Below are 56,303 nucleotides of genomic sequence, written 5' to 3'. Positions count from 1 at the left end.
CGGGGTCGAGACCGCCGGTGGCGAACACCAGGATGTCGAACGCGGCGAGGAACAGCGCCAGCAGCGAGTCCCCCACCATCGGGTGGGCACGCATCCACAGGCTGAGCCGTCGCACGACTCAACAGTAGGTCGCGGTGCCGGAAGCCGCGTCGGTCGCGGGTAGCACCTTCGGTGCGACCGGAGGATGACCGGCATGCGACGATTCCCGCACGGGCGAGCGGACGAGCCGGAAGGGGGCCGGGGCGGTGACGGCAGCGGCGGAACGGGGACGGCTCGCCGGCCCACTGTCCGCGTCGGTGGCGGAGCTGTGCCACCGGCTGCGGTCCCAGGTGTCCCCGCGCACCGCCGCCGGGTTCGCCGAGGTGCTGCGCCGGCTCGGCGCGCCGCTGCAGGTCGCGGTCGCCGGGCGGATCAAATCGGGCAAGTCGACGCTGGTCAACGCGCTGATCGGACGGCGGGTCGCGCCCACCGACGTCGGCGAGTGCACGCGGCTGGTCACGCGATTCCAGTACGGCACCGTCGACCGCGTCGAGGTGGTGTTCCTCGACGGCCGCAAGCAGGTGCTGCCGTTCGCCGCGGACGGGTCGATCCCGGCTGAGCTGGGCGTCGACATCTCCGAGGTCTCGCACCTCGAGGCGTACCTCACCAACGCGGTGCTGCAGGACATGACGGTGATCGACACCCCCGGTCTCGGCTCGCTGGACGCCGCGTCGGTGTCGCGGACCGAGCAGCTGCTGGGCGCGGCCGAGCAGGACGAGGGTTCCGACGACCTCGACGACACCTCGCGCAACGCCGTCGCGGGCGCGGAGGCCGTGCTGTACGTGGTGACCCAGGGCGTGCGCGCGGACGATCAGCAGGCGCTGGCCGCGTTCACCGCCGCGACCGCGAGCCGGGACGCGGGGCCGGTCAACGCGATCGCCGTGCTGAACAAGGCGGACACGATCGTCGCGGAATCTGTCGAAGGCTCCGGCGGAGACGTCTGGACGGCCGCGCAATTGCTCGCCGAGAAGCAGGCCGCGACGCTGAAGCCGCGCGTCGCGGACGTGCTGCCGGTGATCGGCCTGATCGCCGAATCGGCCGAGTCCGGCGGGTTCACCTCCGCCGACGCCGAGGCGCTCGGCCAGCTCGCCGCGCTCGACGACGACGTCCTCGAAACCATGCTCATCGCGGCCGACATCTTCACCAGCTGGGAGTGCGACATCCCGGCCGGGATCCGCTTGCGGCTGCTGGAGAAGCTCGATCTCTTCGGAATCCGCTGCGCGGTCGACGCGATCCGCGCGGAACCGGAGATCACCGCGGGAGCGTTGCGGCGCAAGCTTCTCGACATCTCCGGACTCGAAGCGGTCCGCCGCCGGCTCTCGATCGTCTTCGCCGCGCGCGCGGACGGGATCAAGGCCGCGGCCGCGCTGGCGTCAGTGACCGCTTTGGCGCACGCGTCCGGCGACCCGGGCGAACGGCAGCGGGTGCACGACGCGATCGAGGTGCTGCTGGCCCGCCCGGAAGCGCATCAGCTGCGGCTGCTGGAAGCGTTGACGCTCGTCGCTTCGGGGGCCGTCGAAATGCCGGAAGACCTGGCGGAAGAGGTGCTTCGGGTCGGCAGCAACGCCGACCTTGGCGCACAGCTCGGCCTTCCCGGCGCCTCGCGTCCGGAGCTGGCCGCGCACGCGCTGGAACGCGCTGGCTGGTGGCGTTCTTTCGCCTCCTTCGGGGCGACTCCGGCGCAAAGCCGCGTGGCCCACGTCGTGCACCGCGCCTATTTCCTGATCTGGCAACAGATTCGCGAACAGTAAACAACTCGGCCGCGACGCGTAGGCTGAATGTCGTGCGGCTGGAGGACACCACCTCGTGGCGGGTGAACTGGGGGAGCGACCACGACGTCGACGTGGCGTTGTTCCTCCGGGACGTGCTCGCGCTCTCGGTCGCCGACGGCCAGCTGCTGCCGCCGGTGGAACCCGCTGTGCCGGTGCACGTCCCGCCCGCCCTCGACCGCGCGGCGGTGCAGGCGCAGTGGGAACCGTGGTGGAACGGCCTGCTGACCTTCCTGCGCGAGCGAGGTTCCGCGCGCACCCGCCGGAAAAGCCCTGCTCCCGGCGACGGTTCGGCGATCGACCGCGCGGCCCAGCACTTCGCCCCGGCGGCCGCGGAACACTTCGCCATGGCCCGCCGTCCGGTTTCGTCGGGCTTCCACCGCCGCCAGATCCTCGCCGGGGAACGCCTGGGCCGTCTCGTCCGCGAAACCGAAGTCGAACTGGGTCGGCGCGCCCGGCCGTTCCGGCTGTCGGTGCTGGAGATCCCGGTCGCCGGCCGGGTGTGGCTGCGGACGGCGGAGCACCAGCTGCTGGTGTCGTCCCGGCTGGCCGCCGACGTTCCGGCGCTCGACCAGGCCATGCGCTCGCTGATCCACGAACTGGCCTGAAACAGCCCCAATGTGGCATTGGGTGCATCTGACGCACCGAACGCCACATTGGGTGCATCTGACGCACCCAATGCCACATTGGGGCGCTCGACCAGGCCGGACATTGATAAACCGAGTGCGCGGTCTAATATTGCTCCCATGGAAACAGTGGTCGACGAACCGGCGTGGCTGCGCCGCGGCTCCTGGCTGGCCTGCCCGGTCGCCGGGGCACTGCTGGGCTGGGGCGGCCAAGCGATCGCCGACTGGATCACGTCGCTGCCGTGGTTCCCGGTGCAAGGTCCGTTCCGGCTGTTGCACCAGATCCCGCAGCCGTGGCGGCTGATCGGCGCGGTCGTCGCCGGTCTCCTGCTGGGGCTGGCGTTCGCCTGGTTCTGGGCGTGGGACCGGCTGATCGTCACGGTGTCCGCCACCCGCGTCACGCTCGAGCGCCGCGAACGCCGCCGGCGCATCGACACTCCGCTCACCGCCGCGTTCGTCGACGACGGCAAACTCGTGCTGCTCGCCGAGAACGACCGGGAAATCGCCCGGGAGAAGACCGATCTGCCCCGGCGGCAGCTGGCCGAAGCGTTCGCCGCGCACGGCCGCCCGTGGCTCGACGAACCGCCGCCTGAGCGATGATGTCCCCGTGGCGAGGACTGTCGACCCGGAGAAGCACGCGGCGAAACGACGCGCGATTCTCGACGCGGCAGCCGTCTGTTTCGCGCGCGACGGGTTCGAAAAGACCTCCACCGCGGACATCTGCCGTGCCGCCGGGATCAGCTCCGGCAGCCTGTTCCACTACTTCCCCAGCAAGCGCGCGGTCTTCGTCGGCATTTTCGAGGCCGACACCGCCGACAACGAGGAACTGCTCGCCGCCGCGGTGGAAATGGCGGACCCGTGGGAAGGCGTGCTCGCCGTGGTCGAACGGATGTCGGCGGCGCTCGTGCTGCCCGGGGTCGTGCGGCTGATCCTCGAAGCGGCCGCGCAGGCCGCGCGCGATCCGGAGTTCGCCGAGCTGATCCGCAGCAACGACGACCTCATGCGCGCCGGTCTCGTGGGCTTGATCGAGCGTGGCGTCCGAACCGGCCGCCTCTCCCCCATGCTGGCCCCGAGAGACGCGGGCAACTGGGTCGTCGCGCTGGTCGACGCGCTGCTTTCCCGCGCGAGCCTCGATCCCGAACTGGACGTCGAGCACGAGCAGGCGGTGCTGCGGCAGCTGCTGACGCGGATTCTCGGCCCGTCTGAGTGATCCGGCCCCGCCGCGCGGCGCGGTATCGCAAACTGGTGGAATCACGGGGACGGCCAGGGGAGGGTCTAGATGGCGTGGTTCGGCCACGAGGAAGCCGGCGACGCGGCCGAAGCGCCGACCGGCGAGATCAGCGCGGACGCTCTCGCGCGGATCATCGCCGAGGCGGACGGAACCGCCGCCGCGGCGGATGCGTCGGATCCCGATGTGGACCTCGTAGCTGCCCCGGGTGACCTCGAACGCGCGCTTTCCGACCGGCAGGCGCTCATCCAGCTCTGCCTGTACGCGCTGGACCGCGCCCGCAGCAGCGGCGTCGTGGAACGGCTCGAACACGGGCTCGCCGCCATCGGCGTCACCGCGCTGCGCGCCGAGGGCGAACGCTTCGACCCGGCCCGCCACGAGGCGGGCGGCGCGGTGCCCACCGACGATCCGGAGCTGGAAGGCGTCGTCGCGGAGACCGAGGTCGTCGGGTTCGCCGACCAGGACCGGTTGCTGCGCGCGCCGATCGTCACCGTCTACGCGAAGCGGGCGCAGTGACCGCACCGACGCTTCCCGCTCAGGTCCAGGCCGCGCGCGAACAGCTGCTCGGCGTCGTCCGCGAGGCGGATCCGCAGGCCGCCAAGTGGGTCGAGGACCAGCGCAAGGCTCGTTCGGAAAAGCCGTCCGTGGTGGTCGTCGGCGAAACGAACCGCGGGAAGAGTTCGCTGGTCAACGCCCTGCTCGCGACGCCGGGACTGTCCCCTGTGGACGCTGACGTGGCCACCGCGACCTACCTCGTTTTCGAGCACGCGCAGCAGTGGGGCGCGCAGGCCTGCTACCCCGGTCAGCTGGCGTCGGTGCCGTTCGACCTGACGCAGCTGGTCGACTGGGTGTCCGCCGCGCACGAACTGCCGCCAGGCCAGCTGCCGCCGCGCTACGTCGAGGTCTCCGGTCCGGTCCCGCTGCTGGAACGGCTGACCCTGGTCGACACTCCCGGCGTCGGCGGGCTCGATTCGCTGCACGGCGAGCTGGCCAAGGAGGCCGCCGCGGGCGCGACCGCGCTGGTGTTCGTGGTCGACGCGTCGGCCCCGTTCACCTCGACCGAGCTGCAGTTCCTGCGCGAGGTCGCGGACCGCGTCGAGACGGTCGTGTTCGTCCTGGCCAAAACCGACGCGTTCCGCGGCTGGCGCGAGATCCTGGACGCCGACCGGCAGCTGCTCGCCGAACACGCGCCCCGCTTCGCCGACGCGGTCTTCCATCCGGTGTCGGCGCGCGTGTTCGAGACGGCCGCGAAGGCGCCGAACGACCAGGTCGCCGCCATGCTGCGGGAGAAGTCCGGCATCGCGGCGGTGCAGGTCGCGCTGCAGGAACTGCTGGTCGGCCGGTCGATGATGCTCAAGGAAGCCAACACGCTCCGCTCGCTGTCGAGCGCGCTGGCCGGGATCAAGGCGAAGCTGCAAGCCGAAAGCCGGGCCTTGTCGGCGGGGGAAGCGGAAGCCGAACAACTCCGCGCCCGCCGCGACGATCTTCAGTCCCAGCGCCGCACCTCCACCCGCGGCTGGCAGTTGCGGTTGCGCGGCGAAATCCAGCGCACGCGAGTCGAGGTCGGCCACGAGAGCAGCCGCGAAATGCGCGAGGCGCAGGCGCATTTCCGCCAGCGCATCGACGCGGCCAAACGCGACGAACTCGCCGCGCTGCCGCAGGAAGTCGACATCGCGCTGCAGACCGCGTCGCAACGGGTGTCGATGCAGCTGTCGCAACGGCTGAACCAGGTCACGAACACCGCGCTGTCGGAGCTGTTCTCCGCCGAAGAACTCGACGTGATCCGCGCCCAGTTCGCGCGTGCCGGCGGCCCGCCGGTCGTGCTGCGGCCGCCGGACAAGAAACCGCCGACGGCCGAAGACAAACTGCTGGTGTTCATGGGCATTTCCGGTGGCGTCGGTGCCGGAAAGATCGCCGCTTTGCCACTCGCCGGCGTCGCGATCCTCAACCCGGTCGTGCTCCCGGCGACGATCGTGATCGGCCTCGGCGCGGGCTGGTGGATGGCGCGCACTCGCAAACACGCGTCGGACAAACAACACCTGAAGCAATGGCTGGTCGAAGCGATCGCCGACGCCCGCTCGACGCTCGACCAGCTGATCGCCGAACAGCTCATCGAGGCCGAACAGCAACTGTCGCTCGCTCTGGACGAGGCGCTGGGCCGCCGCATCGAGGCGATCGAGGCGGAGCTGAAGGAGGTGGACCAGACGATCAAGATGAGCGCGCAGGAGCGGGCGAAGAAGATCGCGATCGTCTCGAAACGCCTCAAGGACGCGACCGAGGGCCACACCCGGGCCGAGACTTTGCTTTCCCGCATCCGCACGGTCCGCGATCGGGCATGATCAGCCGGTGATGTACGGACCTGGACCTCAGCCGCCTGGACCGCAGCCGCCGCAGTGGGGAGTGCCGCCGGCTCCGCAATGGGGCGGTCCGCCGCCGCAGCAGTGGCAGCCGCCCGCGCCGCCGAAGAAACGCCGGGTCGGGCTGATCGTCGGCATCTGCCTCGGCGTGGTGGTGCTGCTCGGCGGCGGTGGGTTCGCGATCTTCGCCATCGCGACCGACGACAGCGTCGAGGTGCACCGTCCGGCAGGCGGCCCCGACGTCGTCGCCAGGGCTTACGTCGACGCGGTCGCCAAGCGCGACCCGATCGGCCTGCAGAACGTCAACTGTCACCCCTCCACCGAGTTCCCGGCGACGGAGGCAGTAGACGGTTTCGCCAAGGACGAGGTCCAGATCCAGCTCGGCCAGAAACTCGACACGCCGTACAACTGGGCGTACTACGAGGTCCAGGTCAGCAGGGCGGGGCACGGTCCGGCGACGGTCCGGCTGGGACTGACCCACGACGACGCGGGCAGTTGGTGCGTCTTCGTCACCGGTCGCGGACTTCCGGTCAGCCTCTCGCCGTGAGCGGGCGGTGATCCGCTTGTGGACGGGAACCGAACCGGCCTAACGTGAGTCATACCGAGCGAAACCAGCGGCAGACCCGGCGTAATAAGGGGGACCAACCCATGTGGGTCGACGAGAGCGGCGGCACCGACGCGACCGGCCCGGAGGCCTTGACCGTCCACGTCGACGGCCAGGAGTACCAGGCCGAGGTCAACTACGACACCGACCACGACGGGGTCGCCGACACCGCGGTCGTCGAGCACGACGACGGCACCGCGCAGGTGTTCGCAGACACCGACCACGACGGGGTCGCCGATCACTACGCCGTGGTCGACGCGTCCGGGCACGTCGTGGACCAGGCGGTTTACGACGAGAAGACCGGCAGCTGGGTCGAATCCGGCCACGGCCAGTCCGGCTCCGACGGCACCGATACGCACACCTCGGACACGTCGACCACCGGGCACATCCACGCCGACCTTCCGGACGGCGACGTCGACGCCGGGGTCGCCACCATCGACACCGACCACGACGGACACAACGACACCGCCGTGGTCGAGACGAAGTCCGGCGGCACGATCGCCTTCACCGACACCAACGGCGACGGCCAGGCCGACGTCGCGGTGCAGGTCGGCGCGGACGGTTCCACCCACACCTTCGAGCACACCGGCCACGGCCAGTGGACCGAGACCGACGGCGGCGCGAACCACGCGGCTGCCGACCCCGGCAGCGATTCGGCCTGGGGCGGCGAGGGCGCGCAGCTGCTCAGCGGCGTCGCCAAGATCGACAGCGGAACCGGGCAGTGGATCAGCCCCAACTGAGCTTCCGGTAACTGACGTCACACGAAAACGGGTCCGGCCGCGCGCCGGGCCCGTTTCGTCGTCTCCGGGACGCCAAAACCCGACCCCGTCCGCGCCGGTCCGGCGAACCGGCGCCCGGCAGCGTCCGGCGAAGATCAGGACCGATCAGACCCGCTCCCGGCATCGGGCACGAATGCGACGCGGGCCACGCGGAAAGATTTTCGGCGCTGGCCCGTTCCGGTGAAACTGAATCGATTCCCTTATCGTTCTTGTGAGAGAACCGACAGGTCAGCTCTCGGTTACCTGCCGTCCATCCGGCTACAGTCGGGGAATCCCAAAACCCGCACACCGGTCTTCCGCCGGTGCGCGAAGCCATTCGGTCGCCGGCAACGAAGCCCGCACCAAGAACACTGTCGTTCGCGGTGTGGGCTCTTTTGTCGTCGGAAGTCAGGAGTAGAGATGACCGCAGTCGCCATCCCCGGACTGGACAACGCGCCGACGACGCACAGTGGCGTGCTGTCCTGGGTCCGGGAGGTCGCCGAGCTGACCACCCCGGACCGCGTGGTGTGGGTCGACGGGTCTGACGAGGAAGCCGCCCGGATCAACCAGGAGCTGGTCGACGCCGGCACCTTCGTGAAGCTGGACGCCAAGCCGAACTCCTACTGGGCCACCTCGGACCCCGGCGACGTCGCGCGGGTCGAGGACCGCACCTTCATCTGCTCGAAGGAGGAGAAGGACGCGGGCCCGACGAACAACTGGGTCGACCCGGCCGAGATGAAGGCCACGATGACGGAGCTGTACCGCGGCTGCATGGCCGGCCGCACGATGTACGTCATCCCGTTCTGCATGGGCCCGCTCGGCGACGAAAACCCGAAGCTGGGCATCGAAATCACGGACTTCGCCTACGTCGTCGCCTCGATGCGCGTGATGACCCGCGCCGGCAAGGCCGCGCTGGACAAGTTCATCGCGCCGGACGGTTCGGAGCGCGAGTTCGTGCCCGCGCTGCACTCGGTCGGCAAGCCGCTGGCCCCGGGCGAGAAGGACGTCGCCTGGCCGTGCAACGAGACCAAGTACATCTCGCAATTCCCGGAGGAGCGCCTCATCTGGAGCTACGGCTCCGGCTACGGCGGCAACTCGTTGCTGGGCAAGAAGTGCTACTCGCTGCGCATCGGCTCGGTCATCGCCCGTGACGAGGGCTGGCTGGCCGAGCACATGCTGATCCTCAAGCTGATCTCGCCCGAGAACAAGGTCCACTACGTCGCGGCGGCGTTCCCGAGCGCCTGCGGCAAGACCAACCTCGCCATGCTGCAGCCGACCATCCCGGGCTGGCGCGCGGAGACACTCGGCGACGACATCGCGTGGATGCGCTTCGGCGAGGACGGCCGCCTGTACGCGGTGAACCCGGAGTTCGGCTTCTTCGGCGTCGCGCCGGGCACCGACAACCACACGAACCCGAACGCCATGCGCACGATCGAGAAGGGCAACACGGTCTTCACGAACGTGGCGCTCACCGACGACGGCGACGTGTGGTGGGAGGGCATGGAGAACACGCCCGAGCACGCCACCTCGTGGAAGCACCAGGACTGGACGCCCGACTCCGAGGAGAAGGCCGCCCACCCGAACTCGCGCTACTGCGTGCCGATGTCGCAGTGCCCGATCCTCGCGCCGGAGTGGGACGACCCGAAGGGCGTGCCGATCTCGGCGATCCTGTTCGGCGGACGGCGCAAGACCACGGTGCCGCTGGTGAACCAGGCCCGCGACTGGCAGCACGGCGTGTTCATGGGCGCGACCATGTCGTCGGAGACCACCGCCGCGGCGGTCGGCGCGGTCGGCAACGTGCGCCGCGACCCGATGGCGATGCTGCCGTTCCTCGGCTACCACGCCGGCGACTACTTCAACCACTGGCTGGAGCTGGGCAAGAACGCCGACGCGAACAAGCTGCCGAAGATCTTCTACGTCAACTGGTTCCGCCGCGGCGACGACGGCCGCTTCCTGTGGCCGGGCTTCAGCGAGAACTCGCGCGTGCTCAAGTGGGTGCTCGAGCGCGTCGAGGGCAAGGGCAACGCGGTCGAGACCCCGATCGGCTTCGTGCCGAACGCCGAGGACCTCGACCTCGAGGGCCTTTCCGAGCCGGTCGAGGACATCCAGGCCGCGCTCGAGGTGCGCAACGAGGAGTGGCGCGCGGAGCTGCCGCTCATCGAGGAGTGGTTCGCGAAGATCGGCGAGGTGCCGTCCTCGCTGCGCGACGAGCTGGACGCGCTGGCCCAGCGCCTCGGCTGAGCTTCCTAGCCAAGGTCCGTGAAGGACTCCTTGAGGGAATCAGATTCCCTCAAGGAGTCCTTCACGGCGTTGGGGAGGGCGGTAGCGTGGCCGCATGGTCTCTGACGGGGAGAAGGCTTTCCGGTTCGGCGTGAACCTGGTGCGGCCGGGCTCGCGCGACGAGTGGGTCGCGAAGTGCCGCCGGGTCGAGGAACTCGGTTACGACGTGCTGAGCGTGGCCGACCATCTCGGCATCGCGCCGCCGTTTCCCGCACTCGTGCTGGCCGGCGCGGTCACCGAACGGGTGCGGCTCAACACTTTCGTGCTCAACGCGCCGTTCTACAATCCGGTGCTGCTCGCGCGCGACGTCGCGGGCACGGACCAATTCGTGTCCGGGCGGCTCGAACTCGGTCTGGGCGCCGGATATGTCAAAGAGGAGTTCGAAGCGGCCGGAATGCCGTTTCCCAGCGCGGGTGCGCGGGTCGAGCACCTCGAACTCACGATCAAAGAACTCCAGCGGCTGTACGCGGATCCGGAATACGCGCCGAAACCCGCGCAGTCCGGCGGTCCCCCGTTGATGATCGGCGGTCGCGGCGACCGGCTGCTTACGCTCGCCGCCGACCACGCGGCGACGATTGCCTTCAGCGGCATGGCAAAGGTGCGTGACGGTTCACCGCTGATGCTCGCGACGGCGGACGCGGTGGAAGAGCGCACGAGATTTGTCAACGAACGGCTCGCTGGCCGCGACGCCGAATTCAACCTGCTGGTGCAACTCGTCCAGGTCACTGATGATCGCGAAGGCGCGTTGCGGGAAATCCATGCCCGCCTGGGCGATTCGCTGACGCTCGACGAACTGGCCGAGGTTCCCACGGTGCTCGTCGGCACCGTCGAGGAAATCGCCGAACAGCTGGTCGCGCACCGCTCCCGGTTCGGCTTCAGCTATTTCACCGTGCTCGAGCCGAATCTCGAAGTGCTGGCCCCGGTGGTGGAACTGCTGTGTCGCCGATAGTCGACGCGCGCGGGCTCGGCGTGAAGGCCGGTGACCTGTGGCTGCTGGAGGGTCTCGATTTCTCAGTCGACCCGGGCGAATGCGCGGTGCTCGTCGGACCGAACGGGGTCGGCAAATCCACCCTGCTGCGGTGTCTGTACGGAATGCAGGAACCGCAGCGCGGGCGAGTGCTGATCGACGGCGCGAAGCCGGACGAACGCAGCGTTTCCTTCCGTCGCAAGGTGTCTGTGCTCTTCGACGATTCCGACTTCTTCGCCGAACTCACCCCGCTGCAGCATCTGGAGCTGCTTTTCAGCTCGTTCGGCGAGGATCTCGGCGATTACGAAGAATTGCTCGCGGACGCGGGTCTCGCCGAACGCGCCCGCGTCACCGCCGGGCATTTCTCGGCCGGGCAGCGTCGCCGGTTGCTGCTGTTGGGCGTCACGGCGCGGCCGCATCGCGTGCTGTTGCTGGACGAGCCCGAACGCGCGCTCGACACCGCGGGCAAGGAATGGCTGGTCAAACTGATCGGCCGCTCCACCGCGGCGGGGGCGGCGGTGGTCGTGGCCACGCACCATCAGCCGTTGCTGGACACGGCGGACAGCGTGCTCGAACTGTGGTGACCCGGTTGCGCGTACCCGGCCGCAAGCGGTTCGGCGGCATTTTCAGTGGCGACAGCCCCACGTTCGTGCTGATCTTCGGGGCCGGGTTCCTGTTCACCGCCTTTTTCCGTACCGACGCCTGGCATCGAGTCCTCTTTGGACCGTCCGCAGTGGACTACTCGGCGGTGCTCGGCCTGGTCGCGTTGTGCGCCGCGGTGGGCTGGCGAAGCCTGCTGCGCCGCGGTTTCGTCTGGGCCGAACCGGCCGAGCTGACCTGGATGGACTTCGCCCAGGTGGACCGCCGTCGGGTCGTCGCGACCCGGCTGGCCGGCGTGCTCACCGGATTCGTGGTGGTGCTCGGCTATCTCGCCGCGCTGATGCTGGCGGTCGGCGGCAGTTCGCTCGACTGGTGGCGGGCCGCCGCGGCCCTTGTCGCGGGGGCAATGATCCTCGCGTTCACTACCGCGCGGCGTACGGCGTTCCGGTTCGAAGCCGCTGGACCGCTGCTGCTCGCCGGGGCGGGCGTCGTGGTCGCCGCGGCGCGCCTCGACGCGATAACGGTGCAGTACGTCGGCGCGGCGCTCGCGTTATGCGGTCTGCTGCTGGCTTTTGGCGGCGAAGCAGTCAGCGGTGCGGGCCGTGCGGTCTTGCTCGACGGCTGGAACGCACGCGTCCTGCGCGCGATGGCCGTGACCTTCCTCGACCCGATGATGATGCTGCCGGAGTCCGCGCCCGCGGGCTCGTGGTCGTTGCGCTCCCCGACGGCATTCCGGCTCGCGTGGCTCGGGATCGTCGGCCGTTCCCGGTACGCGAGCGCGCTTTTGTTAGTGGCTTTCGCGGTAGCCGTCGGACATGTTGCCGTTCCCACTCTGCCCGGACCGGTGCTCGTCGGGATCGGCGCGTACCTCGCGCTTACTCCTTTCGGGGCCGGTCTTGGCGTGCTGTGGCGCAATCCGGGACGGCGAAGGTGGCTGGGCTCGTCGTCGCGGGAGCTGGTTCTCGCCCACGGCGTCGCGCTGACCGCGGTCGGCCTGGTCTGGTGTGCTCTGCTCTCAGTGGCGCTTTTGGCTTTGGGCACCGCGTTTTCGCCGCTCTCGTGGGTGACCGTTGCCCTGGCGGTGCTCTCGGTATTGCGCACGGTCACGCGTCAGCCGGTCGATTACAGCAGCGCGGGTTTCGTCGACACCCCCGCTGGCCCGATGCCAGCAAACCTTATGCGGCAACTGTTCCGCGGTCCGGACCTGCTGGCGGTCGGAATTCTGGTGCTCGCACAACTCGGCTGAACGGCCGTACCCGGGTTAGGCTCCGTGCCGACGAGAGGAGCCGAAGGTGGGCGGTGGACACGCTTCCGGCATCGGACGCAGGGCGACGTGCGAGTTTCCGCCCGGATGGAGCGACGAGCAGATCATCGCGGTGGTCAAGGACGTCGCCAACGATCCGGGCGAACCCCGGCGGCAGCAGTACAACGGGCGCTGGCGCTGCGTCGGCGAACGGTACGGCGTGCGCGTGGTCGTCCTGGTCAACGGCGACGGTCTCGTGCACACCAGCTACCCGCTGCCCGGCCCCGGCGTCGTCCGGAACCCGGACGCCGCGCGAGACCCGGCGAACCCGACCGTCGACGACCGCGCGGGCAACCGGATCAGCTACTTCGTCGACAGCGTCCTGCGCCTGCTCGCCCACCGGATGCCGCCGGAGGACCTCGAGCACTACCGCGACCTGCAGTGGTCCGGCGAATGGGAGGAACTGGCCGACACCATGGCCGCGCATTTCCAGGTGACCGGCATCCAGCTCAACCCGGATGAGTACGCGGATTTCGAGAAGCTGCTGAACTCGTTCGACCTGCCGGTCCGCGACTGCCGCTACCTCAACGACCGGGAACGGGTGCTCGCCGACCTGCGCCGCTGAGGCGTCACCAGGGGATTTCCCCGGCGTCGTCGAAGAACCCGCCGCGTGGTCCGTCGTCCGGCAAGGTGGCGAGGCCGGAGCACGTCGTGGTCCCGGTCGTCGACGCCCCGGACGTCACCACGGTGATCGGCTGGCCGCCGAACAGCCGCCCCCCCGGAGGTAGCCGCGCTGGTTCGTGCCGCGGTCTCCCTGCGCACGGAGTCCATTGCCCGAACACTTGTCCACCGGCACCGCATCCGACCGGTGGTTGCCCGAACTGCTTGCCGGTCCTGCCCCGGGCGGCCGGATGCGACCGTTCTGCCTCATTCGCCCCGCGGTACTGCCCGATCGGCTCGGAAAACGTCAGCTGGCCTGCGAAAACGCCGCCGCGTCACCAGCGCACGCGACCCGCAGCTGGTCCAGCGGCATGCCCACCGCGTCGGCGATCGCCGCGACGGTGAAGAACGCGGGCGTCGGGATCCGGCCGGTCTCGATTTTGCGCAGGGTTTCGACCGAAATGCCCGCTTCCGCGGCCACGTCGACCATGCTCCGGCTGGCCCGGGCGGCGCGCAGCACCAGGCCGAGCCGCTCGCCGCGGGAGCGTTCTTCGTCGGTGAGGGGCACGCGGACCATGCCGTTCAGTTTAGCCACAGAGTTGTCCACTGCCTGTGGATAACTCTGTGCACAAGCTGCCGAACCCCGTGGACAACCGCCGGTCAGCACAACTTCTTGGGGCATTCGGGGCCGCGCGATCCCGCCGATAGGGGTAGCGAACGGCTCGCCGGGACGGTCCGCGAGCGGGTTGTCCCCGAGGTTGTCCACACCCCGGAACGTGTTCGTAGTGCTGATCGAATCGATATCGAAGTCGTATGACGGCGGGATGAGCGCGGTCTAGGGTCAGGCGGTCGCGTGTCACGTAAGTGTTAGGTGAGGTTCGATGTCCACTGCCAAACCGGGCGGTCGGGTGCGCGGGTTCCAGTTCAGTGCCTGGAACCTGCTGTTGCTGATCCCGTTGCTGATCCTGGTCACGCCGCTGTTCAACTTCGACGGGCCGCGGCTGTTCGGCCTTCCGTTCTTCTACTGGTTCCAGCTGGCGTTCGTCGTGCTGGGAGTGCTGTGCACCGGCATCGTCTACCTGGCCACCAAGGACAAGCCGCGGGGCGACGGCCGGGACCAGCTGAGCGTCGACGACCTGGACGAGGGGGACGCCCGATGAGCAACATTCAGTGGGTCGAACTGATCGTCTTCGCGTTCCTGTTCGTCGTCGTCACCGTGCTCGGCTTCGTCGCTTCGCGGTGGAAGGCCGGCGGCAGCCTGGACCACCTCGACGAATGGGGCCTCGGCGGCCGCAAGTTCGGTTCGTGGATCACCTGGTTCCTGCTCGGCGGCGACCTCTACACCGCGTACACCTTCGTCGCCGTGCCCGCGCTCGTGTTCAGCGCCGGTGCGCTCGGCCTGTACGCGCTGCCTTACACGATCGTCGTCTACCCGATCGTCCTGCTGCCCGCGCTGCGCATGTGGTCGGTCAGCCGTTCGCGCGGCTACGTGACGCCGGCTGACTTCGTCCGCGGCCGTTTCGGTTCGCCGACGCTGGCGCTGCTGGTCGCGATCACCGGCATCGTCGCGACCATGCCGTACATCGCGTTGCAGCTGGTCGGCCTCGAAGCGGTGCTGCGCACGATGGGCATCAACGGTTCCGGCATCGTCGGGCACCTGCCGCTGCTGGTCGCCTTCGTCATCCTGGCGCTCTACACGTATCAGTCGGGCCTGCGCGCGCCCGCGCTGATCGCGTTCGTCAAGGACATCCTGATCTACATCGTGATCATCGTGGCGGTCATCTACCTGCCCTCGAAGCTCGGCGGCTGGGACCACATCTTCAGCACCGCCAAGCAGACGCTCGCCAAACCGAACCCGAACACCGGCAAACCGGCCGGTTCGATCCTGCTGACCTCGAGCAACCAGCTGCAGTACGCGACGCTGGCGCTGGGTTCGGCACTCGCGCTCTTCCTGTACCCGCACTCGCTCACGAGCGTGCTCGCCTCGCGCGGCCGCAACGTGATCAAGCGGAACATGGTGGCGCTGCCGGCTTACTCGTTCGTGCTGGGCCTGCTCGCGCTGCTCGGTTATGTCGCGATCTCGGCGGGCGTCAAACCGCTGAAGAACGCCGCCACCGGAAAGCCGGACGGCAACACGATCGTCCCGCTGCTGTTCGACTCGCAGTTCACGAACTGGTTCGCGGGCATCGCGTTCGCCGCGATCGGCATCGGCGCACTGGTGCCCGCCGCGATCATGTCGATCGCCGCGGCGAACCTGTGGACGCGCAACATCTACAAGGAGTACATCCGCAAGGACGCGACCCCGAAACAGGAGGCGAAGCAGGCGAAACTGGCGTCGCTGGTGGTCAAACTGGGCGCGGTGCTGGTGATCATCCTGATCGACCCGCAGTTCTCCATCGACCTGCAGCTCATCGGCGGCGTGCTGATCCTGCAGACCCTGCCCGCGGTGGCGATCGCCCTGTACACGCGCTGGTTCCACAAGGCGGGCCTCATCGCCGGCTGGATCGTCGGCATGGGCTGGGGCCTGATCATGCTCTACGGAATCCCCAACCCGGCCAACGGAAAACTCCACTTCGGCGGTTCCGCGCTGGCGATGGGCAACCTGTCGATCTTCGGCTGGCACCCGTTCCGCGGCACCGGCCTCGCGGTCGTCCAGATCTACCCCGGTTTCGTGGCCCTGATCGCGAACATCGTGGTGGCCGCGGTGGTCTCGGTCACCGCACGGGCCGCGAAGTGGAGCCCGGGCACCGACGAAACCGAGCCCGAGGACTACCACGCCGACGAACACGACAAGGACCTGCGCCCGATCGGCGCGCACTGAGTCCTCAGTGGACAGAGGCCCCCGCGTCGTCTTGGCGGATTCACGCGGTCGTCGCAACACCTGATGATCTATGTGGTGGCCGTTAGCAGATTACGCAGGCGCTCGGCTGGTGTTGACCAGCCGAGCGTTTTGCGTGGTCGGCGGTTGAGTTTCTGGGCGACGTGTTCGAGGTCTTCGGTGCTGTGAACGGACAGGTCGGTCCCTTTGGGGAAGTACTGGCGCAGCAGTCCGTTGGTGTTCTCGTTTGAGCCGCGTTGCCAGGGTGCGTGCGGGTCGCAGAAGTAGACCGGAACCCCGGTCGCGATCGAGAACTGCTTGTGCGCGGCCATTTCACAGCCCTGGTCCCAGGTCAGCGAGCCGCGCAGGTGTGCGGGCAGGGTCTGGATCAGCGGGACGAGCACGTCCCGGACTTCCTCGGCGGTGTGCCCGCCGGGCAGGTGCCCGAGCATGACGTAGCGGGTGGAGCGCTCGACCAGCGTCACGATCGCGCTCTCGCTGCGGGTGCCGACGATCAGGTCGCCTTCCCAGTGGCCGGGGACCGCGCGGTCTTCGACCTCGGCCGGGCGCTGGGAGATCATCACCATGCCGTCGACGAACCGGGGTGTGCGCTGGTCAGGTTTGCGGTGCGGCTTCCGGCGGGTGCGGCCGGTCCGCAGCGCGGCCGCGACCTCGCGTCGCAGCCCGCCCCGAGCCTGGACGTAGATCGCCTGGTAGATCGTTTCCGGACTCGCCCGCATGTCCTCATCGTCGGGGAACTCGCGGACGAGCGCCTGACAGATCTGCTCGGGTGACCACTGTTCCCGCAGCTTGTCGGCGACATAGGCGCGCAACGGACCGTCCTGGGCGAGTTTCGACGGCTTCGGCCGCGGCCGGCTTCCCGCCCAGGCCCGCTGAGCGTGGTGCGGCCGATAGACACCGTTGACCGACCGCGTGTCGATCTCCCGTTTGACGGTGGACGCCGGGCGGCCCAGCGCCCGCCCGATCGCCCGGAACGACTCGCCCTGCCGGCGCATGTCGGCGATCAGCTCCCGTTCGGCCACCGTCAAGTACCGCGGGTGCAAAGTGGCCTCGACCGCCGCGACAGACGGCTGCGAGGACAAAGGAACGACAGTGGTCACGCCCGTCTTGTAGTCGATCCGGCGCCCATCCGGGTGGAGGCGCGTGTGACCGATCTGCCGGATACCGCGATCCCAGTCCCGGGCGGTGCGCTCGTTGACGCCGACCCGAGTGGCGGCATCCCGTGATCGCACACCGGCCGCGCGAAGCCGGTCGTACTCCGCCCTGCCCGGATGCCCGGACGTGCCCGACTTCCCCGTGCCCCGCACTCCTGCCTGCCGCGCCCAAGTGTGAGCCGTTCCCCGAGACACCCCGACCACCCGGGCGGCACCCGAAACGTTGCCCTTCTCCCGATCAAGAGCCTCGAAGAACTCCTTCTTCAACCTCTCAAAATCCACGATCCCCGCAACTCCCTGCAATCCAGGGTGTTGCGGGGACCGCTAGAACCCGCCCTTCCGGCGCGGGGGCCTCTTCTGCTTTGCCGATCATCGCCTTCGCGACGAGGTACAGCACCACCGCGTTGAGCAAATGCCACAGGAAATGCGTGCCCGCGGGGAAATCTCCGCAGACCACGCCGTCGATTGTGCGGAAGGACAACGACAACGCGAACACCGCCGCGGCCATCGTGAAGTGCAGCCAGTACGGATCCCGCTTGACCGCCAACGCGATCGCGAACCCGGCCAGCCCCGCGAGCGCCGGCAGATACAACCCGCCGCCGAGTGCCGCCGACGCGCCGGTGACGGCCAGAAACGCCGGTGCCCCCAGCCAGGACCATTTCGCCTTCGCCGAAAAGAAGATTCGGGGGAAGGCCGCGGCGTAGAACAAGGTGAAGAGCAGAATGGCGGCGGAGTCGGCGACCGCACCCCACCGCGTGGCGACCAGGTGGAAGACGCTGCTGGCAACGAAGATCAACCCGATCAGAGCAGCGAGCACCCGCCCGGTCCGTTGCCCGTCAGCCCGCCACCAGACCGCCCCGGCAGCGCCGAGAAAGGCCAGGTTGGCCAGGTCGTTGAGCGGCTCTCCCCAGAGTCCGGGCGCGGTGCGCTCGCAGTAACCGTCCACGTACGCGGTCCAGTTCACCGGGTAAGCAAACTCCTTCCGGGTGAACGGGGTGCATCCGGCCCCTCCCGTACGCGAACCGCGCGGGTTAGCGTGGGCGGTATGACCAACCCCGTGAGCCGGTTTCCCGTGACGGAACTCGAAGACCTTCCCGACGATCTCCGCGAGCGCATCGGCGCCATCGCGGAGAAATCCGGCTTCACGCCGAACATCTTCCGCGCCCTCGGCCACCGCCCCGCCGAGCTGCGGGCCTTTCTCGACTACCACGACGCGCTCATGGAACGCGACGGCGGACTCACCAAGGCCGAACGCGAGCTGGTCGTCGTAGCCACCTCCGGCGCGAACCACTGCACCTACTGCGTCGTCGCGCACGGGGCGATCCTGCGGATCCGCGCGAAGGACCCCGAGCTGTCCGACCGGGTCGCGACCAATCCGTGGCAGGTCGAACTCGACGAGCGCGGCCGGGCGATCGTCGATCTCGCGCTGGCGTTGTCGCACGAGTCCGCGTTGTTCGGCGAGGGCGACCTGGAGGCCGCGCGCGAGGCGGGGCTGACCGAGGACGAGATCTGGGACGTCGGCGCGATCACCGCGTTGTTCGCGATGTCCAACCGGCTCGCGCATCTGACCGCGCTCAAGCCGAATCCGGAGTTCTATTCGATGGGGCGTCAGAAGCGGTAGAACGGGCCCGGCAGGTCGCGGCTCATCTGGAACCTCGTGCGCAGCCAGCCGCGCAGGCGGTGCACGGGTTTCGTCCACACTCGCGGCGCGGGCCCGAAATACCTCGGGTCCGCGTGCGGGGTGAACGCGTCGCCGGTCAGGATCACCGCGTCGTGGCCCAGCGGGCAGTGGCCGGACACCGAGATCACGCCGCGCGTCAGGTTTTCGACCCAGTCCACCTCGTCGACGCCCAGCAGCGTGCGGCGATTGCACACGGCGCAGTACAGGACGAACATCTATAACTCCCGCCGCCAGGTTTCGCCGGTCACGAGGGGGCCGAACGCGTCCGTTTCCTCCGTGCCGACCAGTTCGAATCCCGCGCTGCGATAGATCCCGCGCGCGGCGGCGAGCAGCGAGAGCGTCCACAGCTCCATTTCCCGGTACCCCTGCGCGCGAGCGAATTCGACGCATTCGCGCACCAGTCGTTTGCCGACGCCGTGTCCGCGTGCGACGGGTTCGAGCAGCAGCAGCCGGAGCTTCGCGGTGCCTTCCTCGTTGCCGGGGGTGCAGAAAATACTGCCGACCCGCTCGCCGTCGAGTTCGGCGATCCAGCCGGCCTGGCGCGGGTCGTCGCGGTGTTCGGCGAAGTCGGCGATCACGCGCGCGACGAGGGCTTCGAAACGTTCGTCGAGCCCGTACTCCTCGGCGTACAACGCGCCGTGCCGGTGCACCACCCAGCCGAGGTCGCCCGGACGTGGGGCGCGCAGGGTGACCGTCGGTTCCGGTGCCGGTTCGCGGACGAGCGCGGTGATGGTCCCCATCGCGCCGAGCAGGCGGCGCTGGTCGGCGTCCGCGAACTGGTCGAGGAGGCTGCCGATCTGGCTGGCCGAACGATGGTCGAGGTCGGCGAAGGCGGCGCGCCCTTCGTCGGTGAGCGCGACGAGCTGGCGGCGCGCGTCGTCCGCGCAGCGTTCGCGGGTGATCAGGCCGCGGGTTTCCAGCCTGCTGAGCAGCCTGCTCGCGTAGCCACCGTCCAGCGACAGCCGTTTGCGCAGATCACTGACCTGCAGCTGGTCCTGTTGGGCGAGTTCGAACAGCACCCGCGCTTCGCTCAGCGAGTATTCGGCGTCGGCCGGTCCCTCGTCGAGGACACCGATCACGCCGGTGTAGAGCCGGTTGAAAGCGCGGACTGTGGCGACGCGTTCGGCGAGGACGGTATCCGGCACGGGGACCACCTTGACTCGATCGTTGACTGAGTCAAGCATCTCGCCGTCGCCCGCTCGGGGCAAGCGAATTCCCCCGGTGGTGGACCCGCGGCGAAAATGGTCCAGACATATGGAAACCCCGTGATGCTGCCAGGTCGGGGGTCCGCCAGCATCACGGGGTCGTAGTGGGTATCGACGCGGCTCTCCGCGGCGTTACACCCAGGGTTCGCTGTGGTCTAGATCACTCACGTGAGTGACCCACCAACAGGTTGGTCGTGCAGGTCAGCGCATGAACGGCTGACGCGCCTGGGCGAGGGCGATAAGCTCCTGCCGGACCGTCGAGGTGGCCGCGGTGTCGATCGCCCGGTTCAGCGCCCGGCGAGTGCGAGCCTCGGCGCGGCGGGCACGGAGCTTGGCGGCGATGTTGCTCATGGTGTTCTGCATCCCCTTCAGAGGTCTTCGGTGGCTGTGTCTCTAGTATGCACCTTTTTTCACAAGGAATCCAACGATTATGCGGTGACATGGGGCACTTGCCGAAGAATCATCGGCAGTCTCCTGAGGTTCACCGGACAGATCCCGTGTTGGCGGTCACAAGTCGCTAACGCGCTACCGTCCTCTACAGGTATCTAGCAAAATTGCTATAAACAGCTAGGCAGCCGCATAGACCGGTAGCGAAGGGAAGATCCGCTCAGTCGCGGCCGAGCAGGTAGTGCCCGAAATGCGGCACGGTGAAGGCGATCTGGCCGCGTTCGGCGGAGTAGACGAGGCCTTTCTTCATGAGACTGTCGCGCGCCGGCGACAGCGACGAAGGCTTGCGTCCCAGGTAGACGGCGACATCGGCGGTGCCGGCGGCCTCGTCGCGGCCTTGGGTCAGCTCGGCCATCGCGAGCAGGTACTCGCGTTCGGCGGGCGTCGCGCGTTCGTAGCGCGACCCGAAGAACCCGACCGCCAGCTCGGATTCCGCCTCCGGCGCGGCGACCTGCACGTCCTTGACCGTGATCGGGTCCGCGGGCGCGGCGTCCCAGGCGGCCTTGCCGTAGGCCTGGATGAAATACGGGTAACCGCCGGACGCGTCGAAGAGCGCGTCGAGCGCCTCCGGTTCGATCCCGGCGTCCTCGCGTTCGATCGGGGCCAGCACCGCGTAGTCGGCGTCCTCGCGGCTGAGCCGGTCGATGCGCGAGTACCGGAAGAGCCGCTCGGAGTACGACTTCGACGCCGACAGCACCGCCGGCACATGCGGCAACCCCGCGCCGACCACGACCAGCGGCGCGCCGGACTGCGACAGCTCATGGCAAGCCGCGCACAACGCCGAGACGTCGTCCGGCTGCAAATCCTGGATCTCGTCGATCAGCAGCGCGACGCCGGTGCCGACGTCCGCGGCCAGCTCGGCGACGTCGGTGAACAGTTCGACCAGGTCGATCTCGATGTCGCCAGAATCCGCCCGGCCCTGCGCGGCGGGCACGTCGATGCCGGGTTGCCAGCGGTCGCGCAGTTTCGCGTCCGGTTTGTTCGCCTTGAGCGCGAACGCTTTCAGCACCCCGAGCACTTCCTCGACCCGGTCCGGCGCGCGATGCCGCACGGCCAGGTCGCGGATCGCCCGATGCAACGCCGCCGACAACGGACGCCGCAGCTCCGCGTCCGGCCGTGCTTCGATCTTGCCCGCGCCCCACCGACGCCGGACGGCCATCGAGCGCAACTCCCCTAGCAGCACCGTCTTGCCGACGCCGCGCAGGCCAGTCAGCACGAGACTGCGCTCCGGCCGTCCGCGCGCGACGCGTTCCAGGACGACCTCGAACGCCTTCAGCTCCCTTTCGCGGCCAGCCAGCTCCGGCGGTCGCTGCCCGGCGCCGGGCGCGAAGGGGTTGCGGATGGGGTCCACTCTGTCACCGTATCGAGGTATCTAGAGCTGGATCGATATTTGCCCATAGATGCCTAGCGCGTGTTGCCTAGAAGGATGGCCGGGTCTGCAGCCCCGTCCATCCTTACCCCCAGCGCCCACTCTGACGGAGCGTCAGTCCGTCAGGTTCCGCTCCGCGTAGATCTTCATCGCGTCGCGGATGTACTCGGCCGTGCCGGGGCCGTGCTTCTCGTCGTACGAGCCGTACCGCGGATCGTCGACATACAGCTGTCCGAGACCGGCGAAGTACCCCTTCGAGACGGTCCCGGCGGCCGGGCGCAGCCAGTCGTGCAGCCGCGCGGTGATCGCCTGGGTCTCGTCCGAACCAGCGTCGCGGCCGTCCTTGCGGGCAGCTCCGAACGCCGCCGAGATGTCCAGCTGTTCCTGCTGGAAAGCCTTCTTCTCGTCCTCGGACAGCGACCGCCACCACCGGTCGCCCTTGCGGTAGGCGTCGGCGCCCCAGCGCTGGGTGACCTCTTCCCGGTACTGGGTGTGGTCGAATCCGTCGAACATTTCCTCTGCCATCAGTTGCTCACCTCCCTTCAGTTTCCGGAGCGTGGTCCGCACGGAGTCGATCTGCCGTCCGATCCGCCGCTGCTCTTGCCGCAGCAGCGCCAGGTGCGTTTCGAGCGCCGCGACCCCGTCGCGTTGTCCGTCGAGCACCTCGGCGATCGCGGGCAGCCCCAGTCCCAGGTCGCGCAGCAGCAGGATCCGCTGCAACCGGACGAGTGCGTTCTCGTCGTAGTAGCGGTAGCCGTTGCTGCCGATCCGCGTCGGCGGCAGGAGCCCGACGGCGTCGTAATGCCGCAGGGTCCGGCTCGTCGTGCCCGCGGACCGGGCGATGTCCTGGATCGACCATTCCGTCCTGACCACGGCTTCGACGGTAAAGGTTGACGCAGCGGCAAGGTCAAGCCCGCGAGCCGCTAGATCTGTCTAGGGGAATCTAGGAATAGAGCAATATTCGACTAGGTATCGCTAGCCTCGGTTCGGCGGGGAGCGGGGCGGGCAATCCCGGTTGTAGGTTCTTGTTCAGGGATTCCAGACCAGAGAGGCGAGACCGTGATACTGCGCCGGGTGGCACGTCCACTGCTCGCGTCGATCTTCGTGTTGGGCGGCATCGGTGCCCTGCGTGACACCCAAGGCCACGCGAAGGCGGCCGAACCGTTCCTCACCGAGACCTTCGACAAGGTCGAGGGCCTGGTTCCGGACCAGGTCCCCCGTGATCCGGCCACGCTGGTGCGGATCGACGCGGCGGTCAAGATCGGGGCCGGGCTCGCGTTGGCGAGCGGCAAGGCTCCTCGGCTGGCGGCGGTCGCCCTGCTCGGCTCGCTGGTGCCGACGACGCTGGCCGCGCACCGGTTCTGGCAGCTGAGCGATCCGGGCGAGAAGCAGGCTCAGCAGATCCAGTTCTTCAAAAACGCGTCGCTGGCCGGCGGCCTGCTGCTGGCCGCGAGCGACACGGCGGGCAAGCCGTCGCTGGGCTGGCGGGCCCGGCGCGCGGCGAAGAAGGCGGGCAAGCGCGCCGACAAACTGGCCAAGCGCGCGGAGAAGTCGCTCACCGACTGACGCGGCTCAACGTCCGTGAAGGACTCCTTGAGGGAATCTGATTCCCTCAAGGAGTCCTTCACGGACTTCGGCTACTTCTCGAGAATCGCGGTGACGCCCTGGCCGCCCGCCGCGCAGATGGAGATCAGGCCGCGGCCGGAACCCTTTTCGTTCAGCAGTTTCGCGAGGGTCGCGACGATCCGGCCGCCGGTCGCGGCGAACGGGTGCCCGGCCGCCAGCGACGAACCGTTCACGTTCAGCTTGCTGCGGTCGATCGAGCCGAGCGGCGCGTCGAGGCCGAGCTTCTCCTTGGCGAACGCCGGGTCCTCCCACGCCTTGAGCGTGGCGAGCACCTGCGACGCGAACGCCTCGTGGATCTCGTAGAAGTCGAAGTCCTGCAGCGTCAATCCGGCGCGCTCGAGCATCCGCGGCACCGCGTACGCCGGGGCCATCAGCAGGCCCTCGTCGCCGTGCACGTAGTCGACCGCGGCGGTCTGGGTGAACGTCAGGTACGCCAGCACGGGCAGCTTGTGCGCCTTCGCCCACTGCTCGGTGGCGAGCAGGACGGTGGACGCGCCGTCGGTCAGCGGCGTCGAGTTGCCCGCCGTCATGGTCCCGTCCGGACCGCCGTAGACCGGCTTGAGCTTGGCGAGCTTTTCGACCGACGAGTCCGGGCGGAGGTTCTGGTCGCGGGCGAGCTTGAGGTACGGCGTGACCAGGTCGTCGAAGAAGCCGCGGTCGTAGGCGGCGGCGAGGTTGCGGTGGCTGGCCGCGGCAAGTTCGTCCTGGGCCTCGCGGGTGATGTCCCAGACCTTCGCGGTGAGCGCGGCGTGCTCCCCCATCGACAGCCCGGTGCGCGGTTCGGCGTTGCGCGGGATCTCCGGCACGATGTGGCCCGGGCGGATCTTCGCGACCAGCTTCAGCCGGTCGGCGAGCGTCTTCGCCGCGTTGAGCTGCACGAGGATCTGCCGCAGCTGGGGGTTCACGGCCAGCGGGGCGTCACTCGTCGTGTCGACGCCGCCGGCGATCGCCGAATCGATATCCCCGAGCGCGATCTTGTGGGCGACGTTGATGACTGCCTGCAATCCGGTGCCGCACGCCATCTGGACGTCCGCGGCCGGGGTCGCGGGCGAGAGCTTGCTGCCCAGCACGCTCTCGCGGGCGAGGTTGAAGTCCTTGGAGTGCTTGAGCACCGCGCCGGCGGCGACCTCGCCGATCACCTCGCCCTGCAGCGAGAACCGGCTGACCAGACCGTCCAGCGCGGCGGTGAACATGTCCTGGTTGGAGGCCCGGGAGTACGGGCCGTTCGACCGAGCGAAGGGGATCCGGTTCCCGCCGACGATCGCGACCTTGCGCACCGCCGGGGTTTTCCTGGTCGCCATGCCGTCCACCTCTCTGGAGTCGTGCCTTTCACACTGTAACCTACTAGCGAGTAGGTTAGACTGCGACGTGACGCAGACTGCACGGGAGGCACGTGATGGCGGACAGGTACCAGCAGTTCACGAAAACCCCGCTGGGGAAGTTCGTGGTGCCGAAGCTCGGCCTGCCCAACCCCGCGACGTTGCGCCGGTACCGTCCCGGCCAGCCCGCACTCGAGGGTCCCGCACTTCTCGGCGCCGCGCCGGGCGGACGGCTGGAGAAGACCGTCCGGGCGCAGCTCACCGAGGCGGGCATCGAGGTGCTCAGCGCGCCCGCCGACCGGCACGCGGCGCTGGTCTTCGACGCCACCGGCGTGACGGACCCGGGACAGCTGCGTGAGGTCTACCGGTTCTTCCACCCGGTGATCCGCAAGGTGGGGCCGTCGGGCCGGGTGGTCGTGCTCGGCACGCCGCCGGAGCTGGCCGAGGGCCGCGAGCGGATCGCGCAGCGCGCGCTGGAAGGGTTCGTCCGCTCGGTCGGCAAGGAACTCAAGCGCGGCGCGACGGCGCAGCTGGTGTACGTCGCCGAGGGCGCGGAGGACGCGGCCGAGTCGACGCTGCGGTTCCTGCTGTCGGCGAAATCGGCGTTCGTGGACGGACAGGTCATCCGCGTCGGCACCCACGCGAAGACCGCGCCCACTCCGGAGAACTGGGAAAAGCCGCTGGACGGCAAGGTCGCGCTGGTCACCGGCGCGTCGCGGGGCATCGGCGAGGCGATCGCCGAAACGCTCGCCCGCGACGGCGCGCACGTGATCGCGCTGGACATCCCCGCGCAGGGCGGCGATCTGTCCACTGTGGCCAATCGAATCGGCGGCTCGGCGCTGCAGCTGGACATCACCGCCGCGGACGCGCCCGCCAAGCTCGCCGAGTACCTGACTGAGCGGCACGGCGGCGTCGACATCGTGGTGCACAACGCCGGGATTACCCGCGACAAGACGCTCGGCAACATGACCGAGGGCGGCTGGGATTCGGTGATCGCGGTGAATCTCGCCGCGCAGCTCGCGGTGAACGACAAGCTGCTCGGCGACAAGATCCTCCGCGAGAACGGCCGGATCATCGGGGTTTCCTCGATCGCCGGCATCGCGGGCAACGTCGGCCAGACGAACTACGCCACGTCGAAGGCGGGCGTGATCGGCATGGTGAACGTCGGCGCGCCGCAGCTCGCGGAGTACGGCGGCACGATCAACGCGGTCGCTCCCGGGTTCATCGAGACCAAGATGACCGCCGCGGTACCGCTGTTCATCCGCGAGGCCGGACGGCGGCTGTCGAGCCTCGGCCAGGGCGGGCTGCCGGTGGACGTCGCGGAAACCATTGCCTGGTATGCCAATCCGGCGTCGGCCGCGGTCAACGGGAACCTGGTCCGCGTGTGCGGCCAGGCGCTGCTGGGGGCGTGAGGGATGGCCGTCCGTGAAGTGACGAGCGCGCCGAGCCTGGCGACGCTGTACCCGAAGGCCCTGCTGCGTCGCGGCGGCGGCTCGACCCTCCCTAGTACGGAGTTGGTGCGTCCGGAGGTCGTCGTGGACCCGGCGCACGTCGCGGCCTACAACGAAGTCTGCGGATTCCGGTTTTCCGACGAGCTGCCGGTGACGTATCCGCACATGCTGGTCTTCGGACTGCAGATGGCGTTGATGACCGAACCGGGTTTCCCGTTCCCGCTGCTGGGTTTGGTGCACGTCGAGAACCGGATCACGCAGCACCGTCCGCTGCTGCTGGGCGAGACGTTCCGGGTCAGCGTGCGCGCGGAAAACCTGCGCCCGCACGAAAAAGGCAGCCAGTTCGACATGGTGAGCGAGGTCCATTCCGGCGCGGACACCGTGTGGAGCGAGGTGTCGACTTATCTCCGCCGCACCGGCTCGGGTTCCGGCTCCGGGGGTCCGCGGGCGCAGCTGACGCCGCCGACGCCGTCCGCGCTGTGGCACGTCCCGAGCGACATCGGCCGCCGCTACGCCGAGGTTTCCGGCGACCGCAACCCGATCCACCTGCACCCGCTGACCGCGCGCCTGTTCGGCTTCCCGCAGGCGATCGCGCACGGCATGTGGACGAAGGCGCACGCACTGGCGTCCTTCGAGGGCCGGCTGCCGGACGCGTTCAGCGTGGCGGTGCGGTTCAAGCAGCCGGTGCTGCTGCCCGGGCGCGCGGCTTTCACGACGTGGCAGACCGACGACGGATGGGCCTTCGAACTGTGGCACGCGCGGAAGCCGAAACCGCACCTGGACGGGGTGGTCTCAGCCCTCTGAGGGCTTCCAGACCTGCCCCTCGACGAGGTCGTTGAACCCCAGCCACACCAGGTTCATCAGCCACGACGCGAGCACGCCGTCGGAGATCTCCGGATGGTCCAGTGCCCAGTCGGCCAGCGATTCCGCCGCGCCGACCAGCGCCGCGGCCAGGCCGGGTCCGGAGAACTCCGTCTGCTCGCCGAGGCCCTTCCGGGTGCCCGCGGCCACCACGAGCGCCGCGACCAGTTCGATCGCGCGCGTGCGCATCGCGGTGATCTCCGCCGCGAATCCGCCGCCGACCGTCAACGCCTGGCGGTGCAGCACGGTCCAGGACTCGCGGTACTCGGCGACGAAGCGGTAGAACGAGCGCAGGCCGTGCCACAGCTGCATGTCCGGCGGCAGATCGGGCTGCACGCCGGCCTGGATGGCTTCCAGCAGCCGGGTCGCCTCGCGCTGGATGCTCTTGCCGAAGAGGTCTTCCTTCGAGCCGAGGTAGGTGTAGATCATCGGCTTGGAGACGCCCGCGACCTCGGAGATCTCGTCCATCGACGCCGAGTGGTAGCCGTGTTGGGAAAACACCCGCACCGCGGCGTCCAGGATCTGGCGTTCACGGACCGCCCTCGGGAGCCGTCTCGCTCGCTCTGGTGGGCGCTGATCTTCGTCGGACACGCTGCTCTTTCCTCCCTCTCGCTGGCACGGACGGTACCCGTCCCCAGGTCGGCGGCGTTGCTTGCCGCGCTACCTACTCACCGGTAGCCTTACGTCGGAAAGTTCCGGAAGGGGTGGAAGATGGCCGACAACCCGGAGGCGACCAGCTCTGACCTGGCCGGCCTGCGCGGGGTCGCGCTGCTGGACGCGCTGGACCGCACCGAAGCCGTCGACGCGAGCGCGCTCGACGTCAACGCGGCGGCGGACGCCATCGACCCCCGCGAACTGGGCCGCTCGGACATGAACCGGCTGCTGAAGGCGCTGGTCCGGCTGTCGGAGCAGGTGCCGGCGTTCTCGCTGGACAAGGTCGACCCGACGAAGTTCGCCACGCTGGTCGCGCGCGCGTCGCGGGCGCAGCTGGAGGCCGTGGTCGCCGAACGTCCGCTGCGCGAGCGGGTGCTGGACGAGATCTTCGCGCGCATGGGAGCGCACATCCGTGCGAAGTCACTGCGCGCGGTCGTGCACTGGCGGCTGTCCGGCGGTACCGGCGAGGGCGGCTACGACCGCTACGAGACGGTGCTTTCCGACGGAACCTGCACGGTGTCCCGCGAAATGCGCGAGAAACCCCGCGTGACGATTACGCTTTCGCCCGTGGACTTCTTCCGCATCATCACCCACCAGGCCACGCCCGCGGTCCTGTTCGTCACCGGGAAACTCAAGGTCAAGGGCGACCTCGCCTTCGCAGCCGGGCTGGTCGGCCACTTCGACCTGCCCCGACCGGCCTGAGCCGCTCCGGTGTCCCGCTGGCGCTCGCGCATGCGTGCCGCGCACTCCCCCGGTGAGCACGCGGTGAACGGTTTCGCCCGCACTCTCGAGGTGGGCAAACTGACCCCGGAGCAGTTCGTGCAGGTCCTGGAGACGCTGCACATGCTCGGCACGGCCGGAGCCGGCATCGACATCGGCTCGCTGACCACGCAATCCTTGGTGGACGTCGTCGCGGCGGCCTCGCGGGAGCAGCTGAAAGGCATCGCCGACCACGACGAACTGCGCGCGGTCTTCCTGGACGAGATCTTCCGCCGCATGTCGGAACACTTCCGCCCGGACCGAGCCCGGCACGTGGACGTCGTGGTCTCCTGGCGCTTCCCCGCCGGCGACGATTTCGACCGCTACCAAACGGTCATCGAGGACGGCCTGTGCGTGTCGAGCACCGACCTGGCCCGCACCCCGGACACGACGATCACCGTGGCGGTCGAGGACTTCATCCGCATGGCAACCGGCAACGCGGCGGTAGCGGCGATGTTCGTGACGGGGAAAGTCAAGGTCAAGGGAGAGTACGCGCCGGCGGTGCGGTTGTCGGGGTATTTCGACATTCCCAAGCCGACTGGGGCGGACTAGCCCGCGGCTTCGAGGCTCATTTCCCCCCGCGCCAACGGCATCAGGTAATTCTCCGACAGCCACTGAACCACCGGCACGCACACCGCGTCCCCGAAGCCGAACAAGGCCTGGTTGTTCCGCAGGCCATCCAGCGCATAAGTCCCCGCACCCATCAGCCGCGCGTACTCGCGGGGCGTCATCCAGCGGACCCGCACTGAGCCGCGGCCTGCCTGTACTACGGCCTGTTTCGACGACCCGCCGCGCGCGGTGCGCAGGCAGCCGGAGATGTCGTCGGGGCGGACTTCCCACACTGGCTTTCCGTTTCGGGTGCGGCGGTAGGCCGTCCGGTACACCAGCTTCTTTCCCGCTCGGAGCTGCGTCAGCCGTTCCAGTTGCAGCGGCGAGAGCGACCCGATGAACGCCTCGGCACGCGGCCCCGTCCACCAGCGCTCGTCGTCGGCGGAGAGGCGTTCGACGGCCGCGGACAGGCCGGTGACCAGCAGCGGCGGAGGCGCGGGCAAGGCAGCGCGATGTGTCCGCAGGGAAGGGTCCAGCGCGAGCCAGGAGGGGCGGAGCGGAGAGGGCGCGGGCGAGTCCGATGGCGGGTTTTGCGCGCCGACGATGAACAACCGCGGCCGCGACTGCGGGACGAACCGCCGGGCGTCCAGGGTCAGGACGTCGGCGGAGTAGCCGAGGCGGTTGAGTTCGCGGATCGCCGCGCGGAGGTCGTCGCCGCCGTGGCTTGTGGCCAGGCCGACGACGTTTTCCAGCGCTACTACCGGCGGACGGTCGGGACCCAGTTCGTCGAGGATGCGGGTGAATTCCCAGAACGTCGACGAGTGCGAGCCCGCCAGGCCGCGGCGCCAGCCGGCCAGCGAGAGGTCGGTGCAGGGGAAAGACGCCCAGGCCAGGCTGAGGCCAGCGGGCAGATCGGCCCCGCGCAGGGCGGCGACATCGCCCAGGACGTACTCGTGCGCGCCCTGGTCGTTGAAGTGCGCCTCGTACATGGCCTGCTTCGCCGGTTCGATGTCGTTGGACCACGCGACGTCGAACCCGGCCGGTTCGAGGCCTAGGCGCACGAGACCGATGCCGGCGAAAAACTCCGCGGCGGTGGGCTGACCCGGTAGAGGCATGGCGCCAACATTAATGGGGACGGCGTTCCTCGACGGTCTCGATCACCCGCGTCGCGGCGACGTCGGTCGCCTCGTGTTCCCAGATTCGCACCGACAGCCAGCCCGCTTCGAGCAGCAGCGCGTCGGTATTCGCGTCTCGGCGGCGGTTGGTTTCGATCTTGGTCCGCCAATAATCGGCATTGTTCTTCGGCCAGGTTCCGTGTTCGGGGCAGCCGTGCCAGAAGCAGCCGTCCACGAAAACCGCGACTCGCGCGGGGCCGAACACCAGATCAGCCTCGCGGCGGACGCCTTTCACCGGACGTCGGTGCACTCGGTAGCGGTACCCGGCGGCGTGCAGGATCTTGCGCAGCGCCATTTCGATCCCGGTGTTGCGGGACTTCTGTTTGCTCATGCGGGCGCTCACCGCGGAAGTCGTTACCAGCCGCTCCACGCGAGTCATTGTGGCAAAGGCTCAGCCCTCGACGATCCGGCCTTCGATCACCGGGTGATTCTTCGCCGGCCGCGGCTCCTCCGCGACGACCTCGCTGTCCACGACCATCACCGGACCGCGACGCTGGTTGGCGTACCGGATGGCGCGCTTCTCCGCGCGGCGCAACCACAACCGCCGAGCGATCGAGCGGGTCGGCGGCAACAGGAACAGCAGGCCGAGCACGTCGCTGACGAAGCCGGGGACCATGATCAGCACGCCGCCGAGCGCGACGAGCATGCCGTCGGTCAGCTCCTTCTCCGGATTGCGGCCGGACTGCGCGGTGGCCATGAAGGCACGCATCGCCTTGCCGCCCTCGCGGCGCGCGAGCCACGAGCCCACGAACGCGCCCGCGATCAGCAGACCGATCGTGCCGAGCACACCGACGACCGAGCCGACCGCCCAGATGGCGGCGACTTCAGCGATGACGTAGAGCAGGAACACGACAGCCATACCAGGTGAACGAACGAGTGCCGGGTTTTGCTCCCGGACGGGAAAAAGGCCAGGTCAGAGGCTTCGCTGGAACGCGGTCGGCCGCTTCCGTGGCGGAGGAGCCGACGATCAGAGCGGGACAAAGCTCGCCGCGATCAACCCCAGCACCAGCAGGTCCGGGCCTCGGACCAGTTGCCGCACCAGGCCAGCCGGGATCAGGACGCCCTCGTACAGCACCATCCCCATCGAACTGAAGTCGAGCGGGCCGCGGGTCACCGAGCGCACGGCCGCGAGCGCGGCGAGCAGGACGGCTACCACTGCGCTGAGCGACGCCGGAATGCCCAGCAGCAGGACCACACCCGCCCAGAGCAGGGCTAGCAGGCACAGGAAAGCGCAGGTCACGGCATGCAGCCGCAGGTTCGACGCGTCCAGCCAGCGGCGCAGTCCGGGCACTCGATGCAGTTGCGCGACCGGCGCGGTGAACGGGAGCAGCGCCAGATAACCGCCGACGCCGAGTAGCCACACTGACGTCACGGCGGGGAACGTCGCGTGCGTCGCGAGCACGGCGAGTGCCAGGAAGACCGGGAGGCCGAGCGTGTACCGGCGCGCGAGAGTCCCCGTCACTACATAGCGGGTGACGATGAAGCGGCCGGCGAGCGCGTTGCGCCACGGGACTGGGCGTCCGGCCGGGAGCAGGGCCCAGACGTCCAGGAAGGCGGCGGACGTCCGACGCACCATGCGTTCGGTGTAGTGCCGGATCAACGTGTCTCGGGAAACCGTGTGCGGCAGCGGCGAAGACCAGGCCAGGGCCATCACCGCGAGACCGGCCGCGAGCGCGTAGGTCCACAGTGGAATGACCGGTGCCAGCGCGAGGGTAAGCGGGGCAAGGGATTCGCCGGGAAACGGACGGCGGCGGCCCATCGCCAGCGCCAGTGCCGCGACGGTCACGAAAAGCGCCAGAGGACTGGCTAGCGAGCTGGGGAAACCGATGAGCATCCCGGACACCGCGAAGAAATAAGCCGCCACACCGAACCGGGCGGCCCAGTCCAGGACCAGCCGCCGGGTGAGTGCGGCGGGGCGTTGGCCGTCGAAATCGTCCCAGGTCAGCGTGGCCGGATGAGCCCAGACGTACCCGCGTCGCAGCGTCGCCCGCCAGGCCAGGGCGAGTCCGGTGCACAGCACGAGCACGCTGCCGAGCGCGCCCACCGGTGCGTCCCCGACCAGTTGGCTGCGCACCAGTTCGGTGTGGTAGAACGGCGATCCCAGCAGTCCGGCCGCGATGACCAGCGCCAGGACCAGGTCCGGGCGTTTCACAGGTCCACCACGTAGTCCGCGACCTCGTCCGCGAGCGGCGGGTGATGGCTCGCTACGACTACCGCCGCGCCGCGTCCCGTGCTGGTGCGGACCAGGGTGGACAGCCACGCCCGGCCCTCGGCGTCCAGGGCGCGTTCCGGTTCGTCCAGCAGCAGCACCTCGTGCGGACGCGCGACCGCGGCGTGCAGCAGGAGCCGCCGTCGTTGTCCGGCGGAGAGCTCCGCCGCGGGCACGTCGGGAGCCGGAATCGGACCCTCGGTCAGTTCGCCGCCGAAGGAATTGCGCAGCAGGTCGAGATGCTGGCGCGGCGTGAGTTCGTCGAAGAGCGCCGAATCGTCGAATAGCACCGAAACGCGGCGGCGGAAAGCGGTGGACCGCTCGTCCGGCGGCCCGCCGCACACGGACACGGAACCGGACGTCGGAGCCTGGTTCCCGTAGAGACACCGCAGCAACGTCGATTTGCCCGCCCCGTTGGCACCGCGGACGACCAGGCATTCGCCGGCGTCGACGGCCAGGTCGAGACCGCTGAACAGCGCTGTCTCGCCCGCGGTGATCCCCAGGTCTTGAGTGGTGATGAGCACGAACCCCCCTCGGCTGATCACCCCAAGGTAGTCACTTCAAGTACGCCTCCGCTTGCAGCGTGAACAATTCCGCGTACCCGCCGCCGGCCGCCATCAGCGCTTCGTGCGTGCCGTATTCCGCGACCTTCCCGTGGTCCAGCAGCAGAATCCGCTCGGCTTGGCGGACCGTCGAGAACCGGTGCGAGATGTACAGCGTCGTCCGCCCGCGCGACAACGTGTGCAGCCGGTCGAACAGGTCGTGCTCGGCTTGGGCGTCCAGTGCCGACGTCGGCTCGTCCAGGATCAGGATCGGAGCCTCGCGCTGGAAAGCCCTGGCCAGCGCGATTTTCTGCCATTCCCCGCCGGACAGCGACACGCCCTGGTCGAACCACCGGCCGAGCGGGCTGTCGTACCCGGTCGGCAGCCGGGCGATGCGCTCGTCGGCTCCGGCGCGGCGGGCCGAGTCCTCGATGTGCTCGCGATCGGTGAGCCGGTTCAGGTCGCCGAGGCCGATGTTCTCCGCCGCGGTGCCCTGGTAGGTCACGTAATCCTGGAACATCGCGCTGATCTTGGTGCGCAGGTCGACCGGGTCGTACTCGCGGATGTCCACGCCGTCCAGCAGGATCCGGCCCGCGGTCGGGTCGTAGAGCCGGCACAACAGCTTGAACAGCGTCGACTTGCCCGCGCCATTGCGGCCTACCACGGCGACGGTTTCGCCAGGACGGATCTCGAAACTCACCCCGTGCAGCGCCGGTTCGTCCGCGCCTGGGTAACTGAAGCTCACCGACTCGAACTGGATGTGTCCTTCCACAGTGGACGGAAGCGGCCGGGGTTTCGCGGGAGCGGTGATTTCCGGTTTGGTGTCGAGGAATCGGTACAGCGTGTCCAGGTAGAGATTGTTCTCGTACATCCCGGAAAACGCGGTGAACAAGCCCGTCACCGAGCTTTGCACGGACGTCGCGGCGGCGGTGTACAACGCCAGATCGCCCAGGGTAAGCCGGCCGCCGACTGCTTCCAGCGCGATGTACAACGCGATCGCCGAGCCGACGAGCGTGCTCAGCAGTCCCCACGACGTCGAGCTGACATTCCGTTTCACCGTCAGCTTCCGCTGCCGTTCGTAAGCAACCACGCCGAGTTTCCGGAACCGGTCCACGAAGTACGGGCCGAGGCCGAAGAGCTTGGTCTCCTTGGCATACGTGTCCGTAGTGACCAAAGAGGACAGATAGTCCATCCGCCGTTTGATCGGCGACATCAGGAACGTGAGCCAGAACGCCCGCGAACCGTACTTCGACTGCGAGATGAACGCCGGGATCGGGGCCAGCAAAGCGACCAGCGCGAGCAGCGGGCTGATCGACACCAGCAGGGCGATCATGCTGGCGAAGGTGATCAACGTCCGGATCAGGCCGAGCGCCGAGGTCATCATCGACAACGGACGCGTCGGCGCCTCCTGCGCGGCCTGGCGCAGCATGTCGTACGACGCCGAACCCTCGAAGTACGCCAGGTGCAGATCGCTCGCGTGCTGCATGACCCGGTGCCGGATGGTCAGCGTCATCCGTTCCTGCAGCAGGGATTGCGCGATCGTGGTGAGCGCGCTGCTGATCGCGGTCGCCGCCAGCACGCCGAACTGGAACACCGTGATGCGCACGATGTCCGCGGTCGACCCGCGATGCTGGATCGCCGCGACCACCGAGTCCAGCAGGATTTTCGCGATGTACGCGGTGACCGTCGGCAGCAGGCCGGACGCCAGCGTGATCACCGCGAGCACGATCGTCAGCGCCGGGCTCGCCTGCCAGGTCAGTTTCGCGACTTTCGGCAGGCCGCGCACGGTGCCCGCCACCGAGGTGCGCATCCGGGACAGCCGGGCACGCAGGCCTTTCGGCTGTTCCGGCTGCTCCGGTTCCGGGATGTCGACCGGCCCGGTGAGACCGCTGTCCGGCACGGATTGCGCCATCCGGCGGCGACCGCGGCGGCCGAGGGCCATCTCGATTCCGCCCCCACCGCCCGGGATCACGCCAGCACCGAACCGTGCAGGAAGACGTCGATGACCTCGTCAGTAGTCGGGGCGCCCGGCATCGGGCGGGATTGCGTGAACAGCAGGGCCAGGAACAGTGAAGCGGCTTTGTCGACCGGCAGCCGCAACCGGGCGGCGTCCGGCACGAACAGTTCCCGCACCGCGCGCTGCATCGCTTCGAGCGATTCGCGGCGGCTGTCTCCGGTCACCGACTTGCGGTTGCGCGCCTCCTCCGCGTCCGCGCGCGTCCGCCCCTTCATCGTCGCGGCCATCACCGCGCCCATCCGCTGCAGATGCGCGTTCATCGCCTCGGCGGCCTCCGCCAGCCGCTTCTCCAACGGCAGCTCCGCCGGGATCTCCCCGATCATCTCCAGCGCCTCCGCCGGGTCGAGCGCGGCTTCCACGCACGCGGCGAACAGTTCGTCCTTGTCCTGGAAAACCCGGAAGATGGTGCCCTCGCCGATCCCGGCGGCACGGGCGATCTGCGCGGTCGTGACCCCGCGGCCGTGCTCGACGACCAGCGGGAGCACCGCGCGGACGATCATCCGCCGCCGATCGTCCGGCGCCATCCCGGGCGCTCGTTTTCTCGTCTCCATGCGTGCCACGGTACGGAGTGAGTGCTCACTCCGTCAACGGGATAAAGCGAAGGGGCCGTGCGCGCACGGCCCCTTCGGCTCAGTACGTGATCGCGACCGCCGGATCGGCGAGCAGCGCGCCGACGTCGGCGAGGAACTCCGACCCCTGCTGTCCGTCGACCACCCGGTGGTCGAAGCTCAGCGACAGCTGCATCACCTTGCGCACCTTGATCTCGCCGTCGACCACCCACGGGGTGTCGCGGATCGCCCCGACGGCCAGGATCGCCGATTCGCCCGGGTTGATGATCGGCGTGCCGGTGTCGACGCCGAACACGCCGACGTTGGTGATCGTGAACGTGCCGCCCAGCATCGCCGCCGGCGTCGTCTTGCCCTCGCGCGCGACGTCGGTCAGCTCGGTGAGCGCGACCGCGAGTTCCTTGAGCGACAAGGAATCCGCGTCCCGGATCTTCGGCACGACGAGACCGCGCGGGGTCGCCGCCGCGATGCCGAGGTGCACGTAGTCCTTGTAGACGATCTCCTGCGCGGCCTCGTCCCACACCGCGTTGACGTCCGGCGTGCGCTTCGCCGCGAGGCACACGGCCTTCGCCGCGAACGCCAGCGGAGTGAGCTTGACGCCGCTGAATTCGCGCGACTTCTTGAGCTTCTCGCGCAGTTCCATCATCGGCGTGACGTCGACGGTGAGGAACTCCGTGACGTGCGGAGCGGTGTACGCGCTCTGCACCATCGCGGCCGCGGTCGCCTTGCGGACGCCCTTGATCGGCACGCGCCGCTCGCGGGTGGCCGGGTCGTAGCCGGACTCCACAGTGGACACAGTGGACACTGCGGGAGCCGCGGAACCATTGGCGGCTCGGTGCACGTCCTCGCGGGTGATCACGCCGCCGTCCGCGCTGCCGGTGAGCGAGTGCAGGTCGACGCCGAGATCCTTGGCCAGCTTGCGAACCGGCGGTTTGGCCAGCGGGACGTAACCGCCGCGCGGTGCCGCTGATCCGGCCGGTGCCGCTGGGGCCGGGGGTTGCCCCAATGTGGCATTGGGTGCATGCGACGCACCCAATGTGGCGTTCGGTGCATCTGACGCACCCAATGCCACATTGGGGTGCTTTCGAGCCCGGCGGGTGGTCCCGGCCGCCTTGGAGCCGTAGCCGACCAGCGGCTTCATCTCCTCCTCGGCGGGAGCGGACTCCGCGGCAGCGGGGGCGGCGGCGGGAGCGGGCGAGGCTTTCCCGTCCGGATCCACGTCCACGGTCAGGATCGGCGTCCCGACCTCCACCGTCTGCCCCGGTTCCACGTGCAGCTCGGTAACCACGCCGGCCCACGGGATCGGCAGCTCGACGGCGGCCTTCGCGGTCTCGACCTCGACCACGATCTGGTTGACCGTCACCGTGTCGCCCGGCTTCACGCGCCAGGCGAGGATGTCGGCCTCGGTGAGCCCCTCCGCCGTGTCCGACAAGGGAAACTGTTTGTACTCGGGCATTTCTGGGAGAACCCCCTTACCAGGCGAGAGATCGGTCGACAGCGTGCAGGACCCGGTCGAGGTCGGGGAGGTAATGCTCCTCGAGCTTCGCAGGCGGGTACGGCGTGTCGAATCCGGTCACGCGCAGGACGGGGGACTCCAGGGAGTAGAAGCATTCCTGCTGGACCCGGGCGGCGATCTCCGAGGTCAGCGAGGATTCCGACGGCGCTTCGCTGACCGCGATGAGCCGTCCGGTCTTGCGCACCGACTCGAAAACCGGTCCGAGGTCGAGCGGCGAAAGCGTGCGCAAGTCGATGACTTCCAGCGACTTGCCCTCGGCCTCGGCGGCCGTGGCGGCGTCGAGCGCCACCTTCACCGAAGGACCGTACGCGACCACTGTGGCGTCCGTGCCCGCGCGCACGACCTGCGACGCGAACACGCGCGACGGCGCGGTCGAGGTGTCGACCTCCATCTTCAGCGCGCCCGAGTGGTACAGCTTCTTGGGCTCGAAGAAGAGGATCGGGTCGTCCGAGCGGATCGCTTCCTGGATGCCCCAGTAGGCGTCCACGGCGTTCGAAATCGACACCACCTTGAGTCCGGCGATGTGCGAGAACAGCGATTCCGGCGATTCCGAGTGGTGCTCCACCGCGCCGATCCCGCCGCCGAACGGCACCCGGATCACGACGGGCATCTTGACCTTGCCCTGCGTGCGGTAGTGCAGTTTCGCCAGCTGCGAGGAGATCTGGTCGAAGCCGGGGAAAATGAACCCTTCGAACTGGATCTCGCACACCGGCCGGAATCCGCGCACAGCCAAGCCGACCGCGGTGCCGATGATGCCCGATTCGGCCAGCGGCGTGTCCAGCACGCGCTGCTCGCCGAAGTCCTTCTGCAGTCCGTCGGTGATCCGGAAGACGCCGCCGAGCTTGCCGACGTCCTCCCCCATGATCAGGACCGTGGGGTCCTCCTCCATCGCGCGACGGAGACCGAGGTTGAGCGCCTTGCCGATCGTGAGCTTCTGCAAGTCAGTCATCAGTGCTCACCCGCCGCGGCGAAACCGTCGAGATAGGACAGATACTCCTCGCGCTGCGCTTCCAGCACCGGCGAAGGTTCGGCGTAGACCTGGGAAAACACCCGGTCCGGCGGCGGCTCCGGCATGTTGAACGTGTAGTCGCGCAGCTCGGCGGCGAACTGGTCCGCCTCGGCCTGGACGCTGTCGAAGAACGCCTGGTCCGCGTGCCCATTGCGAGCCAGGAACGCCCGCACGCGCTCGATCGGGTCCTTGAGCTTCCACTCCTCCAGCTCGTCCGAGAGCCGGTAGCGGGTGGGGTCGTCGGTGGTGGTGTGCGCGTCCATCCGGTAGGTGAACGCCTCGATCAGCACCGGGCCGTTGCCGTGCCGGCATTCGTCCAGCGCCCACCGGGTGACGGCGAGGCAGGCGAGGACGTCGTTGCCGTCCACGCGGATGCCGGGGAAGCCGTAACCGCGGGCGCGCTGGTAGAGCGGCAGCCGCGACTGGCGTTCGGTCGGCTCGGATATCGCCCACTGGTTGTTCTGGCAGAAGAAGACCAGCGGCGCGTCGTACACCGCGGCCCAGACGAAACCTTCGTGCACGTCGCCCTGCGAAGTCGCGCCGTCACCGAAGTAGCAGATGGTGGCTTCGCCGCCCTCGTCCCCGACTTTGCCTTCGAACTTCTGGCCCATCGCGTAACCAGCGGCGTTGAGCACCTGGTTGCCGATCACGATGGTGTACGGGTGGAACCGGTGGGCCTGGTAGTCCCAGCCGCTGTGGTCGGTGCACCGGAAAATCCCGATCAGCTCGCGCATGTCGACGCCGCGCGTGTACGCGACGCCGTGCTCGCGGTAGCTCGGGAACGCCATGTCCCGCGGCTGCAGCGCGCGCCCGGACCCGACTTGCGCGGCTTCCTGGCCGAGCAGCGGCACCCAGATGCCCAGCTGCCCCTGGCGCTGCATCGCGTTGGCCTCGCGGTCCGCGCGGCGCACCAGCACCATGTCGCGGTAGAGGTTCTTCAGCGTTTCGTCGTCGACGTCCTCGACGTAGCGGTCGAACCGCTCGGACGGGACGCGCTGGCCCTCGGGGGTGAGCAGCTGAGTCAGCTCAGCGCCACCTTCGCTTGTCGCTCGCAAACCGGCGATCACCTGTTCGGGGGAAGGCTGGGCCGCTACGGCGGCCGGCCCGTCTCCAGGTTCCGGGTGCGTCCACTGTTCGGACGGCATGAGCAGTTCTCCTCGGTGTCGGCGCCTCTGACGGCCGCTTGTGGCGGCCACAGCGACTGCACCGGCGGGGACCGGCGCCTCGGGTCCGAGGCACCCCGGTCACCGTCGGCGTTGACGGTTCGTGGCCACATCCTGGCACGAGAATTGCTCCGATGGAGAGCGGCAGTTGCTGATTTGTTGCTGAGAAAACCGCGCTGAACAGGGAAAACGTTTGGAAGCCCGAGTATGGGAGAGGCGATGGTCGGGCGGCCATCCCGCGTCCTACCAGCCCTCGCGGGCGACTGTCCCGGCCGGAACCGGGAGAGGTGCGCACGACGTTCACTCGGCCCGGTGACGTCGGTCACCGTGGCAAGATGGCGGCGTGGAGCAAAAATCCGTACGCGAATCCGTGGTCTCGACGTGGATCAACGACGTCACGCCGAGCCTGTCCGGTCTGATCGCGATCCCCGCGCTGTCCCCGGCGTTCGACGCGGACTGGGCGTCGACCGGGCATCTCGCCGCCGCCGTCCAGCACGTCAAGAGCTACCTCGAAGGGCGCGACCTGCCGGGCGCGCGGATCGAGGTCGTCGAGCTGGACGGCCGTTCCCCGCTGTTGTTCGTCGACGTTCCGGCCACCCCGGGCGCGACGGACAAGGGCACTGTCCTGATGTATGGCCACCTCGACAAACAGCCTCCGGTCGGCGGCTGGTCCGAGGGCCTCGACCCGTGGACGCCGGTGATCCGCGACGGCCGCCTGTACGGCCGCGGTTCGGTGGACGACGGCTACTCGGGGTACGCGGCCAGTGCCGCGGTGGAAGCGGTGCACGCGGCCGGCGGCGAGCACGCGCGAATCGCGCTGCTGCTGGAAACCGGCGAGGAATCCGGCAGCCCGGACCTGCCCGCGTACCTGGAGCACCTGAGCGCGCGGCTCGGCGAAGTCAGCCTCGTCGTGTGCCTCGACGCGGGCGGCATGGACTACGAGCGGCTGTGGCTCACCACCAGCCTGCGCGGCATGGTGCACCTGACGGTCACCGTCCAGCTGCTCGCCACCGCGCAGCATTCCGGGCTGGCCAGCGGGGTTGTCGCCAGCTCGTTCCGCGTGCTGCGGCAGTTGCTGGAGCGGATCGAGAACGCGGAAACCGGCGAGATCAAGCTGTCCGAGCTGAACGTCGAGGTGCCGGCCAGCCGCCGCGCCGAGATCGAGGCGGTCGCGGAGGTGGCCCCGGAGGCGCTGCGCACCGCGTTCCCGTTGGTGAGCGGCGGAAAGACGGTGTCCGAGGACGCGCTTGAGCTGCTGCTGAACAACTACTGGCGGCCGACGCTGTCGATCATCGGCGGCGAAGGACTTCCGAAGCCCGCCGAAGCAGGCAACGTACTGCGGCAGAGCACCACGCTCACGCTCAGCTTCCGCCTGCCGCCGACCGCGGTCGCGGAAGACGCGCTGGCGGCGATCAAGCGGGCGCTGACCACGGATGTTCCGTACGGCGCGAAGGTCACCATCGCCGAGGACCAGCAGGCGGAGAACGGCTGGAACGCGCCGGAGGAAGCCGCGTGGCTGACCGACGCGCTGCGCCGGGTCGACGACGAGGTGTTCGGCCGTCCGCACCGCGCCGCGGGCATGGGCGGGTCGATCCCGTTCATGGGCCTGCTCGGCGAGAAGTACCCGGAGGCGCAGTTCCTGGTCACCGGCGCGTGCGGCGCGGATTCGAACATCCACGTGCCGGACGAGTGGCTGAACCTGGACTACGCCCAGCAGGTCACCGAAGCGGTGGCGCACCTGCTGGACGCGCACGCCCGCAGCTGACCTTCCCTCGTGAATGCCTGCGCCGGGGAGAACCGGCGCAGGCACTCACGAGGCCTCACGCAAGTTTGCCCAGCGCGTCGGCGACCCGGGTCTGCTCGGGCGCGAACCGCTGGTACGAGAACGGCGTCTCGTTGTTCCACGGGATCAGCTTGCCCGCCTTCACCGCGGGCAGCTGCTGCCAGGTCGGGACGCCGCCGAGCCCGTCCGGGCCGAGCGACAGCGAACCGCCGCGCGAGTCGTACATGATCACGTCGGCCGAGTATTTGCCGACGTTCTCCCAGCTGACCTGCTCGTAGTAGCCGCCCTGGCTCTCGTCGGGCTTCTCGGGCAGGACGAACTGCATCCCCTTCTCCTGGTAGTGCTTCGAGGTCGCGAACTTCGAAGGGTTGGCCACGTACACGGTGTCCTTCTGCGCGGACAGCAGCACGACCTTGAGCCCGGCCGTCTTCTTGACCGCCTCGGCGAACTTGGCGTCCGCGGCTTCGTACTTTTCCTTCGCCTGCTGGATTTCCGGCGTCGCGACGTTCGCGCCGAGCGCCTTCGCCAGCGCCTCGAACTTCGCGATCCCTTGCGGCATCGCGATGTCCTGCAGTCCGATGCCGACACTCGGCGCGGCCTTGTCGACCTTGTCCGCCAAGGTGTCCGGCACGTACCACATCTGCTGCTTCAGATACATCACGCTGACCAGCAGCTGCGGGTTCAGCGACACGAACTTGTCGAAGTTGAACTCGTTCCAGACGTTGCCCAGCGAGGTCACCGACTTCAGGTCGACGCCGCCCGCCTGCGGATCGGTTTTGCCGTCCGGCAGTCGCGACGGTCCGAAGATGCCCACCGATTTCACGCCGAAGTCCCACAGCGCGGCCGCGGCGGTCACCTGCGCGACGATCCGTTGTGGACGCGCGCCTTCGAGCTTGCGGCCGCGGTCGTCGGTGAACGACCAGGTCGCGCCGCCGTCGGCGGCGGGCTGGTCGTCTTTGTACCCGCAGGCGCTCAGTAGGCCGAGCGTGCCCGCGGCGGCGGTGCCGGCGAGAAAACCGCGGCGGGACAGCCGCGCCGGGGAGAGGGTCATCGGAACTCCGGAGGATCGGGTGCGGTACTGCCTGAGGTTAGCCTTGCCTTAGGGTGAACGCCATGGTCCTGCTTGGGGAGCGCGTCACATCCCGGCGCTGGGGCGTCCGCGCGACAGTCCTGGTCGCGGCGCTCGTCGCCCTCGTCGCCGTGGTGGTGCTGTCCATCGCCTTCGGCTCCAACCGATTGCCGCTCGGCAGCGTCTGGCACGCACTGTTCTCCTACCGCGGGACCTTCGAAGACGTGGTGATCCGCGACGACCGGCTGCCGCGGACGTTGCTCGGCCTGGCCGTCGGCGTCGGACTCGGCCTGGCTGGCGCGCTGCTGCAGGCGATCACGCGCAACCCGGTCGCCGACCCCGGCCTGCTCGGCATCAACCACGGCGCGGCGGTCGCGATCGTCCTGGGCGGCGCGGTGTTCTCGGTGTCTTCGCCGCAACAGCTGGTGTGGTTCGCGTTCTTCGGCGCGCTCGCCGGAACGGTCCTGGTCACGGTGATCGGCGGTTCGGTGAGCCCGCTGCGGCTGGTGCTCGCGGGCGTCGCGGTACAGGCCGTGTTCGTCGGGATCAACCAGGGCATGCAGATGATCAACACGCACAGCCTCGACCAGATGCGGTACTGGCTCGTCGGCTCGCTGGTCAACCGGAACCTCGACAGCCTCGCCGGACTGCTGCCGTTCTTCCTGATCGCGGTGGTGCTCGCGGGCGTGCTCGCCCGGCCGCTCAACGCGGTCGCGCTCGGCGACGACAGCGCGCGCGGCCTCGGCGCGAACCCGGCGCTGACCCGCGCGGTCGGCATGATCGCCGTCGGCTTGCTCTCGGCGACCGCGACCGCGGCGTGTGGGCCGATCGCGTTTGTCGGGCTGATGATCCCGCACGTCGTGCGCGCGCTGGTCGGCCAGGACGAACGATGGGTGCTGCCGTTGTCCGCACTGCTCGGACCGGTGTTGCTGCTCGGCTGCGACGTGCTCGGCCGGTTGCTCGGCGGCAACGGCGAAATCCAGGTGGGCCTGATGACGGACGTGATCGGCGGCGTCGCCTTCGTGATCGTGGCGCGGCGGTTGAAGGCGGTGCGGCGATGAGGACGTGGGTGGTCGTCGGACTGCTGACGCTGGTCGCGGCAGCGCTGCTGGTGCTCGCCGTGGGCACCGGTGACTACGAGATGTCGCCGGCCGAAGTCCTGCGGACGCTCGCCGGATCCGGCACGAAGGCGCAGTACCTGGTGGTCACCGGCCGCCTGCCGCGCGCGTTGGTCGCGATCTTCGTCGGCGCCGCGCTCGCGCTGGCGGGCACGGTTTTCCAGACGGTGACCCGGAATCCGCTCGGCAGCCCGGACATCATCGGCTTCACCACCGGCTCGGCGACCGGCGGGATCATGATGATCCTGCTGTTCGGCGCGGGCCCCGGCTTGGTCTCGGTCGGCGCCGTCGCGGGCGGTTTGCTCACCGCGCTGCTGGTCACCGCGCTGTGCGCCCCGCACGGTCTGCTCAGTTCCCGGCTGGTGCTGCTGGGCATCGCAGTGAGCGCGGTGCTGGCCGGGGTGAACGGATACCTGCTGGTGCAAGCGAAACTCGAAGCGGCGGCCCAGGCGGTCGGCTGGCTGACCGGCGACCTGGCGGGCCGCGACTGGAACTACTTCCTCCCGCTGTGCCTGGCCGTTCTGGTGCTCGCGCCGTTCCTCTTCGTGCACCAGCCCGCCCTGCGAATGCTGGAAATGGGCGACGACGCCGCGGTCGCGGTCGGGGTCGCCGTGCCGCGAGTGCGCGCGGTGGTCCTGCTGGCCGCGGTCGCGCTGGCCGCTTCCGCGACCGCTGCGGCTGGGCCGATTCCGTTCGTCGCCCTTGCCGCACCGCAACTCGCCCGCCGCCTGACCCGTCGCCCCGGCCCGAACCTGCTCGCCTCCGCGGCGATGGGAGCGGTGCTGGTACTGGCGGCGGACTTCGTGGGCCAGCGGGTTTTGGACGCTTCACTGCTGCCGGTGGGCGTGGTCGCGGCCGCGCTGGGCGGAGGGTATCTGTTGTGGCTGCTGGCGGTTTCCCGTCGGCGGCAGACCGCGTGACTACGCCATCCGCGTCAGTTCCACCGAAACGTCCAAAGTAGACTGACTGGCCCCGGTAAAAATCCCCTTCAACGGAGCCACATCCGCGTAATCGCGCCCAGTCGCGACCCACACGTGCCGCGGGCCGACCGGGATCGCGTTCGTCGGGTCGTGCGCCCACCAGCCGCCGGTCCACACGTCGACCCAGGCGTGGCTTTCGCCCTCCACCTTCTCGCCGAGTTTGGCCTCCGGTTTGGTGTGCAGGTACCCCGAGCAGTACCGCGCCGGGATGCCGATCGCCCGCAGCATCACCAGCGTGACGTGCGCGAAGTCCTGGCACACGCCCTCGCGCGCCCGCCACGCGTCGGTCGCCGTGCTGTGTACGCCAGTGGTCCCGGGCTGGTATTTCAACTGCTCGTTCACCCAGCCGCAGATCGCGAGCACCGCGTCCGCCGGGTCCAGTCCCTTGCGCAGCGCGCGGGCCTGTTTGGACAGTTCCTGGTCGTTCGGCGTATACGGGGTCGGCGTCAAAAACTCCGTGCGCTGATCGCGGACGGTCTCGCTCTGCAGGTCTTTCCACGTCGCCGAACGCACCGGTTCCGCCTCGTCCGCGGTCTCCACCACGGAAGTCGCGAGCACGGTGAACTCGGTGTGCGGCGCGTGCAAGTCGAACGACGTGACCTCGGTGCCCCAGTAATCGGTGTAGCGATAGGCGCGGGTGGCCGGGGAGGTTTCGATGCGGGTGGCCAGCGCGGTCTGCCGCCGGTCCGAACGCGGGGTGAGCCGGGCTTCGTTGTACGACTGGGTGGCCGGCGTCGCGTACCGGTAGCCGGTCCGGTGCGTCACCCGCAATTGCCAGGTCACAGGGACACCTCCGCACCGCTCCACGCCACCCACGGCGACGTGTGGAAGTACTGAATGGACACTGCTTCCCCGACTTCCTTGATCGCTTCCTGCAGTCCGCGCAGCCGCCGCGGCAGGTCGTCCAGCAGCGCCGCGGGATGGAGGAATTCCAGCTCGCTCCGGGCGCGCCCGAGCAGCCGGACGGCCTCGGACTTTTCGTTGCCCCGGGCGTTGATTCCCGGATCGAGCTGGCGTAAACAATCCTCCGCCTGGCGCAGCGCGTGGAAAACGGAACGCGGGAACAGCGTGTCCCGGAGCAGGAATTGCACCACGCGCGCCGCGTCGAGTGCGCCGCGGTTCGTGCGCAGGTAAGTGTCCTGCGCGCCCGCCGAGCGAAGCACGGTCATCCACCCCGGCGACGAAGCGCGGTCGGAAACTCGCGAAAGCAGCAGCCGCACCACCATGTCGGCGCGTTCGACCGATCGGCCGAGCACGAGGAACAGCCAGCCGTCGTCGCGGCTCATCGTGGAATCGGCGAGCCCGGCGAACATCGCCGCTCGTTCCTCCACAAAGGACAGAAACGCGTGCGGTCCGGCGCGGCGGGCGTACCGTTGCCGGTCCGGCACCGCGTTCCAGGTCGCGTTCAGGCATTCCCACAGTTCGGTCGAGACGACCTCGCGCGCGCCGCGGGTGTTCTCGCGCGCGGAGTTGATCGAGCCGACGATGGACGACGGGTTGTCCTTCGCGTAGGCGACCAGTTCGGTCAGTTTCCACACGTCGAGCGCGTCGCCCGCGTCGAACGGGATGCCGAGCACGGCGAGCAGCTGACGGCTGACGTGGTCCGGATCGACGCTCGCGTCTTCCAGCAGCTGGTGCACCGAGACGTTGAGGATGCGGGAGGTGTCGTCGGCGCGTTCGACGTAACGGCCGATCCAGTACAGCGACTCCGCGTTGCGGGCCAGCATCATGGATTTCCCTCCCTCAGCTCTGCTGTTGCTGTTGTTGCTGCTGCGACGTGGACAGCTCCGGCCCCTGCTCCGCGGCCACTCCGTCCACAACGGACACATCGCCGAGCGCGGGCCGGTCGAGTTCCTGTTCCGACGTCGAGGACCGCGACGCGAGCACCCAGGTGTCCTTCGACCCGCCGCCCTGCGACGAGTTCACCACGAGACTGCCCTCGGGCAGCGCGACCCGGGTGAGCCCGCCGGGCAGCACGAAGATCTCCTTGCCGTCGTTGACCGCGAACGGCCGCAGGTCGACGTGCCGCGGCGCGAGCCGGTCGTCCACCTTGGACGGCACGGTCGACAGCTGCACCACCGGCTGCGCGATCCAGCCGCGCCGGTTCGCGCGCACCTTGCGGCGCAACGCGTCCAGCTCCTTTTTGGACGCTTCCGGCCCGAAGACGATGCCGTATCCGCCGGAGCCCTCGACCGGTTTGATCACCAATTCGTCGGCGTGCTGCATGACGTGGTCGAACTCGTCGGGCAGCCAGCAGCGGAAGGTGTCCACATTGGGCAGAATGGGTTTTTCGTTCAGGTAATAGCGCACCATTTCCGGCACGTAGGTGTAGACGAGCTTGTCGTCGCCGACGCCGTTGCCGACCGCGTTCGCCACCACCACGTTGCCCGCGCGCGCCGCGTTGAGGATGCCGGCGACGCCGAGCACCGAGTCCGGCCGGTGGTGCACCGGGTCGAGGAAATCGTCGTCGATCCGCCGGTAGATCACGTCGACCTGGCGTTCGCCCTCGGTGGTGCGCAGGTAGACCACGTTGTCGCGGCAGAACATGTCGCGGCCCTCGACCAGCTCCACGCCCATCAGCCGGGCGAGCAGCGAATGCTCGAAGTAGGCCGAGTTGTAGACGCCCGGGGTGAGCACGACGACCATCGGATCGGCGACGTTCGGGGCGGCCGCCGCTCGCAGTGCGCGAAGCAGATGTGACGCGTAGTCACCGACCGGCCGGACCCGGTGTCGCGCGAACAGGTCGGGGAACACGCGCGCCATCGTGCGCCGGTTCTCCATCACGTAGGACACGCCGGACGGGTTGCGGAGATTGTCCTCCAGCACCCGAAAAGTGCCCTCCTCGTCGCGCACGAGGTCCACGCCGGACACGTGGATCCGCACGCCGTTGGGCGGTTTGATCCCGTATGCCTCGCGGTGGAAGTGCTCGCACGAGGTGATCAGCCGGCGCGGGAGCACGCCGTCGCGCAGGATCTGCCGGTCGCCGTAGACGTCGGCGAGGAACGCCTCCAGCGCCCGGACACGCTGTGTCACGCCGCGTTCGAGCCGGGACCATTCGGTCGCCTGGAGGACGCGGGGCACGAGGTCGAGCGGAAACGGCCGCTCCTGGCCGGAAAGCGAGAAGGTGATCCCCTGGTCCACCATCGCCCGGTCAAGGGCCTGCGAGCGGTTGGTGAGGTCGCTGGCGTCGAGCGCGGCGATCGAGCCGTACAGCGCTCGGTACGGCGCGCGGACCGTGCCGTCGGGCGCGAACATCTCGTCGTACGCGCCAGCGTGCGGCCGCTCCGGGGCGAGGTAGCCGTCGAACTGCGCGCCGGGCCGGGCCGCGCGGCGGCCTTTCACCGTTCGCGCACGTCGTCCGGCTGGCGGCAGCCGGGGACCGGGGTTGCTGTTCATGGGGGACATCCTGACTTACCGCGCCGCACGGCCCGGACACCCGTCTTCCGGTCAAGTCTTGTGCGAAACTTCCCCGTGACGCAGCAGTGCTGTGCATACCCGCTTATGAGTGGCAATATGCCAGCTCTCAGCCCTTGAGAACTACGAGGAGTGACGAAGTGGCCCGAGGACAGCAAATGAAGGCACTCGCCCTTCTCCCCGCTTTCGCGCTGGTCGGCATGACGATGGCGTGCGGCGCGGGCGGCAACGGATCCGGCGGCACCGACGCGGGTTCCAGCCAGGCTCCCGGCGGGACCGAAAGCGCGCCGACCGCGCAGAAGGACGCGGCGCTGGCCGCGCTGGTGCCCGCCGACATCAAGGCCGACGGCAAGATCGTGATCGGGCAGGACCAGACCTACCCGCCGAACGAATTCGTCGAGAACGGCAAGGCGACCGGCTTCGACGTCGACCTCGGCACCGCGGTCGGCCAGGTGCTCGGCGTGCAGACGGAGTTCCAGAACTCGGCGTTCGACGGCATCATTCCCGGTATTTCGGCGAAGAAGTACGAAATGGGCATCTCGTCGTTCACGATCAACGCCGAGCGGATGCAGACCGTCGACATGATCTCGTACTACAGCGCGGGCACCTCGCTCGCGGTGCTCAAGGGCAATCCGGACAAACTGTCGGTGGACGACCTGTGCGGCAAGAACGTGGCCGTGCAGAAGGGCACCACGCAGGTCGACGACCTCGGCAAGCGCAACACCGCGTGCACCAAGGCGGGCAAGCAGCCGATCGACATCACCCAGTTCCAGGCGCAGACCGACGTGAACCTGGCGCTGACCGCGAAGCGCGTGCAGGCCGAACTGGCCGACTCGCCGGTCATCGACTACGCGGTGAAGCAGACCAGCGGTCAGCTGGAGGCCGCCGGCGCGCCGTACGACACCGCGCCGTACGGGATCGTGCTGCCGAAGGGCAGCGGCGACTTCGGCAAGGCGGTGCAGGGCGCCGTGCAGAAGCTGATCGACACCGGCATCTACAAGAAGATCCTGGACAAGTGGGGCTTGTCGGGTTCGGGCGCCATCACCAAGTCGGAGATCAACCCGTCCGCTTCCTGAGAACCGGCCGCTTCCTGAAGAAATCGAGGACGTAGTTACTCGTGTCCACTCCCCCCGGCCCCGCCGATTCCTGGCAGGAGGTCGACACCACCCCGATCAAGGCGGTCCCGGTCCGGCATTACGGACGCTGGATCGCCGGCGTGCTCATCGTGTTCGTCGCGTTCATCGTGATCCGCAGCGTCGTCACGAATTCCGCGTTGCAGTGGCCGGTCGTCGGCGAGTACCTCTTCGACAACCGGATTCTCAACGGCCTGCGGAACACGCTGGTGCTCACGGTGATCTCGATGATCATCGGCATCGTCGGCGGCGTGCTGCTCGCGGTGATGCGACTGTCGCCGAACCTGCTGATGTCGGGTGCCGCGTCGGTGTACATCTGGCTGTTCCGCGGCACGCCGCTGATCACTCAGCTGGTGATCTGGAACTTCCTTGCGCTGGCGTATTCGAAGATCGGCCTGGGCATTCCGTTCGGGCCGACCTTCATCAGCTGGGACACGAACACGCTGATCAACCAGTTCGTCGCCTCGTTGCTGGGCCTCGGCCTCAACGAGGCGGCGTACATGGCGGAAATCGTCCGCGGCGGCATCCAGTCCGTGGACAGCGGACAGCTGGAGGCCGCGTCCGCGCTTGGCATGAGCCGGGGCAAGACGCTGCGCCGGATCATCCTGCCGCAGGCGATGCGGGTGATCATCCCGCCCACCGGCAACGAGACCATCTCGATGCTGAAGACCACCTCGCTGGTCGTCGTCATCGGATACTTCGAGCTGTTCGTGTCGGCACAGACGATTTATTCGCAGAACTACAAGACAGTGCCGCTGCTGATCGTCGCGGCGACGTGGTACCTGTTCATGACGTCGGTGCTGACGGTCGTGCAGTTTTACATCGAGCGGTATTTCGCCCGGGGCACTTCACGGGCGACCGCGCAGAAGAACAAGTGGGGAGCGCGAATGCTGGGCTACCGCTTCGGCCGCGGCGGCGCCGGAGGCGGGGGTGCTGCGCGGTGACTCCTGTTGTTTCCGCACAGAAGGTGTGCAAGAGCTTCGGCTCGCTCGAAGTGCTGAAGGGCATCGACCTGGAAGTGCACGACCGAGAGGTGCTCTGCCTGATCGGCCCGTCCGGCTCCGGCAAGTCCACCCTGCTGCGCTGCATCAACCACCTGGAGAAAATCGACGCGGGCCGGCTGTATGTCGACGGCGTGCTGGTCGGCTACCGCGAACGCGGCGGCCGATTGCACGAGCTGCGGGACAAGGAAGTCGCCGAGCAGCGCAAGAACATCGGCATGGTGTTCCAGCGATTCAACCTGTTCCCGCACATGACGGCTTTGGAAAACGTCATGGAGGCCCCGGTCCAGGTCCGCCGCGAGCCTCGGGCCCAGGTCCGGGAACGGGCGCTGGAACTGCTGGACCGCGTCGGCCTGGCGGACAAGGCGCGGTCCTACCCCGGCCAGCTTTCGGGCGGCCAGCAGCAACGGGTCGCCATCGCGCGAGCACTGGCGATGCAACCGAAGCTGATGCTCTTCGACGAGCCGACGTCCGCTTTGGACCCGGAGCTGGTGGGCGACGTGCTGGGCGTCATGCGCCAGCTCGCCAAGGACGGCATGACGATGGTCGTGGTAACCCACGAAATGCAGTTCGCCCGCGAGGTAGCCGACAAGGTCTTCTTCATGGACGGCGGGGTTGTCGTGGAGTCCGGGGCCCCGGACGAGGTCATCGGGGATCCGAAGCATGAACGAACGAAGGCGTTCTTGGCCCGGGTGCTGAACCCGAACGCTTGAGTTTTTTGCTTGGGGCCGCCCGGAGATTCTCCGGGCGGCCCTTTTTAACGGCGCAGCTCGTTCTCCAGCTGCTGCACCTTCTTCGCCATCTCCTGCGGCCCAGCGCCGGCCAAGCTGATCCATCCGGACTTGTCCACCCCGAACAGGATCCGCCCCTCCTCCATATCCGCCCACCCCGGCGGATTCTCGTTGCGCCGCCGCTTCCCGCGACCGTCCCGGACCGCGACGTACAGCCGTCCGAAGTAGGTGTGCGGCTTCGCCAGCCACTGCAGCACCTGCTTCGCGTCCCGAATACTCGGACTCGTCCGCCCCGACGGCTGGCTGCCGCCTTTAACCAACTTCAGATCCTCGTCGGAACAGTTAAGCGAAAGCACCCGCGCCGCCGGAGCCTCCGGCAGCAACGCGACGAACTCCCGGACCAACGTATCCGCCGAACACGGCGCGATATACAACTTCTGGTTCACCGCAACCACAGTCGCCGCGTCCCGCCCACTCGCGGCGGCCCGCACCGTCCGCTCGCCACGCTCCGATTTGACCCACGAGTAGTACTCGACACCCGGACGCTGCAGCAAATGCATTGTCTCAACGAACTCGTCGCTAAGCCGCCCCCGTTGCAGCAAACCAACAGTGTGCAACTCGCGGTCCGTGTCTGCCGCCAGCTGCCGCCTTTCCTCCGGCGAGTACCACAACGCACCGCGCACCAACGTTGGGTGGATGTCGCCGAGATTCAGCCGCTCCAGCAGCACCTCGAAGGTTTGCAGGCTCAGCTCAACGGGCTTGCGCAGCACCGCTTTCCCTCCCCCATTCCGCTAAGCCCCAATAACCGGCGGCGTCGGCCGATTGCCGTCATAACCCCCGAAAATCGAATCCGGGTCCTCTTCGGACAGCAGGATTTTGCGCTGGTGTTCCTCGTCGTCGGGCCCTTTGCCGCCCTTGCCGCCGCCACCCATGCCACCCATGCCACCCATGCCCGGCTGGCCTTTCGCTCCAGCCGCCCCAGCCCCGCCCACTCCAGGCCGGGCCGCGCCCTCGCCAAACGCTCCCGCGCCGGTACCCGCACCGACACCTCGCGGTCCAGCACCACCGCCTGGGCTGGCTGCGCCACCGGATCCGGACCCGGACCCGCCCGGGCCGAATCCGCCGCCACCGCTAGTGGGCCCGAAGCCGCCAAACCCGCCGACCGGCCCGAACCCACCGTTCGTCCCGCCAGGATTCCCGCCACCAGACACCGAAACCGGCGGCTGCCACGTCGGCGGCGGAGTGGGATCCGCCCAAGCCGCCCGAGTGCTGTCATTCGGCGGCGTCATGGGCGGAGCTACACTCCCGCCGTGGCCAGGCGGCGGCGTCATGGGCGGAACCGCACTCCCGCCGTGGCCGGGCGGCGGAGGAGCCTGCATGCCCGCGGCCCCGGGAGGAGCGGAGTAGGTGCTGGGCCCGCTGCTGTAGTTGTGCGAGGAACCCCCGCCGGCCGAGTGGTGGCCAATGCCGGAGCCGACTCGCCCGGTAGTGGCCCCCGGAGTCTGCTGATCCGGAGTAATGCCAGTCGAGGACACATCCGGATCGTGCGCGGCCGGATAATCCATCGGCATGGTCTGAGTCCGAGGATCGGTGCTCAGCTGGTACTGGCCGTACGCCTCGACATTCTTCTTGGTCTTGTCGTCGAACTCCGCGGCGGCGATCTCGTCGTCGCTCGCTCCGAGCGAAACGTAATCCGAGAGCTTCTGGTCGTCAGGCCTGGTCGGCGCGACCGGGACAACTGCGTTCTTCACGTAGTTGAACGCCGCTGACTGTTCCGCGATGGACTTCTGCATCGAGTCCATCTTTTCCGCGGCGATGTGGGACGTGGCGATCAACGGGGCGAGTCCGGCCTTGCCGGTCTCGGCGGCCTGTCCTTTCCAGAAGGAATTGAGCGCCGCTTGGCTTTCGGTGAGCTTGGTGGCTACCTCGTGATGAATGGATTTGAGTTCACCGCAGCCACCGCCCATCGCGTCCAGGCCGGTCGTGTCGCCCGGGTTGTGGAGCTGGTTGAAGATGTCATGACCGGTGAGCACCACGTCAACCTGCCTTCAACCGGGTGATCTCGGCGGCAGCAAGCTTCTCCGCCAGCCCGCACGGGTCGGCTACCACGGGGCTTCCCGAGCGCAACTGGGTGTTGACGGTGTAGGTGAGGTCGTCGCGCACCCCTACCGCCAGCGCGCACGATCCGGTCCCCTCGTCGCCTTTGCTGTAGACAACCGACGGATAGCCCAGAATCGGCGCGTGCGGCTTGAAAGTGGTCAGCCGCCCGGCTTGGTTTTCCAAGTAAAGGCTGTTGAGGCCGCGCTTGTTGCCCGAGAAGAAACCAGCACTGACGTTGCCTCCGTTTCCGTCGAACGTCCACTGGCAGGATTTGCCCACCATCGACTGGGCGACCGACGTGCCCTTGACCTTGCCGCCCGCCTTTTCCACCTCGGAGGTCGGGAGGGCGGAGCAGGGGTCCGCCTCGTACTGGGCGGTGTTGGTCAACGGCACGGCGACCTTCGGGGCGAGCATGCCTTCTGTCGGCTGCGAACTGGCCGGTGCTGGTGTCGCTTGTCCTCCGGCCGAGCCTCCTCCGCAAGCCGTCAGCAGCAGCGCACCCGCGCCGGCGAGTACGAGTTGGCGGGCGTGACGAATTCGCATTCAGTCGACCTTTCGGGTTCCGCGGAGCGCGTCGATCGCGGCGTGGTCCTGCTTCACGTATGCGGTTCGGATGTCTTTGAGGGTTTGGACATAAGCGTCCAGGTAATCGACCGTGCCCCGGAGAAATTCGTTGTACGCGGTCGTGGCGCGGTCCGCCGCCTGCGAGTATGCCGTCGTAACGCTGTCCGAACCCGGCTGGCCGAGCTGCGCGAACTGAATCGCGATGGTCCGGGCCCTCGAGTACTCGTTGTCCAGGCTGTCCTCGAGCTGCTGGATCACCTTGTCCATCGCCTCCGGGTTGAATTCCCAGCCGCCGTTGGACGCGGCCGCCGCGAAGTCCGCTTTGGCCTGGCCTGACCCGAGCGCGCCGAAATTCGGCGGCGGAGGCGGTGGCGTCGCCGCGTTGGCTCCCGGGACCAGCCCGGATCCGGGCGGCGGAGCGGTCGGCGCCGTCGAGATGATCTGGTTCTGGACGCCCTGCAGCCCGCTGTTCGTTCCGTCTGGCATGTCGTGCCTCCCCGCACGGGCCGCGGTTCCTGGGCGCGGCCTACCCTCTGTTCTTGATCAGCTTCGGCACGTGACCATAGCAGGGACGAACCACCCACGAGGCGCGTTCCGGTTAGATCGCCCAGGCGGTGGAGCAATCCAGTAGCCACCCACACGCACTCGGTAACCCCCGCCAAGCACTACTCCACCCGGCCCCTTGCTCATCCGCCGTTGATCCGATTCCCTGAGGGCCGAACGATCGTGGGGAGAAGGGGCTCGTGCCGACCGATACGACCTTGCCGCCGCTTGATCCGTTTGCCGGGGTTCCCGACAAGCGGTACGAGGTGAAGGCCGCGGACCTGCTCAAACCTGGGACCACCGGCATTCTCCGCTGGAGACGGCAGGCCACCAACGCGCCGATCGTGCTGGTCGAGGACGCCTACATCACCGGCACGCTCGATCTTCGCGCCGGCGACCTCAATTTCCTTTTCCAATTCGAACGCTGCCGGTTCGAGCATCCGCCGGACGTGCGCGAGGCGACGCTTCTCGGGCTTGTTTTCCGGAAATGCTGGCTACCCGGACTCCGGGCCCGAAATTTGCGCAGCCGGAATGATGTACGGCTTATTCGCAGCGTCGTGGAAATCGCGGCGGACGGGTTCGAAATGGAGACGACCACCGTGCAGCGCGGGGACGATCGCGAGCGCGGGATGCCCAACGCGGCCGTCAATCTCACCGACGCGGTGATCGACGGGTCGGTCGTGCTCACCAGGACCACGATCAAGCATCCGCACGGCAAGGCGATTCAGGGCGACCGCCTCGTGATCACCGGTGCGCTGCTGGCCTATCGCATGGTCGCCAAGGGCGAGGTGCGGCTGCCGGGCATGCGGACCGGCGGTAACGTCAACTTTTCCGGGGCCACGTTCGACAATCCGGACGGCTTCGCGTTCAACGGGAACGGCCTGCACATCGGCGGCAGTTTGCTGTGCGAGGTCGACAACTACGGGCCGGCCAGCGAGCGGAAACGGTTCTCCGCCAAGGGAGTCCTCTATCTCCCCAGCGCCACTGTGGACAGTGACATCGTCATGCGCGAGGCGCGGCTTCAGGTCGACCAGCGCGGGCCGATCGCCGTGGACGCGTGGAAATCCGGCGATCCGTACCTCGATCCGCGGCCGGCGTTGGTCGCGGATCGGCTCAAGGTCGACGGCAATCTCGAGTTGTCTGACGGGCTCCGGGCCTTCGGCACGCTTCGCATGGTCAACGCGCGCATCGGCGGTTCGCTCAGGCTTGCGGGCGCGGAAATCACCATGGTGCGCGGCCGCGCGACGCCGTATTACGACCGGGCGCTGCATCTCGACGGGTCCACGATCGGCGGCGACATCGAGGCGACCAACCTTCGCGTGCCGATCGGGCAGTTGCGGCTCGCGGACGTCACGGTCGGCGGCAACTTCCTCGCCTGGAATTCGATGTTCCTCCACCCGGGGCGCGACGTGTTTTCCGCCCGGAGAGCCAAAATCTCCGGGAATTTCCAGCTGACCGACGCCACGCTACAGGGCACCCTGCGGCTGCAAGGCGCGGAAATCGGCGGCAGCGTGAACATGTTCGGCACGTTGCTGACCGAGCCAGGGCAACGGAAATCGAGCAGCTTCTCCCTCGACATCCGGACCGCGCGGATCGGACGCGACCTCGTGCTCACCGAGGACAAGGACCGCCCATTCCTGGCCGAGGGCGGCGTGAACCTCGACGGGGCGCAGATCGCGCGAAGGCTCGACATGCACGGCGCGAAGCTCGGCTCCCTTGCTCCGCACGACATCGCGCTCGACGCCAGCGACGTCACGGCGGACGAGTTCATCCTGTCCCCCGCGGAAGCGCCGACCGGCTCAGTGCGGTTGCGCAGGGCGCATTGCGGTGCGCTGGCCGACAACGAGGAGATCTGGAACGCTACCGACGGCCTGGAACTGGAAGATTTCCGTTACGACGCCCTGAAACACGGCATCGCGCTCGACGACGACAAAGCGTTGGACCACCGGATCGAACTGCTGCGCAAAGCAATGCGCGGCTACCGACCCGGCCCGTACGACCAGCTCGCCGCGACCCTGCGCGCAGCCGGTAACGAGGAGCACGCCTCGACGGTCGCGCTGAGAAAGCAGCAGTTCCGCTACGAAGCGCTCGCCAAGGGCTTCAAGTTCTTCGGCCCCGGCGTCCGGGTATGGAGCTGGCTGCAGCGATCGATGGTCGGCTACGGCTTCCGTCCGGTGCGCGCGCTCGGCTGGCTGCTCACGCTGCTGGTCCTCGGCAGCCTCTGGTTCGGCCTCGGCAAGGACGACTGCGTCAACGACCACACCGGCCGCTACATGACCAGCGGACCTCGTTGCCTGGTCAACCAGCAGGACTCCGGCCTGCAGTGGAATCCGGTCATCTACACCGCCGACCTGCTCGTGCCGATCGTCGACTTCGGCAACAAGTCGCGCTGGTACATGCACGGCGCGGACAACTGGGTGGCGGCCGGGTTCACCGCGTCCGGCTGGGTCCTCGCGACGACCGTCGCGGCGGGTGTCAGCCGGATGCTGCGGAGAGAGTCCTGATCTGTGTTTTTGGCGCCGGCTCCGCCGTCGCGTGCGGGATCGCCTTTAAGTATATATATATATATATATATATATATATATATATATATATATATATATATATATATATATATATATATAT

57 protein-coding genes and 1 pseudogene (1 of these 58 cut by a window edge) are annotated in these 56,303 nt (G+C 68.4%); 29 read left to right on the top strand and 29 right to left on the bottom strand.

Going from position 1 to position 56,303, the window contains the following annotated elements:
- On the bottom strand, window positions 1–115 hold the beginning of the coding sequence (locus SSMG_RS38320) for a sensor histidine kinase (protein ID WP_009085176.1). 1,133 nt of this gene lie to the left of the window's left edge; 115 of the gene's 1,248 nt are visible here — the first part of the coding sequence; the start codon lies at window positions 113–115; its stop codon lies off the left edge, out of view.
- Between the two features lie 130 nt (window positions 116–245).
- Between SSMG_RS38320 and SSMG_RS38315 the strand changes: the two genes are divergently transcribed.
- The 14 genes and pseudogenes from SSMG_RS38315 to SSMG_RS47440 form a co-directional block, all read left to right on the top strand.
- Window positions 246–1,790, top strand: coding sequence for a dynamin family protein (locus tag SSMG_RS38315; RefSeq protein WP_009085174.1), 1,545 nt, complete (start codon window positions 246–248; stop codon window positions 1,788–1,790).
- Between the two features lie 32 nt (window positions 1,791–1,822).
- Entirely contained in the window at window positions 1,823–2,416 is a 594-nt protein-coding gene (locus SSMG_RS38310) for a hypothetical protein (RefSeq protein WP_009085172.1), read from the top strand.
- Window positions 2,417–2,554: 138 nt separating this feature from the next.
- Window positions 2,555–3,034, top strand: a complete 480-nt coding sequence (locus SSMG_RS38305; protein ID WP_037716266.1) for a hypothetical protein — start codon at window positions 2,555–2,557, stop codon at window positions 3,032–3,034.
- Between the two features lie 7 nt (window positions 3,035–3,041).
- A complete protein-coding gene (locus tag SSMG_RS38300; protein WP_009085168.1) occupies window positions 3,042–3,644 on the top strand; it encodes a TetR/AcrR family transcriptional regulator in 603 nt (200 codons plus the stop codon).
- A 69-nt stretch (window positions 3,645–3,713) separates the two neighbouring features.
- On the top strand, window positions 3,714–4,178 hold the full coding sequence (grpE, locus tag SSMG_RS38295) for a nucleotide exchange factor GrpE (RefSeq protein WP_009085166.1): 465 nt from the start codon (window positions 3,714–3,716) through the stop codon (window positions 4,176–4,178).
- Window positions 4,175–6,001: a dynamin family protein gene (locus SSMG_RS38290; RefSeq protein WP_009085165.1), complete on the top strand. Its 1,827-nt coding sequence runs from the start codon at window positions 4,175–4,177 to the stop codon at window positions 5,999–6,001. Before grpE ends, SSMG_RS38290 begins: the two co-directional genes overlap by 4 nt.
- 7 nt (window positions 6,002–6,008) lie before the next feature.
- A complete protein-coding gene (locus tag SSMG_RS38285) occupies window positions 6,009–6,566 on the top strand; it encodes a hypothetical protein (protein WP_009085163.1) in 558 nt (185 codons plus the stop codon).
- 101 nt (window positions 6,567–6,667) lie between these two features.
- A complete protein-coding gene (locus tag SSMG_RS38280) occupies window positions 6,668–7,363 on the top strand; it encodes a DUF6802 family protein (protein ID WP_037716261.1) in 696 nt (231 codons plus the stop codon).
- Window positions 7,364–7,801: 438 nt separating this feature from the next.
- Window positions 7,802–9,622 carry a phosphoenolpyruvate carboxykinase (GTP) gene (locus SSMG_RS38275; RefSeq protein ID WP_009085159.1) on the top strand — a complete coding sequence of 607 codons (1,821 nt, stop codon included), beginning with the start codon at window positions 7,802–7,804 and terminating at the stop codon, window positions 9,620–9,622.
- Window positions 9,623–9,716: 94 nt separating this feature from the next.
- On the top strand, window positions 9,717–10,610 hold the full coding sequence (locus SSMG_RS38270) for an LLM class F420-dependent oxidoreductase (protein WP_009085158.1): 894 nt from the start codon (window positions 9,717–9,719) through the stop codon (window positions 10,608–10,610).
- Window positions 10,598–11,212, top strand: a complete 615-nt coding sequence (locus tag SSMG_RS38265; protein ID WP_009085156.1) for an ABC transporter ATP-binding protein — start codon at window positions 10,598–10,600, stop codon at window positions 11,210–11,212. The genes SSMG_RS38270 and SSMG_RS38265 overlap by 13 nt, the downstream gene beginning before the upstream one ends.
- Before the next feature lie 5 nt (window positions 11,213–11,217).
- Window positions 11,218–12,474: a DUF6297 family protein gene (locus tag SSMG_RS38260; RefSeq protein ID WP_199786108.1), complete on the top strand. Its 1,257-nt coding sequence runs from the start codon at window positions 11,218–11,220 to the stop codon at window positions 12,472–12,474.
- A 46-nt stretch (window positions 12,475–12,520) separates the two neighbouring features.
- The gene (locus SSMG_RS38255; protein WP_009085152.1) at window positions 12,521–13,096 is read left to right on the top strand and encodes an EndoU domain-containing protein; all 576 of its coding nucleotides are present in this window, start codon (window positions 12,521–12,523) and stop codon (window positions 13,094–13,096) included.
- A 74-nt stretch (window positions 13,097–13,170) separates the two neighbouring features.
- Window positions 13,171–13,291 (top strand): annotated as a pseudogene (locus SSMG_RS47440) (LysR family transcriptional regulator); the annotation flags it as partial.
- 147 nt (window positions 13,292–13,438) lie between these two features.
- On the opposite strand, the gene SSMG_RS38250 reads toward SSMG_RS47440, so the two are convergent.
- Window positions 13,439–13,708, bottom strand: a complete 270-nt coding sequence (locus tag SSMG_RS38250) for a helix-turn-helix domain-containing protein (protein WP_009085150.1) — start codon at window positions 13,706–13,708, stop codon at window positions 13,439–13,441.
- Window positions 13,709–14,012: 304 nt separating this feature from the next.
- Here SSMG_RS38250 and SSMG_RS38245 point away from each other — a divergent pair, with 304 nt between their 5' ends.
- Together SSMG_RS38245 and mctP are read left to right on the top strand one after the other, a co-directional pair.
- A complete protein-coding gene (locus tag SSMG_RS38245) occupies window positions 14,013–14,291 on the top strand; it encodes a DUF3311 domain-containing protein (protein ID WP_009085148.1) in 279 nt (92 codons plus the stop codon).
- Window positions 14,288–15,952 (top strand): monocarboxylate uptake permease MctP, encoded by a 1,665-nt coding sequence (gene mctP, locus SSMG_RS38240; RefSeq protein WP_009085146.1) that lies wholly within the window; start codon window positions 14,288–14,290, stop codon window positions 15,950–15,952. The genes SSMG_RS38245 and mctP overlap by 4 nt, the downstream gene beginning before the upstream one ends.
- A 68-nt stretch (window positions 15,953–16,020) precedes the next feature.
- Here the strand turns inward: mctP and SSMG_RS38235 are convergent, their stop codons facing one another.
- Window positions 16,021–17,202 carry an IS30 family transposase gene (locus SSMG_RS38235; protein WP_100267033.1) on the bottom strand — a complete coding sequence of 394 codons (1,182 nt, stop codon included), beginning with the start codon at window positions 17,200–17,202 and terminating at the stop codon, window positions 16,021–16,023.
- A 193-nt stretch (window positions 17,203–17,395) separates the two neighbouring features.
- Complete coding sequence (locus SSMG_RS38230) at window positions 17,396–18,088, bottom strand: hypothetical protein (protein ID WP_009085145.1); 693 nt, start codon at window positions 18,086–18,088, stop codon at window positions 17,396–17,398.
- A gap of 81 nt (window positions 18,089–18,169) precedes the next feature.
- Between SSMG_RS38230 and SSMG_RS38225 the strand changes: the two genes are divergently transcribed.
- Complete coding sequence (locus SSMG_RS38225) at window positions 18,170–18,745, top strand: peroxidase-related enzyme (protein WP_009085143.1); 576 nt, start codon at window positions 18,170–18,172, stop codon at window positions 18,743–18,745.
- Here SSMG_RS38225 and SSMG_RS38220 read toward each other — a convergent pair.
- The 5 genes from SSMG_RS38220 to SSMG_RS38205 form a co-directional block, all read right to left on the bottom strand.
- Complete coding sequence (locus tag SSMG_RS38220) at window positions 18,733–19,020, bottom strand: hypothetical protein (RefSeq protein WP_009085141.1); 288 nt, start codon at window positions 19,018–19,020, stop codon at window positions 18,733–18,735. The two genes, SSMG_RS38225 and SSMG_RS38220, sit on opposite strands and share 13 nt — an antisense overlap.
- A complete protein-coding gene (locus tag SSMG_RS38215) occupies window positions 19,021–19,950 on the bottom strand; it encodes a helix-turn-helix domain-containing GNAT family N-acetyltransferase (protein ID WP_037718665.1) in 930 nt (309 codons plus the stop codon). It lies immediately after the preceding gene.
- A 261-nt stretch (window positions 19,951–20,211) separates the two neighbouring features.
- Window positions 20,212–20,361, bottom strand: coding sequence for a hypothetical protein (locus SSMG_RS46525; protein ID WP_162836041.1), 150 nt, complete (start codon window positions 20,359–20,361; stop codon window positions 20,212–20,214).
- 256 nt (window positions 20,362–20,617) lie between these two features.
- The gene (locus tag SSMG_RS38210; protein WP_009085137.1) at window positions 20,618–21,808 is read right to left on the bottom strand and encodes an ATP-binding protein; all 1,191 of its coding nucleotides are present in this window, start codon (window positions 21,806–21,808) and stop codon (window positions 20,618–20,620) included.
- A gap of 132 nt (window positions 21,809–21,940) precedes the next feature.
- Window positions 21,941–22,699, bottom strand: a complete 759-nt coding sequence (locus SSMG_RS38205) for a MerR family transcriptional regulator (RefSeq protein WP_009085135.1) — start codon at window positions 22,697–22,699, stop codon at window positions 21,941–21,943.
- A gap of 201 nt (window positions 22,700–22,900) precedes the next feature.
- On the opposite strand from SSMG_RS38205, the gene SSMG_RS38200 reads away from it, so the two are divergent.
- Window positions 22,901–23,392 (top strand): DoxX family protein, encoded by a 492-nt coding sequence (locus tag SSMG_RS38200; RefSeq protein ID WP_286157009.1) that lies wholly within the window; start codon window positions 22,901–22,903, stop codon window positions 23,390–23,392.
- 71 nt (window positions 23,393–23,463) lie between these two features.
- Here the strand turns inward: SSMG_RS38200 and SSMG_RS38195 are convergent, their stop codons facing one another.
- Complete coding sequence (locus tag SSMG_RS38195; RefSeq protein WP_009085132.1) at window positions 23,464–24,753, bottom strand: acetyl-CoA C-acetyltransferase; 1,290 nt, start codon at window positions 24,751–24,753, stop codon at window positions 23,464–23,466.
- 95 nt (window positions 24,754–24,848) lie between these two features.
- On the opposite strand from SSMG_RS38195, the gene SSMG_RS38190 reads away from it, so the two are divergent.
- Both SSMG_RS38190 and SSMG_RS38185 read left to right on the top strand, forming a co-directional pair.
- Window positions 24,849–26,183 (top strand): 3-oxoacyl-ACP reductase, encoded by a 1,335-nt coding sequence (locus SSMG_RS38190; RefSeq protein WP_037716257.1) that lies wholly within the window; start codon window positions 24,849–24,851, stop codon window positions 26,181–26,183.
- 3 nt (window positions 26,184–26,186) lie between these two features.
- Window positions 26,187–27,026, top strand: a complete 840-nt coding sequence (locus SSMG_RS38185) for a MaoC/PaaZ C-terminal domain-containing protein (protein ID WP_009085128.1) — start codon at window positions 26,187–26,189, stop codon at window positions 27,024–27,026.
- Here the strand turns inward: SSMG_RS38185 and SSMG_RS38180 are convergent.
- A complete protein-coding gene (locus tag SSMG_RS38180) occupies window positions 27,015–27,674 on the bottom strand; it encodes a TetR/AcrR family transcriptional regulator (protein WP_009085126.1) in 660 nt (219 codons plus the stop codon). The genes SSMG_RS38185 and SSMG_RS38180 overlap by 12 nt on opposite strands.
- A gap of 120 nt (window positions 27,675–27,794) precedes the next feature.
- Here SSMG_RS38180 and SSMG_RS38175 point away from each other — a divergent pair, with 120 nt between their 5' ends.
- Both SSMG_RS38175 and SSMG_RS38170 read left to right on the top strand, forming a co-directional pair.
- Window positions 27,795–28,439: an SCP2 sterol-binding domain-containing protein gene (locus SSMG_RS38175; RefSeq protein ID WP_037716255.1), complete on the top strand. Its 645-nt coding sequence runs from the start codon at window positions 27,795–27,797 to the stop codon at window positions 28,437–28,439.
- Window positions 28,440–28,469: 30 nt separating this feature from the next.
- Complete coding sequence (locus tag SSMG_RS38170; RefSeq protein WP_199786107.1) at window positions 28,470–29,048, top strand: SCP2 sterol-binding domain-containing protein; 579 nt, start codon at window positions 28,470–28,472, stop codon at window positions 29,046–29,048.
- On the opposite strand, the gene SSMG_RS38165 is transcribed toward SSMG_RS38170, so the two are convergent.
- The 10 genes from SSMG_RS38165 to pdhA form a co-directional block, all read right to left on the bottom strand.
- Window positions 29,045–30,160, bottom strand: coding sequence for a DNA cytosine methyltransferase (locus tag SSMG_RS38165; protein WP_009085120.1), 1,116 nt, complete (start codon window positions 30,158–30,160; stop codon window positions 29,045–29,047). The genes SSMG_RS38170 and SSMG_RS38165 overlap by 4 nt on opposite strands.
- A gap of 10 nt (window positions 30,161–30,170) precedes the next feature.
- Entirely contained in the window at window positions 30,171–30,590 is a 420-nt protein-coding gene (locus tag SSMG_RS38160; RefSeq protein WP_286157008.1) for a very short patch repair endonuclease, read from the bottom strand.
- A 21-nt stretch (window positions 30,591–30,611) separates the two neighbouring features.
- Window positions 30,612–31,079: an FxsA family protein gene (locus tag SSMG_RS38155; protein ID WP_009085115.1), complete on the bottom strand. Its 468-nt coding sequence runs from the start codon at window positions 31,077–31,079 to the stop codon at window positions 30,612–30,614.
- Window positions 31,080–31,187: 108 nt separating this feature from the next.
- Window positions 31,188–32,372, bottom strand: a complete 1,185-nt coding sequence (locus SSMG_RS38150) for a hypothetical protein (RefSeq protein ID WP_037716250.1) — start codon at window positions 32,370–32,372, stop codon at window positions 31,188–31,190.
- On the bottom strand, window positions 32,369–32,953 hold the full coding sequence (locus SSMG_RS38145) for an ATP-binding cassette domain-containing protein (RefSeq protein WP_037718661.1): 585 nt from the start codon (window positions 32,951–32,953) through the stop codon (window positions 32,369–32,371). Before SSMG_RS38145 ends, SSMG_RS38150 begins: the two co-directional genes overlap by 4 nt.
- A 31-nt stretch (window positions 32,954–32,984) precedes the next feature.
- Window positions 32,985–34,943, bottom strand: coding sequence for an ABC transporter ATP-binding protein (locus SSMG_RS38140; RefSeq protein WP_286157007.1), 1,959 nt, complete (start codon window positions 34,941–34,943; stop codon window positions 32,985–32,987).
- Window positions 34,940–35,539 carry a TetR/AcrR family transcriptional regulator gene (locus SSMG_RS38135; protein WP_009085110.1) on the bottom strand — a complete coding sequence of 200 codons (600 nt, stop codon included), beginning with the start codon at window positions 35,537–35,539 and terminating at the stop codon, window positions 34,940–34,942. Before SSMG_RS38135 ends, SSMG_RS38140 begins: the two co-directional genes overlap by 4 nt.
- A gap of 79 nt (window positions 35,540–35,618) precedes the next feature.
- Window positions 35,619–37,010: a dihydrolipoamide acetyltransferase family protein gene (locus SSMG_RS38130; protein WP_009085107.1), complete on the bottom strand. Its 1,392-nt coding sequence runs from the start codon at window positions 37,008–37,010 to the stop codon at window positions 35,619–35,621.
- A 16-nt stretch (window positions 37,011–37,026) separates the two neighbouring features.
- Window positions 37,027–38,019, bottom strand: coding sequence for an alpha-ketoacid dehydrogenase subunit beta (locus tag SSMG_RS38125; RefSeq protein WP_009085104.1), 993 nt, complete (start codon window positions 38,017–38,019; stop codon window positions 37,027–37,029).
- Entirely contained in the window at window positions 38,019–39,224 is a 1,206-nt protein-coding gene (gene pdhA / locus SSMG_RS38120; protein ID WP_009085102.1) for a pyruvate dehydrogenase (acetyl-transferring) E1 component subunit alpha, read from the bottom strand. Before pdhA ends, SSMG_RS38125 begins: the two co-directional genes overlap by 1 nt.
- A gap of 361 nt (window positions 39,225–39,585) precedes the next feature.
- On the opposite strand from pdhA, the gene SSMG_RS38115 reads away from it, so the two are divergent.
- Window positions 39,586–41,007 (top strand): M20/M25/M40 family metallo-hydrolase, encoded by a 1,422-nt coding sequence (locus SSMG_RS38115; RefSeq protein WP_009085100.1) that lies wholly within the window; start codon window positions 39,586–39,588, stop codon window positions 41,005–41,007.
- Window positions 41,008–41,062: 55 nt separating this feature from the next.
- Here the strand turns inward: SSMG_RS38115 and SSMG_RS38110 are convergent, their stop codons facing one another.
- Window positions 41,063–42,076, bottom strand: a complete 1,014-nt coding sequence (locus SSMG_RS38110; protein WP_009085098.1) for an ABC transporter substrate-binding protein — start codon at window positions 42,074–42,076, stop codon at window positions 41,063–41,065.
- A gap of 62 nt (window positions 42,077–42,138) precedes the next feature.
- Here SSMG_RS38110 and SSMG_RS38105 point away from each other — a divergent pair, with 62 nt between their 5' ends.
- Together SSMG_RS38105 and SSMG_RS38100 are read left to right on the top strand one after the other, a co-directional pair.
- The gene (locus SSMG_RS38105; protein ID WP_037716245.1) at window positions 42,139–43,155 is read left to right on the top strand and encodes an iron ABC transporter permease; all 1,017 of its coding nucleotides are present in this window, start codon (window positions 42,139–42,141) and stop codon (window positions 43,153–43,155) included.
- Window positions 43,152–44,132: an iron chelate uptake ABC transporter family permease subunit gene (locus SSMG_RS38100; protein WP_037716243.1), complete on the top strand. Its 981-nt coding sequence runs from the start codon at window positions 43,152–43,154 to the stop codon at window positions 44,130–44,132. Before SSMG_RS38105 ends, SSMG_RS38100 begins: the two co-directional genes overlap by 4 nt.
- Here SSMG_RS38100 and SSMG_RS38095 read toward each other — a convergent pair whose 3' ends face one another.
- Genes SSMG_RS38095 through SSMG_RS38085 form a run of 3 tightly spaced genes read right to left on the bottom strand, consistent with a single transcriptional unit; the run spans window position 44,133 to window position 47,447 of the window.
- The gene (locus SSMG_RS38095; RefSeq protein WP_009085093.1) at window positions 44,133–44,975 is read right to left on the bottom strand and encodes a transglutaminase family protein; all 843 of its coding nucleotides are present in this window, start codon (window positions 44,973–44,975) and stop codon (window positions 44,133–44,135) included.
- Complete coding sequence (locus SSMG_RS38090; RefSeq protein WP_240690707.1) at window positions 44,972–45,922, bottom strand: alpha-E domain-containing protein; 951 nt, start codon at window positions 45,920–45,922, stop codon at window positions 44,972–44,974. The genes SSMG_RS38095 and SSMG_RS38090 overlap by 4 nt, the downstream gene beginning before the upstream one ends.
- 13 nt (window positions 45,923–45,935) lie before the next feature.
- Entirely contained in the window at window positions 45,936–47,447 is a 1,512-nt protein-coding gene (locus SSMG_RS38085; protein WP_199786426.1) for a circularly permuted type 2 ATP-grasp protein, read from the bottom strand.
- A gap of 317 nt (window positions 47,448–47,764) precedes the next feature.
- Here SSMG_RS38085 and SSMG_RS38080 point away from each other — a divergent pair, with 317 nt between their 5' ends.
- Genes SSMG_RS38080 through SSMG_RS38070 form a run of 3 tightly spaced genes read left to right on the top strand, consistent with a single transcriptional unit; the run spans window position 47,765 to window position 50,453 of the window.
- Window positions 47,765–48,682, top strand: coding sequence for an ABC transporter substrate-binding protein (locus tag SSMG_RS38080; protein ID WP_037716241.1), 918 nt, complete (start codon window positions 47,765–47,767; stop codon window positions 48,680–48,682).
- A gap of 41 nt (window positions 48,683–48,723) precedes the next feature.
- Window positions 48,724–49,683, top strand: a complete 960-nt coding sequence (locus tag SSMG_RS38075) for an amino acid ABC transporter permease (RefSeq protein WP_009085085.1) — start codon at window positions 48,724–48,726, stop codon at window positions 49,681–49,683.
- Window positions 49,680–50,453: an amino acid ABC transporter ATP-binding protein gene (locus SSMG_RS38070; protein WP_009085083.1), complete on the top strand. Its 774-nt coding sequence runs from the start codon at window positions 49,680–49,682 to the stop codon at window positions 50,451–50,453. Before SSMG_RS38075 ends, SSMG_RS38070 begins: the two co-directional genes overlap by 4 nt.
- Before the next feature lie 44 nt (window positions 50,454–50,497).
- Here the strand turns inward: SSMG_RS38070 and SSMG_RS38065 are convergent, their stop codons facing one another.
- The 4 genes from SSMG_RS38065 to SSMG_RS38050 are packed head-to-tail and all read right to left on the bottom strand — an operon-like array spanning window position 50,498 to window position 53,621.
- Window positions 50,498–51,241, bottom strand: coding sequence for an ESX secretion-associated protein EspG (locus SSMG_RS38065; RefSeq protein ID WP_009085081.1), 744 nt, complete (start codon window positions 51,239–51,241; stop codon window positions 50,498–50,500).
- A gap of 21 nt (window positions 51,242–51,262) precedes the next feature.
- Window positions 51,263–52,507 carry a hypothetical protein gene (locus tag SSMG_RS38060; RefSeq protein WP_009085079.1) on the bottom strand — a complete coding sequence of 415 codons (1,245 nt, stop codon included), beginning with the start codon at window positions 52,505–52,507 and terminating at the stop codon, window positions 51,263–51,265.
- A gap of 1 nt (window position 52,508) precedes the next feature.
- Window positions 52,509–53,114 carry a DUF3558 domain-containing protein gene (locus tag SSMG_RS38055; protein WP_009085077.1) on the bottom strand — a complete coding sequence of 202 codons (606 nt, stop codon included), beginning with the start codon at window positions 53,112–53,114 and terminating at the stop codon, window positions 52,509–52,511.
- Window positions 53,115–53,621, bottom strand: a complete 507-nt coding sequence (locus tag SSMG_RS38050; RefSeq protein WP_009085075.1) for a PE domain-containing protein — start codon at window positions 53,619–53,621, stop codon at window positions 53,115–53,117.
- Between the two features lie 257 nt (window positions 53,622–53,878).
- Here SSMG_RS38050 and SSMG_RS38045 point away from each other — a divergent pair, with 257 nt between their 5' ends.
- A complete protein-coding gene (locus SSMG_RS38045; RefSeq protein WP_037716238.1) occupies window positions 53,879–56,182 on the top strand; it encodes a hypothetical protein in 2,304 nt (767 codons plus the stop codon).
- The last annotated feature ends 121 nt before the right edge of the window (window positions 56,183–56,303 follow it).

It is taken from the genome of Streptomyces sp. AA4, assembly GCF_000158875.1.
Classification (GTDB): domain Bacteria; phylum Actinomycetota; class Actinomycetes; order Mycobacteriales; family Pseudonocardiaceae; genus Amycolatopsis.
The sequence above is the reverse complement of the archived record's forward strand: the minus strand, read 5'-3'. Positions and strand labels throughout refer to the sequence as shown.

What these genes read in the sequence shown, in the direction of transcription:
- SSMG_RS38305 (WP_037716266.1), top strand. Translation starts at nt 2,555, where the DNA reads ATGGAAACAGTGGTCGACGAACCGGCGTGGCTGCGCCGCGGCTCCTGG.
- grpE (WP_009085166.1), top strand. Translation starts at nt 3,714, where the DNA reads ATGGCGTGGTTCGGCCACGAGGAAGCCGGCGACGCGGCCGAAGCGCCG.
- SSMG_RS38280 (WP_037716261.1), top strand. Translation starts at nt 6,668, where the DNA reads ATGTGGGTCGACGAGAGCGGCGGCACCGACGCGACCGGCCCGGAGGCC.
- SSMG_RS38275 (WP_009085159.1), top strand. Translation starts at nt 7,802, where the DNA reads ATGACCGCAGTCGCCATCCCCGGACTGGACAACGCGCCGACGACGCAC.
- SSMG_RS38270 (WP_009085158.1), top strand. Translation starts at nt 9,717, where the DNA reads ATGGTCTCTGACGGGGAGAAGGCTTTCCGGTTCGGCGTGAACCTGGTG.
- SSMG_RS38250 (WP_009085150.1), bottom strand. Translation starts at nt 13,708, where the DNA reads ATGGTCCGCGTGCCCCTCACCGACGAAGAACGCTCCCGCGGCGAGCGG.
- SSMG_RS38245 (WP_009085148.1), top strand. Translation starts at nt 14,013, where the DNA reads ATGTCCACTGCCAAACCGGGCGGTCGGGTGCGCGGGTTCCAGTTCAGT.
- mctP (WP_009085146.1), top strand. Translation starts at nt 14,288, where the DNA reads ATGAGCAACATTCAGTGGGTCGAACTGATCGTCTTCGCGTTCCTGTTC.
- SSMG_RS38225 (WP_009085143.1), top strand. Translation starts at nt 18,170, where the DNA reads ATGACCAACCCCGTGAGCCGGTTTCCCGTGACGGAACTCGAAGACCTT.
- SSMG_RS38220 (WP_009085141.1), bottom strand. Translation starts at nt 19,020, where the DNA reads ATGTTCGTCCTGTACTGCGCCGTGTGCAATCGCCGCACGCTGCTGGGC.
- SSMG_RS46525 (WP_162836041.1), bottom strand. Translation starts at nt 20,361, where the DNA reads ATGAGCAACATCGCCGCCAAGCTCCGTGCCCGCCGCGCCGAGGCTCGC.
- SSMG_RS38195 (WP_009085132.1), bottom strand. Translation starts at nt 24,753, where the DNA reads ATGGCGACCAGGAAAACCCCGGCGGTGCGCAAGGTCGCGATCGTCGGC.
- SSMG_RS38190 (WP_037716257.1), top strand. Translation starts at nt 24,849, where the DNA reads ATGGCGGACAGGTACCAGCAGTTCACGAAAACCCCGCTGGGGAAGTTC.
- SSMG_RS38185 (WP_009085128.1), top strand. Translation starts at nt 26,187, where the DNA reads ATGGCCGTCCGTGAAGTGACGAGCGCGCCGAGCCTGGCGACGCTGTAC.
- SSMG_RS38175 (WP_037716255.1), top strand. Translation starts at nt 27,795, where the DNA reads ATGGCCGACAACCCGGAGGCGACCAGCTCTGACCTGGCCGGCCTGCGC.
- SSMG_RS38170 (WP_199786107.1), top strand. Translation starts at nt 28,470, where the DNA reads ATGCGTGCCGCGCACTCCCCCGGTGAGCACGCGGTGAACGGTTTCGCC.
- SSMG_RS38165 (WP_009085120.1), bottom strand. Translation starts at nt 30,160, where the DNA reads ATGCCTCTACCGGGTCAGCCCACCGCCGCGGAGTTTTTCGCCGGCATC.
- SSMG_RS38155 (WP_009085115.1), bottom strand. Translation starts at nt 31,079, where the DNA reads ATGGCTGTCGTGTTCCTGCTCTACGTCATCGCTGAAGTCGCCGCCATC.
- SSMG_RS38135 (WP_009085110.1), bottom strand. Translation starts at nt 35,539, where the DNA reads ATGGAGACGAGAAAACGAGCGCCCGGGATGGCGCCGGACGATCGGCGG.
- SSMG_RS38130 (WP_009085107.1), bottom strand. Translation starts at nt 37,010, where the DNA reads ATGCCCGAGTACAAACAGTTTCCCTTGTCGGACACGGCGGAGGGGCTC.
- SSMG_RS38125 (WP_009085104.1), bottom strand. Translation starts at nt 38,019, where the DNA reads ATGACTGACTTGCAGAAGCTCACGATCGGCAAGGCGCTCAACCTCGGT.
- pdhA (WP_009085102.1), bottom strand. Translation starts at nt 39,224, where the DNA reads ATGCCGTCCGAACAGTGGACGCACCCGGAACCTGGAGACGGGCCGGCC.
- SSMG_RS38110 (WP_009085098.1), bottom strand. Translation starts at nt 42,076, where the DNA reads ATGACCCTCTCCCCGGCGCGGCTGTCCCGCCGCGGTTTTCTCGCCGGC.
- SSMG_RS38105 (WP_037716245.1), top strand. Translation starts at nt 42,139, where the DNA reads ATGGTCCTGCTTGGGGAGCGCGTCACATCCCGGCGCTGGGGCGTCCGC.
- SSMG_RS38100 (WP_037716243.1), top strand. Translation starts at nt 43,152, where the DNA reads ATGAGGACGTGGGTGGTCGTCGGACTGCTGACGCTGGTCGCGGCAGCG.
- SSMG_RS38090 (WP_240690707.1), bottom strand. Translation starts at nt 45,922, where the DNA reads ATGATGCTGGCCCGCAACGCGGAGTCGCTGTACTGGATCGGCCGTTAC.
- SSMG_RS38085 (WP_199786426.1), bottom strand. Translation starts at nt 47,447, where the DNA reads ATGTTCGCGCCCGACGGCACGGTCCGCGCGCCGTACCGAGCGCTGTAC.
- SSMG_RS38080 (WP_037716241.1), top strand. Translation starts at nt 47,765, where the DNA reads ATGAAGGCACTCGCCCTTCTCCCCGCTTTCGCGCTGGTCGGCATGACG.
- SSMG_RS38055 (WP_009085077.1), bottom strand. Translation starts at nt 53,114, where the DNA reads ATGCGAATTCGTCACGCCCGCCAACTCGTACTCGCCGGCGCGGGTGCG.
- SSMG_RS38050 (WP_009085075.1), bottom strand. Translation starts at nt 53,621, where the DNA reads ATGCCAGACGGAACGAACAGCGGGCTGCAGGGCGTCCAGAACCAGATC.